General features: G+C 64.5%; 58 protein-coding genes and 1 tRNA gene (2 of these 59 running past the window's edge). 31 read left to right on the plus strand and 28 right to left on the minus strand.

The window, feature by feature from the left end; all coding sequences use genetic code 11:
* The 3 genes from K0S66_RS04100 to K0S66_RS04110 form a co-directional block, all read left to right on the plus strand.
* Positions 1–230 carry the 3' portion of a hypothetical protein gene (locus tag K0S66_RS04100; RefSeq protein WP_301073871.1) on the plus strand. Its footprint begins 106 nt before the window's first position, so 230 of the gene's 336 nt are visible here — the last part of the coding sequence; the start codon falls outside the window, past its left edge; the stop codon is at positions 228–230.
* A 48-nt stretch (positions 231–278) separates the two neighbouring features.
* The gene (locus K0S66_RS04105) at positions 279–1052 is read left to right on the plus strand and encodes an SDR family oxidoreductase (RefSeq protein WP_301073872.1); all 774 of its coding nucleotides are present in this window, start codon (positions 279–281) and stop codon (positions 1050–1052) included.
* A 125-nt stretch (positions 1053–1177) separates the two neighbouring features.
* Positions 1178–1639: a hypothetical protein gene (locus K0S66_RS04110; RefSeq protein WP_301073873.1), complete on the plus strand. Its 462-nt coding sequence runs from the start codon at positions 1178–1180 to the stop codon at positions 1637–1639.
* 80 nt (positions 1640–1719) lie between these two features.
* Here K0S66_RS04110 and K0S66_RS04115 read toward each other — a convergent pair whose 3' ends face one another.
* Positions 1720–1971, minus strand: a complete 252-nt coding sequence (locus K0S66_RS04115; RefSeq protein ID WP_301073874.1) for a hypothetical protein — start codon at positions 1969–1971, stop codon at positions 1720–1722.
* A gap of 325 nt (positions 1972–2296) precedes the next feature.
* Between K0S66_RS04115 and K0S66_RS04120 the strand changes: the two genes are divergently transcribed.
* The 5 genes from K0S66_RS04120 (at position 2297) to K0S66_RS04140 (ending at position 8474) form a co-directional block, all read left to right on the plus strand.
* The gene (locus K0S66_RS04120; protein WP_301073875.1) at positions 2297–3244 is read left to right on the plus strand and encodes a bile acid:sodium symporter family protein; all 948 of its coding nucleotides are present in this window, start codon (positions 2297–2299) and stop codon (positions 3242–3244) included.
* 172 nt (positions 3245–3416) lie between these two features.
* A complete protein-coding gene (locus tag K0S66_RS04125; RefSeq protein WP_301073876.1) occupies positions 3417–4784 on the plus strand; it encodes a DUF6538 domain-containing protein in 1368 nt (455 codons plus the stop codon).
* On the plus strand, positions 4781–6223 hold the full coding sequence (locus tag K0S66_RS04130) for a hypothetical protein (RefSeq protein WP_301073877.1): 1443 nt from the start codon (positions 4781–4783) through the stop codon (positions 6221–6223). The genes K0S66_RS04125 and K0S66_RS04130 overlap by 4 nt, the downstream gene beginning before the upstream one ends.
* Before the next feature lie 266 nt (positions 6224–6489).
* On the plus strand, positions 6490–7113 hold the full coding sequence (locus K0S66_RS04135; RefSeq protein ID WP_301073878.1) for a hypothetical protein: 624 nt from the start codon (positions 6490–6492) through the stop codon (positions 7111–7113).
* A gap of 782 nt (positions 7114–7895) precedes the next feature.
* The gene (locus K0S66_RS04140; RefSeq protein WP_301073879.1) at positions 7896–8474 is read left to right on the plus strand and encodes a recombinase family protein; all 579 of its coding nucleotides are present in this window, start codon (positions 7896–7898) and stop codon (positions 8472–8474) included.
* A gap of 44 nt (positions 8475–8518) precedes the next feature.
* Here the strand turns inward: K0S66_RS04140 and K0S66_RS04145 are convergent, their stop codons facing one another.
* The 5 genes from K0S66_RS04145 to K0S66_RS04165 form a co-directional block, all read right to left on the minus strand.
* Positions 8519–8818 (minus strand): hypothetical protein, encoded by a 300-nt coding sequence (locus tag K0S66_RS04145; protein ID WP_301073880.1) that lies wholly within the window; start codon positions 8816–8818, stop codon positions 8519–8521.
* A 640-nt stretch (positions 8819–9458) separates the two neighbouring features.
* Complete coding sequence (locus K0S66_RS04150) at positions 9459–10052, minus strand: hypothetical protein (RefSeq protein ID WP_301073881.1); 594 nt, start codon at positions 10050–10052, stop codon at positions 9459–9461.
* Positions 10053–10140: 88 nt separating this feature from the next.
* Positions 10141–10539: a hypothetical protein gene (locus tag K0S66_RS04155; RefSeq protein ID WP_301073882.1), complete on the minus strand. Its 399-nt coding sequence runs from the start codon at positions 10537–10539 to the stop codon at positions 10141–10143.
* Positions 10532–11722 carry a hypothetical protein gene (locus tag K0S66_RS04160; protein WP_301073883.1) on the minus strand — a complete coding sequence of 397 codons (1191 nt, stop codon included), beginning with the start codon at positions 11720–11722 and terminating at the stop codon, positions 10532–10534. The genes K0S66_RS04155 and K0S66_RS04160 overlap by 8 nt, the downstream gene beginning before the upstream one ends.
* A 286-nt stretch (positions 11723–12008) precedes the next feature.
* Positions 12009–12098: transfer RNA gene (locus K0S66_RS04165), tRNA-Ser, on the minus strand.
* Between the two features lie 179 nt (positions 12099–12277).
* Here K0S66_RS04165 and K0S66_RS04170 point away from each other — a divergent pair.
* Together K0S66_RS04170 and K0S66_RS04175 are read left to right on the plus strand one after the other, a co-directional pair.
* Entirely contained in the window at positions 12278–13093 is an 816-nt protein-coding gene (locus tag K0S66_RS04170) for a DUF1134 domain-containing protein (protein ID WP_301073884.1), read from the plus strand.
* 149 nt (positions 13094–13242) lie between these two features.
* Positions 13243–14259, plus strand: a complete 1017-nt coding sequence (locus K0S66_RS04175) for an LLM class flavin-dependent oxidoreductase (protein WP_301073885.1) — start codon at positions 13243–13245, stop codon at positions 14257–14259.
* A gap of 67 nt (positions 14260–14326) precedes the next feature.
* Here K0S66_RS04175 and K0S66_RS04180 read toward each other — a convergent pair whose 3' ends face one another.
* Positions 14327–16036 (minus strand): class I adenylate-forming enzyme family protein, encoded by a 1710-nt coding sequence (locus K0S66_RS04180; protein WP_301073886.1) that lies wholly within the window; start codon positions 16034–16036, stop codon positions 14327–14329.
* A 65-nt stretch (positions 16037–16101) separates the two neighbouring features.
* On the opposite strand from K0S66_RS04180, the gene lgt reads away from it, so the two are divergent.
* Positions 16102–16983: a prolipoprotein diacylglyceryl transferase gene (gene lgt, locus K0S66_RS04185; protein WP_301073887.1), complete on the plus strand. Its 882-nt coding sequence runs from the start codon at positions 16102–16104 to the stop codon at positions 16981–16983.
* A gap of 116 nt (positions 16984–17099) precedes the next feature.
* Here lgt and K0S66_RS04190 read toward each other — a convergent pair whose 3' ends face one another.
* Positions 17100–18395: a hemolysin family protein gene (locus tag K0S66_RS04190; protein WP_301073888.1), complete on the minus strand. Its 1296-nt coding sequence runs from the start codon at positions 18393–18395 to the stop codon at positions 17100–17102.
* Between the two features lie 131 nt (positions 18396–18526).
* Here K0S66_RS04190 and K0S66_RS04195 point away from each other — a divergent pair, with 131 nt between their 5' ends.
* Positions 18527–19213, plus strand: coding sequence for an OmpA family protein (locus K0S66_RS04195; RefSeq protein ID WP_301073889.1), 687 nt, complete (start codon positions 18527–18529; stop codon positions 19211–19213).
* Positions 19214–19300: 87 nt separating this feature from the next.
* On the opposite strand, the gene K0S66_RS04200 is transcribed toward K0S66_RS04195, so the two are convergent.
* Both K0S66_RS04200 and K0S66_RS04205 read right to left on the minus strand, forming a co-directional pair.
* Positions 19301–19729, minus strand: a complete 429-nt coding sequence (locus K0S66_RS04200) for a nucleoside deaminase (RefSeq protein WP_301074029.1) — start codon at positions 19727–19729, stop codon at positions 19301–19303.
* A gap of 142 nt (positions 19730–19871) precedes the next feature.
* Complete coding sequence (locus tag K0S66_RS04205; protein ID WP_301073890.1) at positions 19872–20111, minus strand: hypothetical protein; 240 nt, start codon at positions 20109–20111, stop codon at positions 19872–19874.
* Positions 20112–20252: 141 nt separating this feature from the next.
* Between K0S66_RS04205 and rpmB the strand changes: the two genes are divergently transcribed.
* Positions 20253–20555 carry a 50S ribosomal protein L28 gene (gene rpmB / locus K0S66_RS04210; RefSeq protein WP_301073891.1) on the plus strand — a complete coding sequence of 101 codons (303 nt, stop codon included), beginning with the start codon at positions 20253–20255 and terminating at the stop codon, positions 20553–20555.
* A gap of 61 nt (positions 20556–20616) precedes the next feature.
* Here rpmB and K0S66_RS04215 read toward each other — a convergent pair whose 3' ends face one another.
* The gene (locus K0S66_RS04215; RefSeq protein WP_301073892.1) at positions 20617–21612 is read right to left on the minus strand and encodes an esterase-like activity of phytase family protein; all 996 of its coding nucleotides are present in this window, start codon (positions 21610–21612) and stop codon (positions 20617–20619) included.
* A gap of 140 nt (positions 21613–21752) precedes the next feature.
* On the opposite strand from K0S66_RS04215, the gene K0S66_RS04220 reads away from it, so the two are divergent.
* Both K0S66_RS04220 and thrS read left to right on the plus strand, forming a co-directional pair.
* Complete coding sequence (locus tag K0S66_RS04220; RefSeq protein WP_301073893.1) at positions 21753–22115, plus strand: glycine zipper 2TM domain-containing protein; 363 nt, start codon at positions 21753–21755, stop codon at positions 22113–22115.
* A gap of 345 nt (positions 22116–22460) precedes the next feature.
* Entirely contained in the window at positions 22461–24470 is a 2010-nt protein-coding gene (gene thrS / locus K0S66_RS04225; protein ID WP_301074030.1) for a threonine--tRNA ligase, read from the plus strand.
* Positions 24471–24509: 39 nt separating this feature from the next.
* On the opposite strand, the gene K0S66_RS04230 is transcribed toward thrS, so the two are convergent.
* Genes K0S66_RS04230 through crtY form a run of 4 tightly spaced genes read right to left on the minus strand, consistent with a single transcriptional unit; the run spans position 24510 to position 28785 of the window.
* Positions 24510–25490 (minus strand): phytoene/squalene synthase family protein, encoded by a 981-nt coding sequence (locus K0S66_RS04230; RefSeq protein ID WP_301073894.1) that lies wholly within the window; start codon positions 25488–25490, stop codon positions 24510–24512.
* Positions 25491–25524: 34 nt separating this feature from the next.
* Positions 25525–26106 carry a TIGR00730 family Rossman fold protein gene (locus K0S66_RS04235; RefSeq protein WP_301073895.1) on the minus strand — a complete coding sequence of 194 codons (582 nt, stop codon included), beginning with the start codon at positions 26104–26106 and terminating at the stop codon, positions 25525–25527.
* A 40-nt stretch (positions 26107–26146) separates the two neighbouring features.
* Positions 26147–27625: a phytoene desaturase gene (locus K0S66_RS04240; RefSeq protein WP_301073896.1), complete on the minus strand. Its 1479-nt coding sequence runs from the start codon at positions 27623–27625 to the stop codon at positions 26147–26149.
* Entirely contained in the window at positions 27625–28785 is a 1161-nt protein-coding gene (gene crtY, locus K0S66_RS04245) for a lycopene beta-cyclase CrtY (protein WP_301074031.1), read from the minus strand. The genes K0S66_RS04240 and crtY overlap by 1 nt, the downstream gene beginning before the upstream one ends.
* 140 nt (positions 28786–28925) lie before the next feature.
* Between crtY and K0S66_RS04250 the strand changes: the two genes are divergently transcribed.
* The 4 genes from K0S66_RS04250 to pdeM all read left to right on the plus strand — a co-directional run bounded on the left by K0S66_RS04250 (position 28926) and on the right by pdeM (position 31748).
* Complete coding sequence (locus K0S66_RS04250; protein ID WP_301073898.1) at positions 28926–29732, plus strand: sterol desaturase family protein; 807 nt, start codon at positions 28926–28928, stop codon at positions 29730–29732.
* 16 nt (positions 29733–29748) lie between these two features.
* Positions 29749–30087, plus strand: a complete 339-nt coding sequence (locus K0S66_RS04255) for a DUF2141 domain-containing protein (protein WP_366520771.1) — start codon at positions 29749–29751, stop codon at positions 30085–30087.
* Positions 30088–30150: 63 nt separating this feature from the next.
* Complete coding sequence (locus K0S66_RS04260; RefSeq protein ID WP_301073900.1) at positions 30151–31023, plus strand: MipA/OmpV family protein; 873 nt, start codon at positions 30151–30153, stop codon at positions 31021–31023.
* A gap of 62 nt (positions 31024–31085) precedes the next feature.
* Positions 31086–31748 (plus strand): ligase-associated DNA damage response endonuclease PdeM, encoded by a 663-nt coding sequence (pdeM, locus tag K0S66_RS04265; protein ID WP_301073901.1) that lies wholly within the window; start codon positions 31086–31088, stop codon positions 31746–31748.
* Here the strand turns inward: pdeM and K0S66_RS04270 are convergent.
* Positions 31702–32709, minus strand: a complete 1008-nt coding sequence (locus K0S66_RS04270; protein ID WP_301073902.1) for a hypothetical protein — start codon at positions 32707–32709, stop codon at positions 31702–31704. The genes pdeM and K0S66_RS04270 overlap by 47 nt on opposite strands.
* Before the next feature lie 47 nt (positions 32710–32756).
* On the opposite strand from K0S66_RS04270, the gene cysD reads away from it, so the two are divergent.
* Genes cysD through K0S66_RS04285 form a run of 3 tightly spaced genes read left to right on the plus strand, consistent with a single transcriptional unit; the run spans position 32757 to position 36408 of the window.
* The gene (gene cysD / locus K0S66_RS04275) at positions 32757–33707 is read left to right on the plus strand and encodes a sulfate adenylyltransferase subunit CysD (protein ID WP_301073903.1); all 951 of its coding nucleotides are present in this window, start codon (positions 32757–32759) and stop codon (positions 33705–33707) included.
* Entirely contained in the window at positions 33707–35629 is a 1923-nt protein-coding gene (cysN, locus tag K0S66_RS04280) for a sulfate adenylyltransferase subunit CysN (RefSeq protein WP_301073904.1), read from the plus strand. Before cysD ends, cysN begins: the two co-directional genes overlap by 1 nt.
* Positions 35630–35670: 41 nt before the next feature.
* Positions 35671–36408, plus strand: a complete 738-nt coding sequence (locus K0S66_RS04285) for a 3'(2'),5'-bisphosphate nucleotidase CysQ (RefSeq protein ID WP_301074032.1) — start codon at positions 35671–35673, stop codon at positions 36406–36408.
* 43 nt (positions 36409–36451) lie between these two features.
* On the opposite strand, the gene K0S66_RS04290 is transcribed toward K0S66_RS04285, so the two are convergent.
* Positions 36452–37153, minus strand: coding sequence for a dienelactone hydrolase family protein (locus K0S66_RS04290; protein ID WP_301073905.1), 702 nt, complete (start codon positions 37151–37153; stop codon positions 36452–36454).
* Positions 37154–37274: 121 nt separating this feature from the next.
* On the opposite strand from K0S66_RS04290, the gene K0S66_RS04295 reads away from it, so the two are divergent.
* Genes K0S66_RS04295 through K0S66_RS04320 form a run of 6 tightly spaced genes read left to right on the plus strand, consistent with a single transcriptional unit; the run spans position 37275 to position 42812 of the window.
* A complete protein-coding gene (locus tag K0S66_RS04295; RefSeq protein ID WP_301073906.1) occupies positions 37275–37511 on the plus strand; it encodes a DUF6489 family protein in 237 nt (78 codons plus the stop codon).
* Complete coding sequence (gene mnmE / locus K0S66_RS04300) at positions 37511–38776, plus strand: tRNA uridine-5-carboxymethylaminomethyl(34) synthesis GTPase MnmE (protein ID WP_301073907.1); 1266 nt, start codon at positions 37511–37513, stop codon at positions 38774–38776. Before K0S66_RS04295 ends, mnmE begins: the two co-directional genes overlap by 1 nt.
* Positions 38742–40514 (plus strand): tRNA uridine-5-carboxymethylaminomethyl(34) synthesis enzyme MnmG, encoded by a 1773-nt coding sequence (mnmG, locus tag K0S66_RS04305; RefSeq protein WP_301073908.1) that lies wholly within the window; start codon positions 38742–38744, stop codon positions 40512–40514. Before mnmE ends, mnmG begins: the two co-directional genes overlap by 35 nt.
* Positions 40511–41131 (plus strand): 16S rRNA (guanine(527)-N(7))-methyltransferase RsmG, encoded by a 621-nt coding sequence (gene rsmG, locus K0S66_RS04310; protein ID WP_301073909.1) that lies wholly within the window; start codon positions 40511–40513, stop codon positions 41129–41131. The genes mnmG and rsmG overlap by 4 nt, the downstream gene beginning before the upstream one ends.
* On the plus strand, positions 41128–41910 hold the full coding sequence (locus K0S66_RS04315) for an AAA family ATPase (RefSeq protein ID WP_301073910.1): 783 nt from the start codon (positions 41128–41130) through the stop codon (positions 41908–41910). The genes rsmG and K0S66_RS04315 overlap by 4 nt, the downstream gene beginning before the upstream one ends.
* Positions 41907–42812 carry a ParB/RepB/Spo0J family partition protein gene (locus tag K0S66_RS04320; protein ID WP_301073911.1) on the plus strand — a complete coding sequence of 302 codons (906 nt, stop codon included), beginning with the start codon at positions 41907–41909 and terminating at the stop codon, positions 42810–42812. The genes K0S66_RS04315 and K0S66_RS04320 overlap by 4 nt, the downstream gene beginning before the upstream one ends.
* 43 nt (positions 42813–42855) lie before the next feature.
* Here K0S66_RS04320 and holA read toward each other — a convergent pair whose 3' ends face one another.
* Genes holA through K0S66_RS04340 form a run of 4 tightly spaced genes read right to left on the minus strand, consistent with a single transcriptional unit; the run spans position 42856 to position 47336 of the window.
* Positions 42856–43872 (minus strand): DNA polymerase III subunit delta, encoded by a 1017-nt coding sequence (holA, locus tag K0S66_RS04325; RefSeq protein ID WP_301073912.1) that lies wholly within the window; start codon positions 43870–43872, stop codon positions 42856–42858.
* The gene (lptE, locus tag K0S66_RS04330) at positions 43869–44372 is read right to left on the minus strand and encodes an LPS assembly lipoprotein LptE (RefSeq protein WP_301073913.1); all 504 of its coding nucleotides are present in this window, start codon (positions 44370–44372) and stop codon (positions 43869–43871) included. The genes holA and lptE overlap by 4 nt, the downstream gene beginning before the upstream one ends.
* Entirely contained in the window at positions 44369–46891 is a 2523-nt protein-coding gene (gene leuS, locus K0S66_RS04335; protein WP_301073914.1) for a leucine--tRNA ligase, read from the minus strand. Before leuS ends, lptE begins: the two co-directional genes overlap by 4 nt.
* A 10-nt stretch (positions 46892–46901) precedes the next feature.
* Positions 46902–47336 carry a DUF3576 domain-containing protein gene (locus tag K0S66_RS04340; RefSeq protein WP_301073915.1) on the minus strand — a complete coding sequence of 145 codons (435 nt, stop codon included), beginning with the start codon at positions 47334–47336 and terminating at the stop codon, positions 46902–46904.
* Between the two features lie 204 nt (positions 47337–47540).
* Between K0S66_RS04340 and K0S66_RS04345 the strand changes: the two genes are divergently transcribed.
* Entirely contained in the window at positions 47541–48251 is a 711-nt protein-coding gene (locus tag K0S66_RS04345; protein WP_301073916.1) for a porin, read from the plus strand.
* Positions 48252–48308: 57 nt separating this feature from the next.
* Here K0S66_RS04345 and K0S66_RS04350 read toward each other — a convergent pair whose 3' ends face one another.
* Entirely contained in the window at positions 48309–48803 is a 495-nt protein-coding gene (locus tag K0S66_RS04350) for a thiamine phosphate synthase (RefSeq protein WP_301073918.1), read from the minus strand.
* 58 nt (positions 48804–48861) lie between these two features.
* Here K0S66_RS04350 and K0S66_RS04355 point away from each other — a divergent pair, with 58 nt between their 5' ends.
* Both K0S66_RS04355 and K0S66_RS04360 read left to right on the plus strand, forming a co-directional pair.
* Positions 48862–49536 carry a YggS family pyridoxal phosphate-dependent enzyme gene (locus K0S66_RS04355; RefSeq protein ID WP_301073919.1) on the plus strand — a complete coding sequence of 225 codons (675 nt, stop codon included), beginning with the start codon at positions 48862–48864 and terminating at the stop codon, positions 49534–49536.
* Positions 49536–50213, plus strand: coding sequence for an HAD family phosphatase (locus K0S66_RS04360; protein WP_301073920.1), 678 nt, complete (start codon positions 49536–49538; stop codon positions 50211–50213). The genes K0S66_RS04355 and K0S66_RS04360 overlap by 1 nt, the downstream gene beginning before the upstream one ends.
* Before the next feature lie 39 nt (positions 50214–50252).
* Here the strand turns inward: K0S66_RS04360 and ribA are convergent, their stop codons facing one another.
* The 6 genes from ribA to K0S66_RS04390 form a co-directional block, all read right to left on the minus strand.
* Complete coding sequence (gene ribA / locus K0S66_RS04365; RefSeq protein ID WP_301073921.1) at positions 50253–51302, minus strand: GTP cyclohydrolase II; 1050 nt, start codon at positions 51300–51302, stop codon at positions 50253–50255.
* Positions 51299–52081, minus strand: coding sequence for an exodeoxyribonuclease III (locus tag K0S66_RS04370; protein WP_301073923.1), 783 nt, complete (start codon positions 52079–52081; stop codon positions 51299–51301). Before K0S66_RS04370 ends, ribA begins: the two co-directional genes overlap by 4 nt.
* A 264-nt stretch (positions 52082–52345) precedes the next feature.
* Positions 52346–52954 (minus strand): outer membrane lipoprotein carrier protein LolA, encoded by a 609-nt coding sequence (locus K0S66_RS04375; protein ID WP_301073924.1) that lies wholly within the window; start codon positions 52952–52954, stop codon positions 52346–52348.
* A 119-nt stretch (positions 52955–53073) separates the two neighbouring features.
* Entirely contained in the window at positions 53074–53802 is a 729-nt protein-coding gene (locus K0S66_RS04380) for a TerC family protein (protein WP_301074033.1), read from the minus strand.
* Between the two features lie 342 nt (positions 53803–54144).
* Positions 54145–55401, minus strand: a complete 1257-nt coding sequence (gene rho, locus K0S66_RS04385) for a transcription termination factor Rho (protein WP_046409453.1) — start codon at positions 55399–55401, stop codon at positions 54145–54147.
* A gap of 239 nt (positions 55402–55640) precedes the next feature.
* A protein-coding gene (locus K0S66_RS04390) for a CopD family protein (RefSeq protein WP_301073926.1) crosses the window boundary here: on the minus strand, positions 55641–56089 show its 3' portion. 10 nt of this gene lie beyond the right edge of the window; only the last 449 of its 459 coding nucleotides appear in the window; its start codon lies off the right edge, out of view; its stop codon occupies positions 55641–55643.

The raw sequence follows: 56089 nt of genomic DNA on the forward strand, positions 1-56089 counted from the left end.
GGCTGATCACGCGCCGGTCGCTGGCAACCCCGATACCGCTGGCCTGTGTCGCCGCGCTCCAACTGCTGAACGAGTGTATCGACCGCTACAATCACGGATCGTGGCGCTGGCCCGACACCATCGCCGACACGGTCAATACGCTGTTCTGGCCGACGGTGCTGTTCATCGGGCTGCGCTGGCGCCGTGAACGCCAGGCTGGCACATCAACCGAGCAACTGCCCGCCACCTAGCCACGGCAACAATGCCGGGCCACGATGCGGGACAAAGGAGAGGATCGCATGGACCTGGGGCTTTCGGGCAAGACCATTTTTGTCGCCGGCGGCAGCCGCGGGATCGGACTGGGCATCGTGGAAGCGTGCTTGGCGGAGGGCGCGAACGTGGCGCTGACCGCGCGCGGCGCGGCCGCCTTGGCAGCGACGCATGATGCGCTCGCCAGCCGCTTCGGTGCCGATCGGCTGTGGAGCGCGGCCGCCGACATGACCGATCCCACCGCGGTTGAGGAGACGATGGCGGCGGCCGAGGCGGCGCTTGGGCCATTATGGGGGGCGGTCGCCAATGTCGGGCTTCATCCCTGCCCGCCCGGCTTCGACATCGACGATGACACGTGGCGCGGGGGGATGGCGCAGAACCTGGATTCGGCCTTCTTCCTGGCGCGCGCGGCGTTGCGGCGGCTGACCCCGCGCGGCGAGGGATCGGTGCTGATGATCGGATCGATCGCCGGACTGGCGGCGCTGGGAACGCCAATGACCTATGGCACGGCAAAGGCGGCGCTGGGGCACTTATCGAAGGAACTGGCGGTGATCGCCGGACCGTCGGGCGTCCGGGTCAACACGATCGCGCCGGGCAACATCATCTTTCCCGGCGGCGATTGGGAGGAAAGATCGACCGGGCCGCGATCGGAATCGTGGTGGCGCTGGATCCGGCGGGAAGTGCCGCTGCAACGCTTTGGTACCCCGGACGAGATCGGCCGGGTGGCGGCCTTCGTGCTCAGCCCGATGGCAAGCTTCGTCACCGGGGCGATCATCCCTGTCGATGGCGGTCAGGATCGCTGACGAGCCGCCTATCGTTTCCGGGTGCGGGGTTCAAAAAGCGGTAGCGACCGCTAAGGAGCGCGTCCGCGCGCGATGACGCAGATGCCGTGCGCGGGTGGAAGGCCCGAGCAGGAAGGAACGGCGGCATGGTACACAGGAGCTGGGGGGCGCCGGCTGGCGCCGGCACTGAGCAGCGCGATCCCGCGCGCGCGCTCCAAACGCGACCGGTCGGCACGCCGTCGGATGACACACGCTTGGCTGACACGCAGGGGAGCAGCGGCGACCCGGTTCTGGCGCGGCTCGAAGCACGTGCCGCGGAGCGCGCAGCCGCAGCACAGGCGCGCGAGGCGCTGCGGCAAGAGCGCCGCCGCGCGGATGCCGAACTCACCGCCGCCGATCCACACCGCGCTGCCGAGCAGCGGCGCCGGGGATCGGGACGCAAGGATATCGTGCGCGAGCAACGCGACACGTCAGGCTATACGATGATCGTGGAACGCCAGCGCGTTCGCGCACTGGCCGCCCGGGGTGCCTCGGCGGCCAGCCTGGCTGCCGCGTTCAACCTGCCGATCGAGGAGATCGAGGGAATGCTGGCGTGCGCCGAGGAGTAGGCCGCGGCGGTATCGTTCGAAGAAAAGCGGTGCCGAAACACCAACGGCGGTGAGGCGAGCCGCCCCACCGCCGCGTCAGATCAGTTGCTGTCCGAATCGTCGTCCTTGTCGGCGATCAGCACGATGCCGCCGATGACGATTGCCGCTGCCAGAACTGCAGCGATGACGCCGCCACCAGCGACCGCACGATCAGACTTGCCCGTTGCCGCACCAGCGCGCGCCGACGAGGCAACCGACAGCTTCGATGCCGGGGCGGCAGCGGTTGCCGCGGTGGCCGAGATCGGCGCAAGAACAAGTGCACTGGCCGCGAGGCCGGAAAGTATCTTCATCATCCTGTTTTCTCCTTTTCGAGGCGCGGCCGAAGCCGCCGCGTATAGCAACGTGAGAGTGCCTGCAAAGTGGCACCGGCGCCACGATTATCAACGGCGACTGCGTAATTCCCACAATGCTGTTGTTCCGCTGCATCAGGAACCACACACCTTAAAATAGAGTTAGCGGCGCGAAAGAAGAACTTGTCGGCGGAGTGACACCGGTGTCGGTAGAGCGGCGGTGGGTCCGAAATTTGCCTTGTGCTAAGCACCGCCCGCCCGCTCACCGCGCGCGACAAAGAGGAAAATCGTCCTGCTTTCTGCCATCCGCAAGATCGATCGCTACAGCATGCTGCTTCTCGCCACCGTGCTGGTCGCCTCGCTACTGCCGTGCCGAGGCGAGGGCGCGCGGTTGTTTGGGATACTGACGACCGCGGCGATCGCGCTGCTGTTCTTCCTGCATGGCGCAAAGCTGTCGCGCGAGGCGATCGTGCAGGGGCTCACCAACTGGCGGCTTCACCTGGTGGTTCTGCTGATCACTTTCGGCCTGTTCCCGCTGCTCGGCATCGGGACGGCGGCGGTGGCGGGCCAGGTGCTGACACCGTCACTGGCCACTGGCCTGCTGTTTCTCACGCTGCTGCCGTCCACCGTACAATCGTCCATCGCCTTTACCGCAATGGCGCGCGGCAATGTGCCGGCCGCGGTATGCAGCGCCTCTGCCTCAAACCTGCTGGGCATCGGGCTGACCCCGCTGCTCGTGGCACTGCTGATCGGTGGCGAGGCCAAGGTGGCCGGGGACGAGATCTGGACAATCGTGTTCCAGCTGCTGGTGCCATTTGTCGCCGGGCATCTCTCCCGCCCGCTGACGCGCGGCTTCGTCGCGCGGCATTCCACGCTGGTGTCGATGGTGGATCGCGGGTCGATCCTGCTGGTGGTCTATACCGCCTTCAGCGCAGCCGTAGTCGAAGGGCTCTGGTCAGGGTTGCCGATCTGGCAGCTGATCGTGCTGAGCATCATTTGCGCCGTGTTGCTGGCAATCATCATGCTGGCCACCGCATGGATCGCGCGCCGGCTGGGCTTCGACCGCGCGGACCGGATCGCGATCATGTTCTGCGGATCGAAGAAGAGCCTGGCGTCGGGCGTGCCGATCGCCGGCGTCCTGTTCCCCGCGGCCCAAGTGGGACCGATCATCCTGCCGGTCATGATCTTTCACCAGATCCAGCTGCTGGTCTGTGCCCATCTGGCGCAGCGTTACGCGCGTGAGGAGGAGACAACGCCGGCACCCGTGACGGCGTGATCCGCCGAAGCGGTGGAGATGATATCGGCAGAGCGGTGGCGGAGACGGAGGGAGTGTGCGCCGTATAGATCAGAAGGCCTTGAAATCGTTGAATAGCAAGTGGTTGTGGACTTGCAACGGGGTACACGCGCGGGGTACGCGGGAGGTACACCAAACCCTCAACGAGTTCTGAATGGCGTCAAACAAGCCCCGCCTCGGGCAGTATCTCGAATGGCACCGAGGCTCGATCCGCGTCACCGTCCCTGTCCCGAAAGACCTCCAGCCATTCTTCGGCGCAACTCGGTTGAAACGAGCGTTGAAAACTGACAGCCCGGCGAATGCCGAGCGGATCAAGCACGCCGTAATCCATGAGCTCAAGGCGAGCTTCACTGCCGCCGAGCGCCCGACTTCCATAGCTGACGAGGCTCAGGGATGGCGGACCGATCTGGAATGCAAAGAGGATTGGCGCGAGCGGGAGGCGCTTGAGTTCGTCCTGTTGGAGCGCGCCGAGGAGCTTCAGGCGAAAGCAGGATGGCAGGCGGCGCGAGAGTTCGTCGATATCGCTCAGGGGCGCATCACACCCATCAGTTCCATGCTCGACGTCTACTTGGCGACGTGCGGCTTGGCTCCGCGCACGGTGGACGGCATCCGCCGCACTGTCCGAGTGTACGAGGAATGGGCTGGCGCCAATTTCGCTCCAACGGCTGTAGAGCGCATTGATCGCAAGGTGGCGGGTCGGTTTGTCACAGACCTCCTGACACGCATGGAGCCACAATCTGCGGGAACCTACACCAAGTTCCTGTCGGGGTACTGGCGGTTCTTGGAGGGCAAGGGCTACGCTCCCGAAAATCCTTGGTCCCGACAGCTCGACGGCGTGAAGCAGGCCCGTCGCAGGCGCTCCGCGCTTCTGGACCCGGCTGGGATCAGTGCAGGAGGGAAGCGTCCCTACACGGACGGAGAGGCGGCCAAGCTGCTCTTCGCACAGGCAGAAGGGACCGTGGACCGGCGAACGCTCGACCTTGTTTGGATTGGTGCATTTTCAGGCATGCGAATCGAGGAAATCTGCGGGCTCCGCGTCAGCCACTGCGCCGATGGCTGGTTCAGCGTGAACGCTGACAGGCGAGGCAAGACCGATGCCGCGCGGCGGCGCGTGCCAGTGCATGCAGAACTGGCAGGCATCATCGAGCGCAGATCCAAGGGGAAGAAGCCGGGAGATTATTTGTTCGACGACCTGCCTGAACCCGAAGTGGGCTCGATAAGGGAGCGGTCCATGCCCGCGAGCAAGGCCTACACTCGCTTCCGGCGGCGCTTGGGGATCGACGAGCGCGCTGAGGGGCAACGGCAGTCGAACGTCGACTTCCATAGCTGGCGACGCTGGTTCATCCGCAAGGCTAAGGATGCCGGACAAGAGCCGTGGACCATCGCGGACGTCGTCGGCCACGACACCAGCGACCTTCCCCTAGGGCTCACCATGGGGCGCTATCCCGGCCGAGCGAACGACGAAGCGCTGCGGGCGTGTGTGGCAAGTGTGGTGCCCCCCCAACGCGAGGACCAGGCTTGACCTCGCCCTCGCTGGAGAGCGAGCAGCCGTCCTACGCGGAGCGCCCGCACCTCACGAACTGTCGCTTTATCCGATGGGATCGTGTGGCCCGCGCCGATACCGCCCGGAACGCCTTGGGAGCCCTCCTCCGCGAGTTCGACGCGTGGGAGCCGCCGCGCAGGCGCGCCCGCAAAGCAAAGGACCAGGCGCGTCTGGAAGCCGCCCTGGAGGCAATCGTCCTCGAGCTGTTCTGGTGTGCCCAAGAGGACCCTGAGACGTTCCTGGCGTATCCCAGAGGCACCAGCGAGTTTGGCCCAGGCCGAACACCTGAGCGCATCACGGCCTCAGCGGCTCGAACGGTCGCGGAGTTCCTGCAAGCGGCCGAACTCGCGACGGGGACGCCAGGGTCGTACATGCGGAAGACCGTGGGCGAGCTTTCCACCGGTCGCGGCTATCGTTCGCGACTACGAGCGACAGGCAAACTGATGGGCCTGCTGGATGCGCACGGGGTCACATGCGACGCCATCGACACGGCACCGCTGGAGACTACAATCCGACTGCGCGGCCGAGCGCCCGACCGTAACTCCGCCAAGCCGCTGTTGGGCTTCACTGAGACACCCGAGGTGGCCGTGATGCGGGCGCGGGTTGACGCTGCAAACGCGCTGCGGCTGCAAGCACGTCTCGAACTCGATTTGACCGGCCCTGCCGCCGTCCCCACCCCGCCGCAAGTCAGGGACACCGAGGGGCGGGGCGAGGAGGAATACGTCGACGCGTCGGACCTGTCGGCGGTCCAGCTCTACCGCGTGTTCAACAACGGGAGCTGGGAACAGGGTGGCCGCTTTTACGGCGGCTGGTGGCAGCGACGGCCCAAGGCGGAGCGTGCCCGAATACTGATCGACGGAGAGGTGACGGTCGAGCTGGACTACAAGGCCTTCCAGCCGCGCATTTGCTACGACCTTGAGCGCGTGCCGCTGCCCACGACAACAGACCCACATCTGATCCCCGGCTACGACCTGCCGTACCGAGAGGCCGCGAAGCGTGCCTTCGGACAGCTCCTTAACTCGGACGCGGAGACCGCCCCCAGGCGCCCCAAGGAATTCTTGAGGCTGTTCAAGAGGGTGAAGGACTACAGGGCGTTCCTGGAGGCCTTGGAGGATAGCTATGGGGCCGTGCGGGGATGGTTGCGGCAGGGACGTGGGTTGGAGATGCAATACATCGATAGCCAGATTGCGGACGAGGTCATGCATCGGCTGACGGTCCAAGGCATCCCCGTCCTCCCAATCCACGACAGCTTCATCGTCCCGCTCTCAGCAGAGGTAGACTTGGGGGTGGCCATGATCACTGCTTACCGGGACGTCCTGACCGAGCGAACAGGCACACCCGCCCTCCCCGTTATCGACGGCTGGTCCAGGCCCCACGTCGTGACCCGCGTGCAGGAGCGGCTTCCTTCACTCGACTGAAGCACCAGATCTGGGGGGGCTTGGAGGAGGAGCTCCCAAGGGCGCCAGACGGCACAACCAACAGGCACCCACATAGCATACCCGGAGCCGTAAGGCAGGCCTGCTCCCGTCCCCCTCCTGTGCAGCAATCCTCCTGTGCAGCAAGGTGTGCAGCTGGTCGTTGGAAGTGGATGGATGATCGGTCAGTGAGAGGCTTGGCCCGCTCTGGCTATCCTTCCGTTGCCCGACAAATTGAACACTGGTAATTTACCTGGCGGGGGAGAGGAATGACACAGCGGGCAACACGCGAAGATCTGCTGACCATCTTAGGCCTGCTGATCGCGGGCTTGGTCATTGGCATCATACTGGCGTGGGCCATGTCGCTGCTCGGCATGGGCCTCGATTTTGTTGGGCTCACAGGCAAGCGCGCCAGAGGAGCTTACCTGCGTGAGCATCCATGGGAGGCCGGGGCGACTATTGGGAGCATGCTTGGTGTGGTCCTCGCAGGATCGGCGGTTCTCGAGCTCCGCAAGAAGATCGGCTGGAGGGGTATGGTGCCAAGCTGGATTTGGCCTTCGACGCAGAAGGTGGAAACAACGGTCGCTGTTCGTCTTGGTCGGGTGCTTCACTGGATCAGCGTCGGAATCGCTTCCACTGCCCTCGTCCTCGCAGTGGTGATCTGGTTCGACCAGACCAGCCGGGTGCCGGTCGCAGAACGAGAGCACGCCGCATGGGAGGCTCGCCATCCGGTCGGTCCAGATGGCTACCGTACTGGTCGCGACACCTATGGGGCTGATCCGGAGCCCTACATTCCCACAGTCGACTACGGAACGGCAGCGGGGATAACGGTGTTCGCGGCGCTGTGTGCCCTGTTCGGACGAGGGCTGCGATACATCATCGCTGGCGAATGAATCAGATTCACCGTCGCAACGGCAACGAAGCCACCGTTGGCCCTGTCGGACATCCTCGTCGGATCAGAAATAATCCTCATCTCTAAAGGGGAAGGCTGGGTCGGTGCGCAGCATTGGAGAAGCCAGTTATCGCCTTCCTTGGAGACACAGGCCAGCGGGGTCTGCCGTCAATTTCGAGGTACATTGACCGGAGGCATCGAAGGGCGAATTACTGCCCACTCTTGGACAGGGAAGCGGCCACGGTGACTCACTCCAGCTAAAAAAATTCGAGGCGGTATGGCGTATGCTAACGCTGGCTCCCTACCCCCCGCCCGGGGGTTCGGCCAGAAACCGCCGGTCCGCTGTGGGGCGGATAAGGGAGGCCCCAAGGGCTCAGACGTGCCTGCCTGATGCCCATTCCGCCACCTTGGTGGGAGTACGTTGCGGGAGTGGCGAGCTACAGCGCGAACGACTAGGGGATGGGACGGGCGCGTCGCAGAGGGCAAGAGCACACCCGCATCAGGAGACCATCCTCGCTTGGATCGACAGGAACTGCTCCGCGACCGATCAGGCCGCGCGGTTGCTCCCGGCGTTCAAGGCAACCTCGCATGTCCGGGGCGAACAGGGCGCGGCCATAGCACTCGTCTCTGTGCGTTGAGGGGGCGACCTTTGACCCTCTCGTGTCAGGCCGTGCTCGAAATCGTCCGGTTTCGAGCCCCCGGCCCAAGCTGTATCGGAAAGTAGCTTGACAGCAGTTCCGATCCACTTTCAATAACGAGCCTCGTTTTCGATACAGGGGACCTATGGCTCGTACCTTCGCCTACCTTCGCGTCAGCACAGCCGACCAGACCACCGACAACCAGCGCCAGGAGATCGAAGCACTGGGCTTCGCCGTCGAGCCTCATCGCATCGTGGCCGAAACAGTATCGGGATCGGTCCCGGCGACGGAGCGGCGGGAGTTCTCCAAGCTACTGGACCGCCTGGAGCGCGACGACGTCCTCATCGTCACCAAGTTGGATCGGCTCGGTCGCAATGCCATGGACGTCCGTGCGACGGTCGAGCGGCTCGCGAACGGCGGCGTTCATGTCCATTGCCTGCAACTCGGCGGCACGGACCTAACCAGCGCAGCGGGCAAGATGATCATGGCAGTCATTTGTGCGATGGCAGAGTTCGAGCGCGACTTGCTCGTCGAGCGTACTCAGGCAGGCCTCGCTCGCGCGAAGACTGAGGGGAAGGTACTAGGGCGCCCGCAAGCGCTCACGAAGGAACAGCAGGACACCGTGAGGGCGCGGCGGGCGGCGGGCGCATCTCTCGGAGTTTTGGCGAAGGAATTCGGCGTGAGCCGGGCGGCAATTCAGCGGGTCGAGCAGCGCGCCTCCTAGCGATCCAGCGCTCTGCCCTGCTTTTTTCCAAACAGCATTTTGGTTCAGGAGACGACATGAGTTCGAGGTTGTGGGGTCGGCGGGACCACGGGAAGCCAAATACTGACCTGGAGCGCGCGAAGCGGGCCGCTGATTGGAATACCCTGAGCGGGGCTTTCGCCGCAGGGATTCGTCAACTCGGGTACGAGCCCTGCCTCCCCGTTCTCCGCTTCGAGGTGAAAAGCCTGGAGCTGGCCGCGCGCACAAAAGAGCATGCTTGGTGGCCAGCGGATCGCGCCCAGCAGATCGAGCGCGAGCTGATGGAAGCTGACGAGGGGGGCGATGTGCGTGGGGTTCACCTTCATGGCGGGTTACCAAAGGGCAACGCCGCCCTGTCCACGGTGGCCCTTTTGGAGTGTGCGGCAGAGGGTGGCCCGGAAGCATCCATGGCCATGTTAGTGCGGGCGTTGGTGCATCTCCACGATGCGTGGGATCGGCCTTCTTGGGTGACGCGAGAAGTCGCGGAACGCGCCCCGGCTTGCATCGACAGCGTCCACCCGATCCTCGATGGCCTTCGCTGGCATCATGGGTGCAAGGACGTCCTCCCAATCTATGTCGTTAACGCCCCCACGGCCGCGAGCCTTGAGGAACTCGGCAGTGTCCTTGCGCGAGATGCAGCCGAACTAATCGGAGGCTGGGTCCCCGTTTCCCTCTGTGCGCCTCGGCCGCACCGGCATTGGGAAGCACGGCAGGCGCTCCGGCCCGGCCCGCAAAAGCGGAATTGACACCGGCAAATCGCCAGCATTGTCGGGGTACCTGACGGGGTGCGCAGCCGGGTACTTGCGCTTCCGCACCTCCGGATAACTCTTTGTAACAACCAAGCTTTTCAGGACGCCGAGGCAGGTGGCGGAGATGCAGGGTATCTAACGGTCACAGGAAAGCTGGGGTTCTAGGGCGTGCGAAGAGCGCAGCCCTTGTTTCGACGCCTGACGCGACTTCGGATCTTTAATCGACTGGCGAGTACGGGCGCCAGACCTGAAGCTCATAGCGTCGGTCGAGGCCGAGAGCTTTTGAGTCAATGGATTGCACGACGACCTCGCCTTCCGGCCAGCCTTTTAGCTGGATGAACGTAAAGCGGTCAGCGGTCGCAAACTCGCTCCACTCCCCAGCTAAGCTGGAGTGCACGGATACCTGAGGTGCGGGAACTACCTTCTCAAACTCGATGAACACAAGGACGGCCTCATTCCGCATCGTGCCGCCGTTGTTCACATACCAAGCGTAATAGGCGACATTCTCTGAAGAGTCAGCGAGAGAGACAGACAGTTCACCGTCGGCGCCCTTGGAAAATGTGAGGTCTGCCCTCGAAGAAAGCGCAATCTTACCTCCTGCCTCGCGGAACTCTCTGCGACCTCTGAACCAAAACTCAGTCCATAACGCGAGCGTGGCCCCGCCTAAAGCAAAGAACGCGAAAGCTACTGCGTCGGACAAGCCAAGGTGGGAAATTACCCTCCATCCGGAAACAAGGAACTTGTCCCAACCCTTATCCGCTGCGAATTCTTCAATTGCCTTAGAAAATACAGCGAGAGCTACAAAACTCATCACAGCGAAGGCACAACTGACTCCATAGCGAAGTGTGGCTTGCTTTCTGTTGCTAATGGGACGTCCCTTTAGATGCTGCCGTCTACGGTCAAGGATGAAGCCGCCCGCGAGCTTTTGCTTTCTGCGTCAGCCGCTTGGAAATCAACTTCCACTTCTTCTCTTCGTGGGGCGTGTAATCAGCCAGGGCGTGGGCTGGGTTCGCAAGCGCGTCCTCGGTGACTTGCAAGGGATCGTCGCGGCACTCCACAACCTCCTCCCCGAACTCGCCAACGGTCACCCCATAAACCGCCCCCGAGAGATTGCCGGTTTTTGTGTAAAGAGCGTGGGAGGTTGCCGCATCAGTGAGCGAGGCTCGGTCAACTGACATCAACCCTGCGTCTTTTGGCTGGGGCTTGAAGCGGTCGCTAGCTGGCTCGCCATCGTAAATACAGTTCGGATGAATCTGCCTAAACAGCACTTCATCTGCGTTCGTGAGCGGCTCACCCATTGGCGCTCATCCTGCTGTCGAAAGCAGACAAGAAAACATCATCCACAGAATTGAACTCTTCGGGCTCAAGCTCACCAGAGCCATTTATCTCAATGCCGTACATCTCCACGCCACCGACAGCATTTAATTCGACAGAATAGTCCCATCCGCCGTGTTCAAAATCGATTAGGATGCCGCCAGCCTCGGTAGGGAAGAGGCGGAATGCCGCACAATAGGACGTCCGCTTCGACAGGAACGACTCTGCCGCATTCAACGCGTCGTCGGTAATCTGGAGGCCCAAGCCATCGTGCCATCCCGCGTCCAGCGCTCGGATCTCATCGAGACGTTTGCGACACTTCGACAGTGCAACGCTCACTTCGCTATCGACAACGGCGATCTCGAATACATCCGCCACCCTGCGGAAATGGTCTTGACTATCGAGTTCGACTAATAGCTCAAATTGCACGTCCTGTTCAAGACTACCGTCGAAATCCTCCCTGATTTGCAGGGGGTCGACCGGGATTACGATGTCTCCATGTTCAGTCGTTCGGACTGTAACCACACCTTCATACCCACTTTTGATGTGGGTGCCGATTAACTCTCCGATGCCTTCAAAGCGCGTCTGATAGGTCTCGCGCGCGCCGGTTATCAGTTGCTTACGGCGGTACGCATCGAGCGAGACCACCTTGCCGCTCGCCCGATCAGGTATCTCAATTTTCTCATTGTCGCGGAGCCCGGCGCCAAAGCGATTAAGTGCGCGAACCTTCTCGGAGCTCAATGCGGAGACACGCCCGGACTGACCTTCAATCAAAGCAACCACGTCGCCGTACGCAGACTCAACAATCTCCTCGATCTCGTCAGCGAAGCCAGGGAGATTTACCTGCGCACTGTTTCGGTTCCACTCAAGCTTCGGGATCGCGCTACCGTTTTCAATGGTGATGAGATCGAAGGCGAGACTTTTGTCGAAGCCCTTCGGAACCCGAGCGCGGTCCGCATGGCGGCGACGCCACTCATCTTTTGCGTACGAAACGAGGAGATCACGGAAGGCTGGAAGATCAGACAGCACCTCGACGGGCAGACGCGCGTTGCGAAAACGGCTTCCCTTGTAGTGAAGGCTGAAAATCGTCGGTTCGTCCGGCATTGGTTCCTCGGTGGGCGGCATGGAGTATCCCGCGCCGTCACCAACGCCAACTTTTTTCGACAATCAGTGCGGTATAGAGTCGGCGTGGCGATCCTAAGGCGGTCAGCGTCGTGACCGACTCCCGCCCCCAGGCTGGATACTCCGGGAAGATGCACAGCAGTTCCGGGGAGAAGTGCTGGCCGTCAATTCCGCTTGGCCGCTCCGGCCCGACCCGCAAAGCGAAATTGATGCCGCCAAATCGCCAGTATTGTCGGGGTACGTGATTGGGGTACGCAGCGGGGTACACCGCTCCTCCGAACCTCGGGCTAACCCTATGGAAAAACAATGTTTTTAAGGGCGCCGAGGCGGGTGGCGGAGACGGAGGGATTCGAACCCTCGGTACGGTTTCCCGTACGACGCTTTAGCAAAGCGTTGGTTTCAGCCACTCACCCACGTCTCCGGGCCTGGCGGAACGGCGCCTATAGCGAGGTGCGGGAAGGCGATCAACAGGCTGCTGCGGGGAAATACTCGTTCGCCCTGCCTCACCATCGAGTCGATCCGCCGCGCCATTCATTGCCGCGCAAGCCGACTATCCGTTATGGTACGGTGAAACCGGGCGTGCCCAGGGGGTAAGTGACAATGCGCAAGTTCATGATCGCGATGGGACTGATCGCCACGATGGTGTCGGGCGTCGCGCCGGCGCAGGTCCGTACCATCGACCCGAACCAGCAGATCGACAGCGACCTGGACGGACCGCGCGTGCCGCCGCCGCCGGCGCGCACGCCCGCCCCGGCGGACCGCGACCAAAGCTATCGCGAGCCGACCTATTCCGACCCCGCCCCGGCCGATCAGGACGCGCCGCCGCCGCTGGAGGCACCGCTCCCCGCGCCTGCACCGACGCCGACGCAGAGCCGTTCGGCGCCGCTGGTCGGAACCGTGGACCCGCAGGCGCAGGCGACCACCGATGCTGCCGCCACGTTCAAGCGCGACGATCTGATCGGCGCCGGCGAAGGCGTGTTCGGCAAGGGGGCGGAGGGCTTTGGCTCGCTGATCGAGAAGATCCTGGCCGAGCAGGGTGAGCCGAACGCCTATATCGCTGGGCGAGAGGCGGCAGGCGCGTTCGTCCTGGGGCTGCGCTATGGTTCGGGCATCATGACCCACAAGGTCGAGGGGCAGATGCCGGTGTATTGGACTGGCCCGTCGGTTGGCTTCGACGTGGGCGGTGACGCGAACAAGGTCTTCGTGCTGGTCTACAATTTGTACGACACTGCCGAACTGTATCGCCGCTTTCCGGCAGCAGAGGGCCGGCTGTACTTCGTCGGTGGCTTTGCCGCGACATATCTGCGGCGCGGCAACGTGGTGCTGATCCCGGTCCGGCTTGGCGTGGGATACCGTGCCGGCATCAACGTCGGCTATATGAAGTTCACTCAGAAATCGAACTGGTTGCCGTTCTGACGGCCTGAATATCGGCCCCACGCGGCGATAGCGGGGCGAAACGGAGCGTCTCCGTTCAGCAGCTTGGGCGTAGGTTGGCCCGCGCCCATATGATCCCGTGAAACGCCGGCCGCGCGCCCTGCGCGCCGATGCGATCGGGAACATAAGCGATGAAGAAGATCGGATTTCTGTCGTTCGGCCATTGGTCGGCCACGCCGCATTCGGCGACCCGCTCCGCCAGCGACGTGCTGCTCCAGTCGATCGACCTGGCGGTGGCCGCCGAGGAGCTGGGCGCGGACGGCGCCTATTTTCGCGTGCATCATTTCGCGCAGCAGCTGGCGTCGCCCTTTCCGCTGCTGGCGGCGGTCGGCGCCCGGACCAAGCGGATCGAGATCGGTACTGGCGTGATCGACATGCGCTACGAGAATCCGTTCTACATGGCAGAGGATGCCGGTGCGGCGGACCTGATCAGCGGCGGGCGGCTGCAGCTGGGGATCAGCCGCGGATCGCCCGAGCAGGTGATCGAGGGGTGGCGTCATTTCGGTTATACGCCGGCACCGGGCGAGACCGACGCCGACATGGGCCGGCGCCATGGCGAGGTATTCCTGGAACTGCTTAAGGGTCAGGGCTTTGCCAAGCCCAATCCGCGGCCGATGTTCCCCAACCCGCCTGGTCTGCTGCGGCTGGAGCCGTTTTCGGCCGGGCTGCGCGATCGTATCTGGTGGGGCTCAGGCGCCGATGCGACCGCTGTCTGGGCGGCGCAGAAGGGCATGAACCTGCAGAGCAGCACCCTGAAGGCGGACGAGAGCGGTGAGCCGTTCCACATCCAGCAGGCGAAGCAGATCCGCCTCTATCGCGAGGCATGGAAGGAGGCGGGCCATACCCGCGAGCCGCGCGTGTCGGTGTCGCGATCGATCTTCGCGCTGGTGAACGATCAGGACCGGCAATATTTCGGCCGCGGCGATGATAGCGACCAGATCGGGGTCATCGACAATATGCGCGCGGTGTTCGGCCGATCATATGCCGCGGAGCCTGACCGGCTGATCGAACAGCTGCGGCAGGATGAAGCGATCGCCGAAGCCGACACGCTGTTGCTCACCGTGCCGAACCAGCTGGGCGTCGATTACAATGCGCATGTGCTGGAGAGCATCCTGACGCATGTTGCGCCGGCGCTGGGCTGGCGCTGACCCGATCGATCAGCGTCCTGTGATGACCGTCACGTCCGCCAGTTGGCGGACGTGACGGTCCGGTTGCTCAGATCTCGACCTCGTCGAGCTTCGCCAGTTCACGATATTTGGCGCGCAGGCTGACCTTGTCGATCTTCTCCGTGCCGAGGCGCGGGAGCGGATCGTCGGCCAGCCAGATGCGCTGCGGCACCTTGAAGGCCGCGATATGCTGCGCGAGGAACGCCCACAGATCCTCGACCGTCACCGCGCCGATCTTGCGCAGGTGGACGACCGCGCCGGGCACTTCGCCATACTTCTCATCAGGAAGCCCGAACACCGCCGCCTCGGCGACATCCGGATGCTGGTACAGCGCGTCCTCAACCTCCTGGCAGCTGATGTTCTCACCGCCGCGGATGATGATGTCCTTCTTGCGGTCGACGATGAAAAGATAACCATCCTCATCGAGGTAACCGATGTCGCCGGTGCGGAAATAACCGTCGGCGGTGAAGGCGGCAGCAGTCGCGTCGGGATTGCCCCAATATTCCTGGAAATTGGCGGCGGAGCGGATCGCCACTTCGCCGCGCTCGCCCTGCGGCACCGGCTTTCCGGCGTCGTCGAGGATCGCCAGATCGACCAGCGGCATCGACGGCCGACCAGCCGAGTTCGGCTTCGCGAGGTAATTGGCGCGCCAATTGCCGGTGCCGACGCCGTTCGTCTCGGTCAGGCCGTAACCGATGAGCGGCTTGCCCTCCATCTCCTGCTCGATCCGCTTCACATGCTCGACCGGGCGCGGCGCACCGCCGGCGGCGATGTCGGCGACGCTCGACAGATCATATTTGTGCCGGTTCGGGTGGTTGAGCATTTCGAAGCTCATCAGCGGCACGCCGACGAAATAGGTGATCTTTTCCTTTTCGATCAGGCGCATCGCCTCCTCGGCATCCCACTTCGGCATCAGCACCAGCTTGCGACCGATGGCGAACGACTGGAGGAACACCGGCACTTCCGCGGTCACGTGGAACAGCGGCACGTTGAGCAGCGTCGAGGGCTGAAGATCGCTCGTTGCGGTCCCGTCCTGTGCGCTGATCGCCAGCATCATCAAGGCGGAGCCAAGATAGTTGAACACGCCCTGCGTTACCTGGCGATGAGTCGACAGCGCGCCCTTCGACTGGCCGGTCGAGCCCGAGGTGAAGAGGATGGTGGCGTGATCGTCCGGGCCGATGTCCGGCATCGTCGCGGTACCGGTGCCGCGGTCGAGGATCGGCGCCAGCGCAGCATCGATCGCCTGCAGATCATCGAATTCGACGACGGTGGCCGACAGATCCTTCAAGGCTGTCAGGCGACGGCAGCGCGGCGGATCGGCGAACACCAGCGTGCAGCCGACATCGTCGACACCGGCCTGCAATTCCTCCGCCTGCCACCAGCCGTTCAGCAGCGTGGCGACGCCGCCCGCCATCAGCACGCCCATGTAGATGATGATCCACGACGGGGAATTGCGCGCGGCGATCCCGATCCGGTCGCCCTTCTTCACGCCAAATCCGCTTACCAGCGCATCGGCCACCTTCTGCGCGCGGCCATACACGTCGGCATAGGTCAGGCGCTCATCACCTGCGATGAGGAATTCGGTGCCCTCATGCTGCTGCGCATAATGAGCGAAATAGGCCGGCAGGGTCGGCGGCGCGCCAGCGATGATCGGCAGTGTCTGGCCGAAACGTTCGATCGAGCCGAGCGCAAGCGGACCGCCCTCTCCCGTCAACGCGGCCATCGTCGCGTCCATCTTGAGGTCCAGTTCGGTCTTCATGCGTCTCTCCGCTTGGTCTTGGTCTTGCCCGCCCTTATGCAGACGTGAAGCCAGAGGGAAAAGCCTTGATCCTGCCCATCTTTGCCGCCGCTGCGAGCCACATCCGGTTCGAAGACCTGGGTCTGCACCCGGATGTCTTCTCGATCGGCTTCTTCACGCTGCGCTGGTACAGCCTCGCCTATATCGCCGGCATCGTCATCGGCTGGTGGTACCTGCTCAAGCTGCTGGACCAGCCCGGCGCGCCGATGGCACGCCGCCATGCCGACGATCTCGTCTTTTACGCGACGCTGGGCATCATCCTGGGCGGGCGGCTGGGCTATGTGCTGTTCTACGCCCCCGACATGCTGCTGCATCCGCTGCGGGTCCTGCGATTGTGGGACGGAGGGATGAGTTTCCATGGCGGGGTGATCGGCACCAGCGTTGCCATCATCCTGTTCGCGCGGCGCAACGGGCTGAACTGGCTGCGCATCCACGATTACGTCGCCTGCGTGGTGCCGTTCGGGCTGTTCTTCGGGCGGCTCGCCAATTTCGTGAACGGTGAATTGTGGGGCAAGCCGACCGACGTGCCGTGGGCGATCGTCTTCTCGCGCACCGTGCCTGCGGGCGTGCCCGAGCCGGCGCGCCACCCCAGTCAATTGTACGAGGCGGGGCTGGAGGGCGTCGCGCTGTTCGCGCTGCTCTCGTTCTTCTTCTGGCGGACCAACGCCCGCTACCAGCCGGGCAAGCTGACCGGGCTGTTCCTGCTGGGCTATGGCGTGGCCCGGTTCATCGTCGAATTCTTCCGCGAGCCCGATTCCCAGTTCGCGGGCACGTTCTTCGCCACCACGATCCACATGGGTCAGCTGCTGTGCCTGCCGATGATTGCGGGCGGACTTTACCTGATCGTGACGGCTCCCGGCCGGCGGCAGCGGGTGGAGCCGATCGCTGGCGGGACCAGCGTCGCCTGACCGCCGGCGCGTGACCGTGCTGCGCGCCCCACGCTGGTGCGGGCGCGCAGTACGAGGAGGAATGGCAGGCGACTGAAGCGGCGGCGCGGCGCTTGGCCGCCAACGCCGCGTAAGGGTCAGGCGGCGCTGACGAGCAACTTGTCGATGCGACGGCCGTCGAGGTCGACCACTTCGAAGCGCCAGCCCTGTTCGACGAAGCTTTCGCCCTCGATCGGCAGATGGCGGAAGATCGCCAGCGCGAGGCCTGCGGCGGTCGCATAGTCGCGATCCTCGGGCAGCTCGATCCCCAGCCGTTCGGCCAGCGTATCGGCCGAGGTGGTACCGGCCACCAGCAGCGAACCATCCTCGCGCTCGACGATGTTGGGCGCCTCGCCCGGCTCGGCATCGGACGCGAATTCGCCGGCGATCGCCGCCAGCAGATTGGCCGGCGTCACGATCCCTTCGAAATGGCCGTATTCGTCGTGGATCAGCGCCATCGGCACATCGGCGCGACGCAGCGCATCGAGCGCGTCCATCGCGTCGATCTGATCGACCACGAACGGCGCCTTGCGGACCAGCTTCTTCAGATCGAGCGAATCGCCCCGCGCCAGCGCCGCGGCGACGTCGCGTGCCTGAACCACACCAATCACCGCGTCGATCGAGCCGTCAGCCACCGGCAGGCGGCTGTGCGGCGTCGCCAGCAGCTTGGCGCGAATCGCTGCATCGTCGAGCCCCGAATCGAGCCAGTCGACCTCCGTGCGGGGGGTCATCACCTCGCGCACCGGGCGATCGGCGAGCCGGACGACGCCGGAAATGATCGACCTTTCATGCTCCTCGATCACGCCAGACTTGCTCGCCTCCGCCACGATCAGGTGCAATTCCTCCGCCGTGACATGTTCTTCCGATTCGCGGTTGAGCCGCAACAGGCGGAAGATCAGGATGCTGGACGCGTCGAGCACCCAGACGATCGGTTTAGTCAGCACCGCCAGCCACGTCATCGGCAGCGCCAGCCAGCTGGCCACCGGCTCCGGATTGCGCAGCGCGATCTGCTTGGGGACCAATTCGCCAATGATCAGCGAGGCATAGGTGGTAAGCCCGATGACCAGCGCGACCCCGACATTGTTCGCCAATGCCGCCGGCATGCCCAATGCCTCCAGCCTTGCGGCCGTGGGGGTGCCGAGGCTTGCCCCCGAATAGGCACCGGTGCCGATACCGATCAGCGTGATCCCGATCTGCACCGTCGAGAGAAACTTTCCCGGGTCGGCAGCCAGCGCCATGGCCGCCCGCGCACCGGGCTTGCCGCTGCGCACCATTGCTTCGAGACGGGCCTTGCGGGACGATACGATCGCGAGTTCACTCATCGCGAAGACGCCGTTTAGGGCAACCAGCGCAAGGATGATGAAGACGTCGATCCAGGGGAACGGCGGTAGCATGATGTGAAACTCTCTTGGCGGGATTCGCCGCACTCCACAACCATTCGCGTCATTTCCGGTTCAGCACGCATGCGGAACAACCCGTAGCGGCGCCGGGTTTGGGCCCGGACATGAAACAAAGGGGTAATATGATGCGAGTGAAGTCTGCGTTGATCGGGCTGGTCGTGAGTGGCGCACTGGTGACCACGGCGGCCTGTACCACCGATCCGGAAACGGGCGAGCGGCGGATTTCCAAGGCGGCCATCGGGGGGATCGGCGGCGCGCTGGGCGGCTACCTGCTCGGCGATCTGGTCGGCGGGCGGCGCGACCGGACCGAGAAGATCATCGGCGCCGGCATCGGCGGCATCGCGGGCGCCGGCATCGGTGCCTATATGGACAAGCAGGAGCGCGATCTGCGCGCCCGCACCGCCGGCACCGACGTGCAGGTGATCCGCCAGGGCGACGACCTGCTGCTCAACATCCCGAGCGGAATCAACTTCGCCTACAACTCGGCCGCGGTGCAGCCGCAGTTCCAGCAGACGCTGGACCGGGTGGCGAGCGTGCTGGGCGAATATAACCGCACCTATATCGACGTGTACGGCCACACCGATTCGACCGGCAGCGACGCCTATAACCAGGGCCTGTCGGAGCGACGCGCCACCGCAGTGGCGGATTATCTGTCAACCCATGGCGTGCAGCGCGAGCGCATCGGCACTCGCGGTTTCGGTGAAACGCAGCCGATCGCCACCAATGAGACCGAAGAAGGCCGGGCAGCGAATCGCCGTGTGGAAATCAAGATCGTGCCGATTTCCGAGAATGAAGTGGGATATCGCCAGTAACCACGGCTCTCCTGACGCGGCGTTGCTGATCGTCGCGTAGATCGCACTGCGGCAGCCCGGGGGTTGCCGCAGTAGCGCCCCGTCGGGTCAGCGACGGGCGGCGAAGAAGGAGCGTAACAGCGCCCCTGCCTCTCCCGCGCCGATCCCCCCGTACAGCTCTGGCCGATGATGGCACGTCGGCTGCGAGAAGAAGCGCGGGCCGTGTTCCACCGCGCCGCCCTTCGGATCGGACGCGCCGTAATAGACGCGGCGGACCCGCGCATGGGCGATGGCGCCTGCGCACATGGCGCAGGGCTCCAGCGTCACCCACAGGTCGCAATCCTCAAGGCGATCGCGCGCCAGTTCGCTGGCCGCCGCGCGAATCACGCGCATTTCGGCATGGGCGGTCGGGTCATGGAGGCGGCGCGGGGCGTTTGCCGCCGTTGCGATGATCTGCCCGTCGAGCGTGATCGCGGCACCGACCGGCACCTCTCCATCGAGCGCAGCCTGCTGAGCGGCCTCAAGCGCCGCGACCATGGGAAGTGGCAGGGGAAACATTGCGGTCGCCTATGCCCTGCGCGGCGCCATCAGGCCACAGCGACGCGCCGGTCCTTGCGGGCCGACGCGGTAGTTTGTGGGCAAGCCGACCGACGTGCCGACGGCGATCGTGAGTGCCCGCTTATTGGGCGGGGGTCGGCGAGGCGCCGGGACGCTGCACCTCGACCTTGGGCACCTCGATGACCTTCTGTTCGGTACCGACGTCGATCTTGCCGACATCAGCCTTGAACTCTGGCGCTTGGCCGCCCTCGATTCGCGGAAGTCGCGCGGTCTGCGTCTGATCGATATTGATGAAGCCAGTTGCCATCCCGGCGAGGACCACGAGTGCGACGATGCCCAGAATAACGAGAATGGCGCGCATGATCCTGATCTCCAATCGTATCGGTGGTGCAACAACGACTGTGTGATCCACTAGGTTGCATGCCACGATGCTTGACGATTCGCCGGGGTGTCGTTAGTGGCGCCGACTTTCCGGGCTAACCCGAAACTCAGGATCTGAACCATGTCGCGCATTTGCGAGCTGACCGGCAAGGGCCGGCAGGTGGGTAACAACGTTTCCCACGCCAACAACAAGACCAAGCGTACCTTTCTGCCGAACCTGCAGAACGTGACGCTGATCTCGGACACGCTCGAGAAGAGCGTGCGTCTGCGCGTCTCGACTCACGGTCTGCGCTCGGTGGAGCACAACGGCGGTCTCGACAATTGGCTGGTGAAGACCAGCGACGAGAAGCTGTCGCTTCGTGCACGTCGCCTGAAGCGCGACGTGAAGAAGAAGCGCGCTGCCACGGTTTCCACCGCCGCCTGATCCAGCGGGTAGGAACGCGACCATGGCCTGCCATCCTTCGGGATGGCGGGCCTTTGGCCGTTCAGGGTCGTGCGCGCAGCTTGTCCGCGTCCGGCCAGCGCAGTTTCAGCAGATAGGTCGGCCGCAGTGCCATTCCGTCGTTGTCGGTGACGATCCACACCGTCGTGACCCCGCGCTCCTGCGTGATTGCGAGCCCTTCGGCATTTTCCCCGAGCACTGGCGGCGCGAGGGTCGCGATCACCGTGCCGGAGACGGTGGCGTTGCGGCGTATGTCGGCGCGGCGGACCTGCACCAGCTTTGCCGTGAAGCGAAACGGATATTGGAAACGGCGCGTCAGCACGACGATGTCGCCGTTCGGAAGCTCCGCGGCATCGCTGGGATCATAGCGGTCAGGAGGCTGGAACAGGAACCGAATCGAGTGCGTGCCCGGCACCGTCGGATCGCCCGTGAACAGGATTCCATGGCGCGTGCGCCGGTTCGGTTTTCGCTCGGCCAGCGTCAGGAACGTGCCGTCACGTAGCCGCACCAGCGATTCGGCGCCGAGATTGCGCACCCAGCCGCGCATCGCCGCCGGGGCGCTACGGCGCTCCGCTGACCCGTACCCGGGAGCGTAGCGCCAGATCTGGTTGTGCGTTTCATAGCCAACCCAGGTGCGCCCGGTAGCGGGATCGAGCGTCAGCGATTCCGAGTCGCGATCACGTCTGTCCCACCCAACGCCCGGCCCCTGGTGCAGCACATGGCCCCGCGGGTCGCTGACCCGGCCGCCGCGAATCGCCAGCGTGACAACATTGCCGCCATCGCTGAGGAGATGCGCGCGGCCATCACGCAGCGCCAGCGCGGAGAAGCCGCCGAACGCGGGATCGCTGCTCGACAAGGTCACCCCGCCGACGGGCGCCAACGCGCCGATGCGGGCCGGCCAGCCACCGGCCGGCACATAGGCGCTGGCGGTGACGTGCGGGCGATCACGGATCATCGGCAGCCGTTCCGGCCCATCGTAGCGCGGGACGACCAGCAGCACCGCAAGAACGGAGAAAAGGAAGGACGAGGAGCGGCGCACGCCAGCGCCCATAGGACCAACGTACCTGAACCGTCGATAACGAGCGCATTCAGGGACCGCTCAATGCGACTCGGGCAGAAGCATGTTCAACGAGACGGTATCGGCCTTCTCGATCGGAATTTGAAACGGGAGTCGAACCCATGTTTAAGAAGCTTTCGCTCGCTGGCGCCGCTCTCGCGATGAGCACGGTTGCCCTGATCCCCGCCGAGGCATCGGCCCAGCGCTGGGGTGGCGACCGCTATGAGCGCCAGTATCGCGGCTATGATAATTACCGCGGTTACGACAACCGTCGCAACTATCGCGGGAATGACCGTCGCTATCGCAACCAGCGCTGCAACAACGGCACGACCGGCGCGATCGTCGGCGCGATCGCCGGCGGCCTGCTCGGCCGCACGATCGACAGCCGCGGTGACCGCGCACTGGGCACCGTTCTCGGCGGCGTCGGCGGCGCAGTGGCCGGCAACGCGATCGAGAAGTCGAACAATCCGCGCTACTGCCGCTAACGAGATGGCCGCGTAGGCCTGCTTATCCCTCGCGTAGCGTATGAGGGCGCGGGCCCGCCTTCCCTTTCGGAGGCGGGCCCGTTGTTTTTGCACGGGAGCCCGCGGCTTGTCCGCCGGCGCGCTCAACGCTATATTCCGGCCATGCTGCACGATCGTGCCACGACCACTACCACTACCCCGGGCATCCGGGGGCGGTCGGTCACGCGCTGATGCGCTGACGGCTTGCTCACCCGGAACGGGTGGGCCGGCGTCCTCCACTTCGTTCCTGCCATATCCCGGACGCTCTTTTCGTCGCGTTCGCGCTCGCCTAAGCGCATCGGCATTGCAGGAAAGCCACTCATGACCATGCTCTCGATCACGCTTCCGGACGGCTCGGTACGCGAGGTGCCGCCGGGATCGACGCCCGCGGACATTGCCGCCGCCATCGGCCCCGGCCTCGCCAAGGCGGCAATCGCCGCACGCGTCGACGGTGAATTGCGCGACATCACCCGTCCGTTCGAACGCGACGCGAAGCTGGCACTGGTGACGAACCGCGACGAGGCGGACGCGCTGGAGCTTGCCCGGCACGACTTCGCGCACATCCTGGCCGAGGCGGTGCAGGAGCTGTTTCCCGGCACGCAGATCACGTTCGGGCCGTCGACAGACGATGGCTTCTACTACGATTTCGCCGCGCCCGCGGATCGTGGGCCGTTCACGGAAGAGGACCTTCCGCTGATCGAGGAGCGGATGCGCAAGATCATCGCCGCCGACAAGCCGCTGCGCCGCGAGGTGTGGACGCGCGAGCAGCTGATCGAACGCTGGAAGCAGCAGGGCGAGACGTTCAAGGCCGAATGGGCCGCCGAGCTTCCCGATGACGAGGAGCTGACGGTCTATTGGTCGGGCGGCGACTGGCTGGACATGTGCCGCGGGCCGCACCTTGCCTCCACCGGCAAGCTGGATCCGCAGGCGTTCAAGCTGACGCGCGTGTCGGGCGCCTATTGGCGCGGCGACCAGAAGAACGCGATGCTGAGCCGCATCTACGGCACCGGCTGGCTGAACAAGAAGCAGCTCGATGCGCATCTCCACATGCTGGAGGAAGCGGCGAAGCGCGATCATCGCAAGATCGGGCAGGAGATGGACCTGTTCCACCTCCAGTCCGAGGCGCATGGCAGCGTCTTCTGGCACCCCAAGGGCTATATGATCTGGCGGCAGCTGGAGGCGTATATGCGCCGCCGGCTGGACGCGGGCGGCTATGAGGAAGTGAAGACGCCGCAGGTGATGGACGCGCGCCAGTGGGAGCGCTCCGGCCACTGGGGCAAGTATCGCGAGAACATGTTCGTCATCCCCGACGAAGTGCCCAACATCGAGGATGAGGGCGCGCTCGTTTCGCCGGATGCCGACTGGATGGCGCTGAAGCCGATGAACTGCCCGGCGCACGTGCTGATCTTCCGCCAGGGGATCAAATCGTATCGCGACCTGCCGATCCGCATGGCCGAGTTCGGCTGCTGCCACCGCAACGAGCCGCATGGCGCGCTGCACGGCATCATGCGCGTGCGCCAGTTCACGCAGGACGACGCGCATATCTTCGTGCGCGAGGACCAGCTGGTCGACGAGGTCGCGAAGTTCATCGACCTGCTCGACAGCGTGTACCACGATCTGGGCTTCACCGATTATGCGGTGAAGCTGGCGCTGCGCCCCGAGAAGCGCTTCGGCGAGGACGCGATGTGGGACAAGTCCGAGGACGAGCTGCGCCGCGCGGTGATGGCCTCGAACCTGCCGCAGAAGATCAAGGACGGGTTCGAGGAGCTGGAGGGCGAAGGCGCCTTCTATGCGCCGAAGCTGGAATTCCACCTGACCGACGCGATCGGGCGGACCTGGCAGGTCGGCACGATCCAGTCGGACCGCGTGCTGCCCGAGCGGCTGGACGCGAGCTACATCGGCGAGGATGGCGAGCGCCATCGCCCGGTGATGCTGCACCGTGCGATCCTGGGGACGTTCGAGCGGTTCCTGGGCATCCTGATCGAACATCACGCGGGCCGCTTCCCGCTGTGGCTGTCACCGGTGCAGGCGGTCGTCGCGACGATCGTGTCCGAGGCTGACGACTATGCGCATGTGGTGCGTGATCGGCTGGCGGCGGCGGGGCTGCGCGTCGAGACGGATCTTCGCAACGAGAAGATCAACTACAAGGTGCGCGAGCACAGCCTGGCGAAGGTGCCGGCGCTGCTGGTGGTCGGCAAGCGCGAGGCGGAGGAAGGCACGGTCGCCGTTCGCCGGCTGGGCAGCCAGGGGCAGGAGATCGTCTCGCTGGACGACATCGTCGAACGGCTAGTCAAGGAAGCGACGCCACCCGATTTGGTGGGAACGCTCAAGTCCTGATGCTTCGATGCCGCCGGTCATGCGCCGGCGGCAGAAGGATCAACGGGGGCGGGTCCAGAGGATAGGATTGCGCGGCTGGTCAGCGACCGGCCGCCGGGCCGAAACGGCCGCCTTCGCGACCCAGGCGAGCTTGGCACTTTTCGACGTGGTGACGCGGTGATCCCATGCGTGGGCGCCGCGCTTCGCCACTTCACGCGCGATGTCGCCATAGATGCCGGCAGCTGCCAGGACCGCCCAGCGCGCGCGTGGCGGCAGTTTGGCCGCGCCTACACGGGCGCTTGCCTCATGCAGCGCCGCGCGGTCTGCCAGTCGGCGCGCGAGAACCACCAGGCGATCGCGAAACGGCGGCTTCATGTGCTGACCGGGCGGGATGTCCATTTCCGACAGCCATTCGTCGGGCAGGTAGCAGCGCCCGATGCGGTCATCTTCCTCGATGTCGCGGGCGATATTGGCGAGCTGGAACGCCAGCCCCAGGTCGCAGGCACGGTCGAGCGTGTCGTCGTCCGCCGGATCGACGCCCATGATCACTGCCATCATGCAGCCGACGGTGCCGGCGACATGGTAGCAATAGCGATACAGGTCGTCCTCGCTGCGCGGGCGCCAGTCCTCCGCATCCAGCCGGAACCCAGTGACCAGATCGTGCGCGAACCGCGCCGGCAAGCCGGTTTCTGCCGCCACGACGCGTAGCGCATCGAACGGCATGTCCCCTACGGTGCGCCCGGCGAGAGCAGCGGTGGTCTTTTCGGCAATGAGGGCGACGCGCGCCTCGGCATCAACGACGGTCGTGGCGTTGTGGCCGTGATCCTGTCCGTCGACGATGTCGTCACAGGCGCGGCACCAGCCGTAGAGCAGCCATGCGCGTTCCCGCGTCACCGGATCGAAGAGGTTGCTGGCGAGCGCGAAGCTTTTCGACCCGCGGGCGATCGACTCACGTGCTGCGGACACCAGGGTGGTGCGATCCGCGCCCGACTGCGGGTCGCGAGATAGTACGCGCGTCGTGGGCGAAACCGATGACGCCATCGTCAGATCATCGCCTTCATGGGCATCGAACCGCTCAAAGATCGTCCGCGGTCATGCGAACGATCGGCTGGCTGGGCTGATGCGCCGCCATTCGATCGAGCAGCACGTCGAGCGTATCGGCGATGATCAGCAGGTTCTGATGCTGCGGGCGGAGGAAGCCCACCTCGCCCATCTTGTTCCAGAAGGCGATGAGATGATCGTAATAGCCGGCGCTGTTGAGCAGCCCGACCGGATCCTCATGATAGCCGATCTGCGCCCAGCTGAGCGCTTCCCACAACTCGTCCATCGTGCCGGTGCCGCCCGGGATCGTCACGAATCCGTCGGCGAGATCAGTGAACGCGCGCTTGCGATCGTGCATGCCTTCGACGACCTGGAGATCGGTCAGCCCGCGATGCGCGACTTCGGCATTGACCAATGCTTCGGGGATGATGCCGATGACTTCGCCGCCGGCCGCTAGAGCGCCGTCAGCAACGGCGCCCATCAGACCAAGCCGTCCGCCACCATAGACAACGCCGATGCCGCGCTCTGCCAGCGAGCGGCCGACATCCCACGCCAGTTCCATATACTGCGGGTCACGCGGCGTTGCCGACCCACAATAGACCGCCAGACGCTTCATCACTTCCCCTTCCCTACGCCGAAGGGGATCACACCGACCGTCACCTTCTCACTCCCTCAAGCATCAGCGCCGCCGTCGCTTTCGCGCTGCCAACGACGCCGGGGATACCAGCGCCCGGATGCGTACCGGCGCCCACAAAATACAAGTTCGAGATCTTATCGTCGCGATTGTGCACGCGGAAATACGCACTTTGCGTCAGCACCGGCTCAAGGCTGAACGCGCTGCCGAGATGCGCATTGAGATCACGTGAGAAATCGGCCGGCGTGTAGCTGAACTTGGTGACGATCCGATCGTGGATGTCAGGGATCAATCGGCGCCCGACCTCGTCCAGAATCCGCTTTTCAAGGATCGGCGCGACTCGGTCCCAATCCTCCGGGAACTTGCCCTGGTGAGGCACAGGCGCGAGCGCGTAAAAGGTCGAGCAGCCCTCTGGCGCCAGGCTCGGATCGGTCACCGTCGGATGGTGCAGGTAGAGCGAGAAATCCTCGCTCAGCACGCCATGATCGTAGATGTCGGCCAGCAGCCCCTTATAGCGCGGGCCGAACAGGATCATGTGGTGCGGGATACCCGGCCACGTTCCCTTGATCCCGAAATGGACGACGAACAGCGAGGGCGAATACTTCTTGCGCTCCAGCCGTGCGGCCGAACGCGCCGCAGAGCGCGAACTGCCCAGGAGATCGCGATAGGTGTGGACGATGTCGCCGTTGGACGCGACCATTTCGGCTTCCTGCCGCCATCCGCTCTGCGTGCGAACGGCTGTGACCCGGTCGCCCAGCGTCTCGATCTCCGCGACCGGATCGTTCAACCGGATCGTGCCGCCCAACCGCTCGAACAGTGCGACCATACCCGCGACGAGACGATTGGTACCGCCCTGGGCGAACCAGACGCCGCCATCACGCTCCAGCTTGTGGATCAGCGCATAGATCGCGCTGGTCGTCATTGGATTGCCGCCGACGAGCAGCGTGTGGAAGGACAAGGCCTCACGCAGCTTCTCGCTCTTCACGAACGAGGAAACCATCGAATAGACCGAGCGCCACGCCTGGTATTTGGCCAGTGCAGGCGCCGCCTTGATCATCGAGGCAAAGTCGAGAAACGCGACATGGCCGAGCTTCTCATAGCCCTCGCGGTAGACGCCGGCGGAATATTCCAGAAAGCGCGCGTAGCCGGCGACATCATCGGGATCGAGCTTGGCGATCTCGCCGCGCAGCACGGTGTCGTCGTTGGTGTAATCGAAGTTCGTGCCGTCGGGCCAGTTCAGCCGATAAAATGGCTTCACCGGTTCTAGCGTGACGTCGCGCGCCATGTCCTGGCCGCTGAGCGCCCACAATTCGGCGAGACATGCCGGATCGGTGATGACGGTGGGGCCCGCATCAAAGGTGAAGCCATCACGCTGCCACACGTAAGCACGCCCGCCGGCCTTGTCGCGCGCCTCCACAACGGTGGTTTCGACGCCGGCCGACTGCAGGCGGATGGCAAGCGCAAGCCCGCCGAAGCCGGCGCCAATCACGATCGCGCGCATCAGTTCGCCTTTCGAATGACGCGCAGCGCGCGAAACAGCGGGACCGGGGGCTTTCCGGAAAGCACGCGCAGCTTGTCCTTGCGGGTCGAGCGCGCGGCATAGAAACGCGCGATCAGATTGGGGTGCAGGCGGTAAAAGCGTTCCAGCACCTTGTAGCGCCCGTCCGGCTCCGCCGCGCGGAACAGCATCGCATCGAGCATGCGGTAGAAGCGCCGCTCGTTCCAGCGCGCCTGGGCATAGTCATGGGTCAAGTCGTGCAGCCCTTCGCCACTTAGATCTGTCGCCTCTGCGATGCGGATGGCGAGCCGCACCGCATCTGGAAGGGAGTAACCCGTCGTGGGGTGAAAAAGTCCCGCCCGGGCACCGGCTTTGGCGACTTTCGCGCCGCCCCACCGCCAATAACCCTCGAAATCGCCGCCGATCACCACCGGAAGCGCACCCTTTTCCTCGCGCCCGGCGGGGGTCGCCGCCCATCCCTTCGCCTCTGCATAGACATCGATGCGGCGATTGAGCGCGCCGACGTTCAGCGTGGCGCTATCGCTGTAATAGGTGTCCTCGACGAATAATTGGGTCGGCGAAAAGGGCAGAAGATAGATGAAGCGGTAGCCATCGTGCTGAGTCACCGTGGCGTCCATCACCATCGGACGGGTGACGCCGTGCCCGGCGGGAATCTCCAGCAATCGCCCGACGAATTTCTGCCACCCCACCTCGAGCATCGACAGGTCGCCCGCGCCGCGCGCGTCGATCACGCCCTTCGCTTCGATCCGTTCGCCGTCGGCGAGGACGACGGCAGTCGGGCTGCAGGCAAGCACCTTGCGCCCGGTCATGATCGATTCGGGGGAAAGCGCCTTTCGCACCACCTCATCAAGCCGTTCGGACTCGATCGAATAATAAGGCTGGTTGATCGTGCGTCCGTGCGCCGGGAAGGTCACGTCGTAACCGGGCCACGCGTGGCAGACGAGCGGCGTCAGCAGCCAACGGTCTTCCCGCGACACATCGGTATCAAAAAACGACCAGAGGTGATTGCCGCCCAGCACGTCACCGCCCTCGACGATGCGCACCGAGATGTCGGGTCGACGCGCGGCGAGCGCCAGCGCAATGAGCCCGCCCGCCAGCCCGCCGCCGACAATGGCGAGATCGCATTCATGGGTAACCGGCATGATCATCGCGTAGCGGATCACCAAGGAAACCGGAAGCGTGGATCGCGGCAACGGGCGGGTGATCGCGCCGTACCTCGCCCGCCTCGGGAGCCGGGGATGATCGCTTCCCCCCACTGCCCCGAAGCCGTACAAGACGAGCCATGTCGATCGTGCTGGCCATTATCCTTTCCGCCCTGGCGATGACGTTGATCGTCGGGGTGCGGTACCTGATCACCAGCGGCGCGTTCGCCATGGCGACGCGGGCCAAGCACCCCAACCTGTACGCCGGCCTCGATCCGCAAATCCGCCGCGAGATATGGTGGAGCCTGGCGTCAGCCGCGATCTACGGCGTCCCCGCGGGGATCGTCGCCTGGGGATGGCAGAACCGCGGCTGGACGCAGATCTACGACACCCTCCACGCCTATCCGCTGTGGTATTTGCCGGTGTCGGTGCTGCTGTACCTCTTTGCCCATGACACCTGGTTCTATTGGACCCATCGCTGGATGCACCAGCCGCGTGCCTTTCGCATCGCGCATGCGGTCCATCACGCCAGCCGGCCACCGACCGCGTGGGCGGCAATGGCATTTCACCCGATCGAGGCGCTGACCGGGGCTGTGGTAATTCCGCTACTCGTGTTCCTCATTCCGATCCACGTTGGTGCACTTGGACTGGTTCTGACGATCATGACAGTTATGGGTGTGACCAATCACATGGGCTGGGAGATTTTCCCCCGGTTCATGTGGCGCGGCCCAGTGGGTGCATGGCTGATCACGGCGAGCCATCATCAGCGGCATCATGAGCGTTACGGGTGTAATTATGGTTTGTATTTCCGCTTCTGGGATCGCGTTTGCGGGACCGACGAGGGCCTCGGCGATTTCGCGCGCAGCCATGAGCGGAGCCGGACGCGCGCTGCTGCTGGCGTTGGGAGCGGGAACGCTGATCGGAGCGGCGCCAATCGCCCGACTTGATGTCGGGTTCGATTCCGTGCGCTCTACCAAGGGCACGCTGCGCATCTGCGTGACCGGCGACCCGGCCAACTTCCCCGATTGCGTCGACGACACCAATGCCATGACCCGTTCCGTTCCGGCCGAGATCAGGAAGGTGCGGTTCGAGGGGGTGCCCTATGGCGACTATGCCGTGGCGGTGATCCACGACGAGAACAACAATGCCAAGCTGGACACCTTTGCCGGTATCCCGCGCGAGGGTTTTGGCTTCTCGCGCAATCCGCCGATCCGCTTCGGCCCGCCCAAGTTCGACGCGGCACGTTTCAGCATCAAGGATGATGCGGAAAAGCAACAGGTGAAGATGCGTTACATTCTGTAAACGTCGTGGCGGAGCCAAATTGCTACGCGAGTGTTTCGAAGCCGACCATCAGGGGACGCATTCGTGACCGCCAAATACCTCTTCAGCCTTGCCGCCGCCGTTTCCATGCTCCCCACCCTCGCCGCGGCACAGGATAGCGCGCCGGCGCAGGACCCTGCCGCAGCGCTGGCCGATCAGGCCGGTGGCGATTCGATCACCGTCGGGCTGGGCGCCGGCTACATGCCGGATTACGAAGGCTCGAATGATTATCAGTTCACGCCCGTCCCGGGTTTAATCGGATCGGTCAGCGGGATCAACTTCCAGGTGGTCGGCAACCGCGCCAACGCGGACCTGATCCCCAGCCAGCCAGGGCCGAGCTGGGATTTCCAAGCCGGTCCGATCGGCGTGCTGAACTTCATGCGCACCAAGCGGTCGAGCATTGATGATCCGCGGGTGCGCGCGCTGGGCAACCGGGCGACGGCGCTGGAACTCGGCGGCTTTGTCGGCGTCGGTAAAACGGGCGTTATCACGAGCCCGTATGACAAGATCTCCCTGTCGGTCAGCTATCGCCATGACGTCACCGGCGTTCACAAGAGCGGCATCTGGCAGCCGACGATCAACTATTTCACCCCCTTGTCGACCAAGGCGGCGGTAGCGCTGTTCGGTTCGGCCGAGCGTGTCGAAACCGGCTATCTGCGCACCTATTTTGATGTTGCGCCGAGCCAGGTGGCGGCGAGCGGCCTGCCCGCGTTTCGTGGGCGCGGCGGCTGGAAGAGCTGGACGGTCGGTGCCGTCGGCACGCATTCGCTGACCGGTGACCTGCTGAGCGGCTTCAAGGTTGTCGGCGGTGTCACGTATCGCAAGCTGATCAATGACGTGGGTGACAGCCCGATCGTCAGCATTGCCGGTTCGCGCAACCAGTGGCTGGGCGTGCTGGGGCTGGCCTACACGTTCTAAAAATCGCGCCGGACGATCCGCCGCCCGTTGATCCGCCGTGCTTGGTGGGGCAAAGGACGGGGATGGTTCACCTTTCGTTCGGCGGGCACGATTTGATGCCCCTGCACCAGGGTGCGCTGTTCTGGCCGGCGCGGCGCGCCTTGCTGGTGGCTGACCTGCACCTCGAAAAGGCGAGCTGGTTCGCTCGATCGGGGCAGATGCTGCCGCCTTATGACAGCTTCGCCACGCTGGCCGACCTGATCGCGCTGATCGACGATACCGGCGCGCAGGAGGTCTGGTGCCTCGGCGACAGCTTCCATGACCCAGAGGGCTGCGCCCGGCTGCCGGAGCGCGCGCAGAATATGTTGCGCTCGCTGACCGCCACGACGCGCTGGACGTGGATTACCGGCAACCACGATCCGCACGGTGTTGATCGTTGCGGTGGCGGGGTAGTCGACGAGGCCGTGGTCGACGGCCTGGTGCTGCGGCACGAGGCGACAGCGAGCGAGACGCGGCCGGAAGTGTCGGGCCATTATCATCCGAAGTTGCGGATCCGGGTTCGCGGCAAGCTGGTGTCCCGTCGCTGCTTCGTCGCGGCGAGCCACAAGCTGATCCTGCCCGCTTTTGGCGCGCTGACCGGGGGATTGGACGTCGACCATCCGGAGATCGTCCGGGCGGTCGGGCGACCGGCACAGGCGCTCATTCCGATCGAGGATCGCCTGCTTCGTTTCCCACTGGCGGCGTAGGCACGCCGGTCGCGAAACGCGCGACGCTGGCACTGATCAGGCGAACCAGGTCCACCTGCCCGCCTGTACGGGTCTTCGCGAACAGGCGCTTGGAATAATTGCGCGCTGTCTCGATCGTCAGACCCAATCGCGTCGCGGACTCGGACAAGCTGGCTCCCCCTGCGATAGCCGCAGCCAAGCGTGCCTCGCTGCCGGTGAGGCCAAACAAGGCGGCAAGCAGCCCAGGTTGCGGGCCATCGACCCTGGGACGTCCGAGCGCGATCAGACCTATCGCCGCGGGTGCCGGAGCCAACCCGGCGTGTACGGGGAGCACAGGCACCAGCAGCATTGCCTGGCCCGGTTCCGGCCCCAAATGGACGATCCGCGGTGCTTGATCGGCCATGCACGCGATGGCGTCGGCCGCAAACTGCCTCGCTGTGGCCCGGCGGCTCTCCAACAGCGGCTCGGCGCTGGACGACGCCGCAAGAATGCGTCCATCAGCGGCAAAGGCCATCCAGCCGGTGCGACTGGCACCCAGCGCCTGTTCGGCGATCGCCGCGCGGCTTGCCGCATCGTCGAGCGTCGCGCGGGTGCGCAGCGCGATGGCGAGATGCGGTGCGAGACGCGCGAGCAAGGCGCCGTCGGCGGCGGTGAAATCGGCGTGGTCACGGCGGATGACCAGCACCGCAGCCGCCCCGCCGGGTTCGTCGACCCGGATGAGGCGCGAATTGCCCTCCCCCTCGTCGGTATAGACGCGGTGCGGACGCAGCGTGATAAGGCGATCCTGATCCAACGCCGGATGCGGGCCCAGGTGGTTAAGCCAGTGCCACGGCGCGGTGCCACTCCTAACCACCAATCCGACCGCATCAGCTCTCACCCGGCGCCGCAAGCGCTGGAGGAAAAGCGTGAAGGGCGCGGCTTCGTGCGCGCCGTCGTGCAGCGGGAGCAGAAGATCAGTTTCGTCAGGCCGCGTCATTGCCATCGCGACACCCTCCCATATGGGAGGTGCCGTGTCACCCGAGCATTGCCATGTTCCAGATCAGCCATCGAGAAATGGCGGCGGGGAAGGCATTCATGGCGCGAACACTGACTCACCTCGAGCGGCTTGAGGCTGAATCGATCCATATCATGCGCGAGGTCGTAGCCGAGAGCGAGCGGCCGGTGATGCTTTACTCCGTCGGCAAGGATTCAGCGGTGATGCTGCATCTGGCGCGCAAGGCCTTCTACCCTGCGCCGCCTCCCTTTCCGCTGCTGCACGTCGATACCACGTGGAAGTTCAAAGCGATGTACGATCTGCGCGATCGCATGGCGCGGGAAAGCGGGATGCAGTTGCTGGTGCATCGTAATCCGGAGGCGCAAGCGCGTGGGATCAACCCGTTCGATCACGGCCCGCGGCACACCGACATGTGGAAGACCGAGGGGCTGAAGCAGGCGCTGGACCAATACGGCTTTGATGTCGCGTTCGGCGGCGCCCGCCGCGACGAGGAGAAGAGCCGTGCCAAGGAGCGGGTATTTTCCTTCCGCTCGGCCAATCATCGGTGGGATCCGAAGAACCAGCGGCCCGAACTCTGGAACCTCTACAACGCCCGTAAGTCGCGCGGTGAGTCGATCCGCGTATTTCCGATCTCCAATTGGACCGAGCTGGATATCTGGCAATATATCCAGCTGAACGACATCCCCATCGTCCCGCTGTATTTCGCCGACCGGCGCCCCACCGTTGAGCGCGACGGGCTGCTGCTGATGGTCGACGATGATCGCTTTCCACTGCGTGACGGCGAAGTGCCGGTTGAGCGATCGATCCGGTTCCGCACTTTGGGTTGCTACCCCCTGACTGGCGCAATCGAGAGCGAGGCCGCGACGCTGGCCGAAGTGATCCAGGAAATGCTGCTCACCACCACCAGCGAGCGTCAGGGTCGTGCGATCGACCGAGACGGCGGCGCTGCCAGCATGGAGAAGAAGAAGCAGGAGGGGTATTTCTGATGGCGTCGAACAGCATCACGCCACCAGAGTCATCCTATCAGGCCGATCGCCTGATCGCGGAGGATATCGACGCCTATCTGACGCAGCATCAGCACAAGTCACTGCTGCGCTTCATCACCTGCGGTTCGGTGGATGACGGCAAGTCGACGCTGATCGGACGACTGCTGTACGATTCGAAGATGATCTTCGAGGATCAGCTGGCGGCGCTGGAAAAGGACTCGCGCACTGCCGGCACCCAGGGCCAAGCGATCGATTTCGCGCTGCTGGTCGACGGGCTGGCCGCTGAGCGCGAACAGGGCATCACTATCGACGTCGCCTATCGCTTCTTCGCCACCGAGAAACGCAAGTTCATCGTCGCCGACACGCCGGGGCACGAACAATATACTCGCAACATGGTGACCGGCGCGTCGACCGCCGACCTGGCGGTGATCCTGGTGGATGCGCGAAAGGGTGTGCTGACCCAGACCAAGCGCCACTCCTATCTCGCTCATTTGATTGGCATCCGCCATCTGGTGCTTGCGGTGAACAAGATGGATCTGGTGGGTTATGATCAATCGGTATTCGATGCGATCGTCGCTGATTACGCGGCCTTCGCCGCCACGATCGGGCTGCCGGAAGTCACTGCCATTCCGATCTCCGGTTTCCGCGGCGACAATATCACCGGCCCCTCGCCCGAGACGCCGTGGTATGACGGGCCTTCGCTAATCGCGCATCTGGAAGCAGTGCCGATTGATGCCGATGCCGATCAGGCGCGTCCCTTCCGCCTGCCCGTGCAATGGGTGAACCGACCCAACCTCGACTTCCGCGGCTTTGCCGGACAGGTAGCGGCGGGCATGATCCGGCCGGGTGATCCGGTGCGACTACTTCCTTCGGGCAAGACGTCGACTGTTGCCCGCATCGTCGCACTGGAAGGCGATCTCGATCAGGCGGTGGCGGGACAATCGGTGACGGTAACCCTGGCGGATGAGGTGGATTGTTCACGCGGCGACGTAATCGCTGCCGCCGGCGATCCGCCGCAGGTCGCCGACCAGTTCGAGGCGACGATCGTCTGGATGGCCGAGGAGGATATGCTGCCCGGACGTGCCTATTGGCTGAAGCTGGGCACGCAGATGGTGAGTGCGACTGTCCAGGCGCCCAAATATCAGGTCAACGTCAACACGCTGGAGCAGCTGGCCGCCAAGACGCTGGATCTGAATGCGATCGGTGTCGCCAACCTGTCTACCGACAAGCCGCTGGTGTTCGAACCATATGCCGACAGCCGGACGCTGGGTGGGTTCATCCTGATCGACAAGCTGAGCAATGCGACCGTCGCGGCGGGGATGCTGCATTTCAGCCTGCGGCGATCGCAGAACATCCACTGGCAGCCGACCGACATCGGTCGGGAGACGCTGGCGGCGCTGAAGAACCAGAAGCCGGTGGTGCTTTGGTTCACGGGCCTTTCCGGTGCAGGCAAATCGACCATCGCCAACATGGTCGAAAAGAAACTGGTGCGGATGAACCGCCACACCTTCCTGCTGGACGGCGACAATGTGCGTCACGGGTTGAACAAGGACCTGGGGTTCACCGATGCCGATCGGGTGGAGAACATTCGGCGCGTAGGCGAAGTGGCACGGCTGATGACCGACGCCGGGCTGATCGTCGTCACCGCCTTCATCTCCCCCTTCCGGGCGGAGCGCGAAATGGTTCGCCAGATGATGCAGCCAGGCGAGTTCATCGAGGTGCACATCGATACACCGCTCGCTGAGGCGGAGCGTCGCGACGTGAAGGGCCTGTATGCCAAGGCGCGGGCCGGGCAGCTCGCGAACTTCACCGGCATCGACAGCCCCTATGAACCGCCGGAGGATCCCGAGATCCGCATCGACACCACGGCCATGACACCCGAAGAAGCGGCTGACCTCATCATCGCCAGGATCATCCCGTGACCGATACTGCCGTGAACACCGCCGCCCGGCCGAACACCGCGATGTCTGATGCGGCGCTGGCCGCTCACCTGGCCGAGACCGCGGGGCAGATCCTTCTGGCCGTGCGGAGCGCCACGGTGTTCAGCCCCCAGGCGCTGGGCAAGGCCGGGGATCAGACGGCAAACCAGTTCCTGGTACAGGCGATCCGCCACGCGCGCCCAGACGACGGCCTGCTGTCTGAAGAGATGAGCTGCGATGGCGAGCGGCTGGCCAAGCGGCGCACCTGGATTGTCGATCCGGTCGACGGCACGCGCGAATATGGCGAGGCGCGGCACGATTGGGCGGTACATGTCGCGTTGGCGATCGACGGTGTGGCGGCGATCGGCGCCGTGGCGCTGCCGGACGCGGGGCTGGTGCTGCGGTCCGACGAGCCCTGCCCTGTACCGCCCCCGGCCTCCCCTTTGCGGATGCTGGTCAGCCGGACACGCCCCGCACCAGAAGCAGTGGCAGTGGCAGAGCGGCTAGGCGCGACGCTGGTGCCGATGGGGTCAGCCGGCGCCAAGGCGATGGCCGTGGTGCGCGGCGAAGCGGATATCTACCTGCATTCCGGCGGGCAATATGAGTGGGATTCGGCCGCACCCGTGGCGGTTGCGGGTGCTTTCGGCCTCCATTGTTCGCGCATCGACGGCAGCCCGCTGCGCTACAATCAGGAAGACGTTTATCTGCCCGACTTGCTGATCTGCCCGAAAGAGCTGGCCGATCAGGTCTTGGCGCTCGTCCGCGAGATGAAGGCCAGCTGAGCCGCCCCCCGCTTCCGAGTGAAGCGGAGGAGCGGCTGGCCAATTACTTCAAATGCTCGGCAAAGAAATCGGCGGTGCGCTGGTCAGCCAGGTCGGCCGCTGCTGGCGAGCGGCGATCGCCCATCTCGGTTGCGAAGCCGTGATCCTCCCCGGGATAATCATACAGCGTGACCTTCGGATGATCGTCCAGCCCCTCGTGCATCTTCTGCTGAGTGGCCTTGTCGACGAAGCCATCCTCGCCCGCGATGTGAAGGAGCACCGGGTTCGCGATGGCATGCTTCTCACCCAGCAGGCCATCGATACCGACGCCATAATAACCGACACTGGCGTCGATATCGGTGCGGCAAGCGGTCATGAACGCGAGGCGGCCGCCAAGGCAGTAGCCCACGGCTCCGATTTTACCCGACCCGCCGAGCAATGCGCGCGTCGCGTGGATGGTCGCCTCGATATCGCGGATACCGGCGTCCTGATCGAACTTGCCGAACAGGTCGAGGCCGCGCTGCAGCTCCTCGGGCACGTCGGGATTCAGCTCGACGCCGGGGGCGATCCGCCAGAACAGATCGGGCGCTATGGCCAGATAACCCTGCTCAGCCAGGCGATCGCACTTCTGCCGAATGCCCGGATTCACCCCGAACACTTCCTGAATGACGATGATGGCAGCCGTCGGCGCACCGGCAGGATCGGCGCGATACGCCTTGAAGCTGCCTTCGCCGTTCAGCGCGGCGATATCGATCATCTGACCCATGGAAATCCTTCTCCTTATGATGTTGCCCGCTGCGCGGTTGCGACGGCAGCGGCATAGCGGGCATAGATGGATGCGCGGTGACGCTATCGCTCCCCGCAGCACGGCTCAAGGGAAGGTGGCCATGAAGATCAGCATAGAAGTGGATTGCACGCCCGAAGAAGCGCGGCGGGCAATGGGTTTACCCGATCTGTCACCGCTGCATGATCGCTATGTCGCGATGCTGCAGCACACGCTGGAGCAGAAAGCGGTGGGCCCGGAGATGCTGGAGACCCTGATGCGGAGTTGGGCACCAATGAGTGACACCGGCGCGAATTTCTGGCGCGGCCTGTTCGAGGCAGGCGGTAAGCCGGGCGGTTGATGAGCACCATCTTTGCCGTTTCGAGCGGCCGTCCGCCTGCCGCGATAGCGGTTCTGCGGATCAGCGGGCCAGCAGCTTTCGTAGCTGGAACCGCACTAGCTGGCACCCTCCCCCCGCCCCGGACCGCGGCGCTCCGCACCCTGCGTCATGATGGCGTTACGCTCGACCAGGCGCTTGTGCTCTCCTTTCCGGGTCCGAACACTGCGACTGGCGAGGATCTCGTCGAACTTCACCTGCATGGTGGGCGCGCCGTCGTCGCAGCGGTCGAAGCGGCCCTGGCGGTTCAGCCTGATCTTCGCGCCGCCGAAGCGGGCGAGTTCACCCGCCGGGCGTTAGCCAATGGCCGCATCGACCTGATCCAAGCACAGGGGATCGCTGACCTGCTCGAAGCAGAGACCGAGCAGCAGCGGCGGATGGCGATGGACAGCACCGACGGGGTCGTCAGCCGCTCAGTAGCTGAGTGGATGGCTGAACTATCGCGTATCGGTGCGCTGATCGAAGCGACGATCGATTTCGATGACGAGGATGACGTGGAGGCGGTGGATATCCGCCGTATTGACGAGGACAGCGCAACGCTGGCCTCACGGTTAGATGCTGTCCTTACGCGCCCGCCGGTTGAGCGTTACCGCGACGGAATTCGCGTCGTGCTCGTCGGGCCACCGAACGCCGGCAAGTCGTCACTGTTGAACGCGCTAATCGGTCGTGAGGCGGCGATCGTGTCGCCGATCGCCGGGACCACCCGCGACCGAGTGGAAGCGCAGGTCGTGCGGCGAGGCCGGGTGTACACGCTGATCGACACAGCTGGTCTCCGTGAAGAGACAGATGATCCTATTGAGCGTATCGGCATCCAGCGCGCGCGGACGGCACTTGCCACGGCGGATATTGTGCTGGATCTGACCGGCAGCGAGGTGAGCGAGCGGGCAATCCGCATTCATGCGCAAGCGGATCGACGTGGCGCCGCGCCGCACGATGCGATCGCCACTTCGGTAAAGGACGACCGATCGATCGAGCAGCTTTGGCGGGAGATCGAGACCCGCGGTGATGGGATTCTTGGCGGTGGCGAAGGCCCCGTGTTCCACGTGGAACAGCGTCGGGCGATTGCCGCGGCTCGCGACGCGATCGCCGCATCGATAGCTTACGACGACTTGCTGTTACGTGCAGAAGAGGTACGGACAGCTTCGCGCGCGCTAGCCGGCTTGCTCGGCGTAGATGCAACCGAGGCCATGCTCGATGCCCTGTTTGCGCGCTTCTGTGTTGGGAAGTGATGTTCACGTGGAACAATCCATCGATGTTATCGTGATCGGCGGCGGTCATGCCGGTAGCGAGGCCGCAGCAGCCGCAGCACGCCGAGGCGCGCGAGTCGGGCTGATCAGCCACGACCCAAGCCGAATCGGTGCCATGTCGTGCAATCCGTCCATCGGCGGATTGGGTAAGGGCCACCTTGTTCGCGAAGTTGATGCCTTCGACGGGTTGATGGCCCGAGCGGCGGACAGGGCTGCGATCCATCATCGGATGCTCAACCGCAGCAAAGGGCTCGCTGTGCAGGGTCCGCGCATTCAGGCGGACCGTCGGCTTTATACCGCCGCCATTCAGGCGATGCTCGCTGGCCAACCCACGATCAGCGTGATCGCCGGGGAGGCGGTCGCGCTTCGTCTGGAAAACGACCGCGTTACCGGCGTCGTTCTCGCCAATGGTACTCAGTTGGCCGCGCGCGCGGTAGTGCTGGCCACCGGCACGTTCCTCGGCGGTCGAATATTCCGTGGCGAAGAGCAACAAGCCGGCGGACGGGTCGGCGAAGCGGCTGCGCTTCCGCTTGCGACGCAGCTTCGTGAACTTCAGCTACCAATGGGACGACTCAAGACCGGGACCCCGCCCCGCCTCGACGGGCGATCGATAAATTGGGCACGGCTGGATCCGCAGCCGTCTGACTCCGACCCATGGACGATGTCCCCGATGTCGCGCGGTCGGTGCCTCCCTCAACTCGCTTGCGCGATCACGCGAACGACGCAGCAAGCGCACGCGATCATTGCTGAGAACCTTCATCGCTCGCCGCTTCAGACCGGAGCGATCGAGGGGCAAGGGCCGAGATATTGCCCTTCGATCGAAGACAAGATCCGACGCTTCGGGGATCGGGACGGGCATCAGATCTTCCTCGAGCCCGAGGGGCTGGACGACGCAACGGTCTACCCCAACGGAATTTCCACCTCACTCCCCGTGGATGTGCAAGACGCCTTTATTCGCAGCATCCCCGGGCTGGAGCAGGTGCGGATCACCATGCACGGTTATGCCGTGGAGTATGATCATATTGATCCGCGCGCGCTGGATGCCACCTTGGCACTGCCGCAACTCACCGGCCTGTTCCTGGCGGGACAGATCAACGGCACAACCGGCTATGAAGAAGCAGCGGCGCAGGGACTGGTTGCTGGCGCCAACGCCGCGGCCGCGGCGCTGGACCTCGCTCCGTTCCAACCTGATCGTACCGCGAGCTACATTGGCGTGATGATCGACGATCTGGTCCTCCAAGGGATCAGCGAACCCTATCGGATGCTGACGGCCCGTGCGGAGTATCGCCTCGCTCTACGCGCGGACAATGCCGAGGCTCGTTTGTCGGGCGAGGCGGCGCGGTTGCGGCTGCTCTCCGAAGAACGACAACGACATGTCGCCGGGCGGATGAAACAACGGGAGCTGCTTCGGAACGGCGCAATCGGGGCGGATGGGACTGGTACAATCGACGCGGATCTGATCCGTGAGCATGAGGAAGATGTGCGCTATGCCCCCTATTTGGAGCGACAAGCCGCCGAAATCGCGCGGATGAAAAAGGACGATAAAATCGTGATTGCGAGCGATGTTTCGCTCGATCGGATTGCCGGCCTTTCGAACGAGATGCGTGAAAGGCTCCGCGCCGCTCGGCCGCGTACGCTGGGTGAGGCTTCGCGTGTTCGCGGCGTCACGCCCGCCGCACTGACCGCCTTGTGGCTCGATGCGAAGGCGGCCCAGCGATGACCGAAGCGGAAGCACGTGACGCGGTACGCGCCATGGTTGGTGAGGAGGCGATGCCACGGCTGGACCGGTTTGCGGCGAAGGTAAGGGAGGAAAGCGAGCGGCAGAATCTTGTCGCCAAACCGACATTGGACACTTTGTGGAGCCGGCATTTCCTCGACTCCGCGCAGCTGATGCCGTTGGCGGCACAGCACGAGGGGTTGTGGATCGATGTTGGTACAGGGGCGGGCTTTCCCGGTCTGGTGATCGCCCTCGCCTCGCCGCGGCCAACGATCATGATTGAACCACGCCGCAGGCGGGCTGATTTTCTGCGCGCGGTGATCGATGCTGAGGGTCTGGCCGACCGAGTGGAGATCCGCCAGGCAAAGGTCGAGCGCGTCGAAGCACCCAAGGCAGCCGTCATTTCTGCGCGTGCCGTCGCGTCGTTATCAGAATTGTTGCAATCGACGGCGCATTTGGCGGCAATGGACACGCTTTACTTGCTACCCAAGGGACAATCGGCCACCACAGAGGTCAGCGAAGCGCAGCGACGTTTTGCAGGATTGTTCCACGTGGAACAGAGCATCACCGACCCTGCCTCCGGCATCGTCGTCGTGAAAAACGTGAAGGGACGGCGATGATCCGCATCGCAGTGGCCAATCAAAAAGGCGGGGTTGGCAAGACGACGTCGGCGATCAACCTGAGCACCGCGCTTGCGGCGACGGGCAAGCGTGTGCTGCTGATCGACCTTGATCCGCAGGGCAATGCATCGACGGGCTTGGGGATAACGCAGGCGCAACGCGCCGCTTCCAGCTATCATGTACTGGTGGACCAGGCACCGGTGGAATCAGCGGTAGTTGCGACCGGTATTCCACGGCTTGATGTCTTGCCGGCCACCGTTGATCTGTCGGGCGCTGAGATCGAGCTGGTCGAGCTGGAGAACCGCACCCATCGCCTGCATCGCGCGCTGGATGCCGCGCCACCGCGGTGGGACATCGCGCTGATCGACTGTCCGCCCTCGCTTGGACTGCTGACGATCAACGCGATGGTTGCGGCCGATTGCTTGCTTGTGCCGTTGCAGTGCGAGTTCTTCGCCCTCGAAGGGCTCAGCCAGTTGCTCACCACCGTTGAGCGAATTCGCGCCCGCTTTAATCCAGCACTGTCGATCATTGGCGTGGCGCTGACGATGTACGATCGGCGCAACCGGTTGACCGAGCAGGTGTCCGCGGACGTTCGCGCGGTGCTGGGCAAGGTCGTGTTCGAGACTGTGATCCCGCGCAATGTGCGCCTTTCGGAAGCGCCCAGCCATGGCCTGCCGGCGCTGATCTACGATCACCGATGCAGTGGCTCGCAGGCGTATATCGCGCTGGCGCGGGAGTTGATTGCGCGCCTGCCGCATGCCAGCGAGGTGGCCGCATGACCGATACAAAGCGCGCGCGTGGTGGGCTGGGGCGAGGATTGGGCGCCCTGCTCGGCGATATTGCCCGGGACGACTCCCCCACTGCGGTCGTTGGCGGGACACCCGCTGGTGTCCGCATGATTCCGGTCAGCGCGATTGCTCCCCACCCGGAGCAGCCGCGCCGCCACTTCGACGAGGATGCGCTGAACGAACTCGCCGCGTCGATTGCGGAACGTGGCATCATCCAGCCGATCGTGGTTCGGCCGCATGGTCACACCTACCAGATTGTTGCCGGTGAACGGAGGTGGCGCGCGGCGCAGCGTGCGCAGTTGCACGAAGTTCCGGTCGTCGTCCGCGACTATACCGACAGCGAGACGCTGCAGATCGCGCTGGTGGAGAACATCCAGCGACAGAACCTGAATGCGATCGAAGAGGCGGAGGCGTATAGCCGGCTGGTCGATGAGTTCGGCCACACGCAGGAAGTACTCGCCCAGACGGTGCACAAGTCGCGCAGCCATGTCGCGAACCTTCTGCGCCTGCTCGATCTGCCTAAGAGCGTTCAGGCGAAGGTGGTCGACCGGACGCTGAGCATGGGCCACGCCCGCGCGATCATCGGCGCCCCCGATCCCGAGGCTCTGGCCGACCAGGTGGTGACCAAGGGGCTTTCAGTTCGCCAGACGGAGAAGCTGGCGCAATCTGCCAAGCCGGCATCGACGCGCAAGGCTGCATCGCGTCCGCCGCAGCAGGGATCAGGCAGCGGCGGCGATGCTGACGCAGCGGCGTTGGAGCGTCAGTTGGGCGACCTGCTCGGCGTACGCGTGCGGATTACCTACAGCTCGAATGGTGGATCGCTGACGATCGATTATTCCACGCTCGATCAACTCGACATGATCTGCCAGCGGCTGAGTGGTGAGCCAATCTAATGATGTGAGCGGCGCCGGCGATTGGCCGGTGCTGCTCCGCTGATTAGCGGCGCAGACGCTGCGCCAGCGACAGCATGGCCTGGCTCGCGAGGACATCGCCGGCACTGCCGCCGCCGGCCATCACGGCCCGCTCAGCCTCTCGAACGAGCACCATGGCCCGGGCGAGCGCTGCGGGTGACCACTGACGCAAGGCGGCGCTGGTCGCGGCCTCTTCCTTGAAGAACACACGATGCCGCTTCATCACGCTGCCGACATCGTCGCCAGCGGCCACCTCCGCCTTCATTTCAGCGAGAGCGGCCAGTCGACGTGCCAAGGCACGCAGCCACGGGATCGACGATACACCGGCTTCGTCAAGCTGACGCAGCGCCTCCCCGAGCTCGGCTGGGCGACCGGCAACCAACGCGGCGACCACGTCGCCCATGTCAGCTTCGCCCAGGTCCGCGCCGATCGCGTCCAGAGCGTCTTGTTCACAGGCGGCCGGCCGGTCAGGTGCGGCGTCGAGATAAAGCGCCAGCTTCTCGATCTCGCGCGCCATCACGGCGCGATCGCCTCCGCCCGCAGATGCCAAGCGGCGCGCCACTCCAGGGCCAAGGCGCAGACCCGCCTCCCGCGCCAGATCGCCCGCAATGGACTCCATCTGGTCAGCGCCGGGAACGTAGCAGGCGAGCGCCAACGCGGCGGGTGAGTCTAGTGCCAGCTTGCTGAGCTTTGAGGTGGCCTTGAGTGATGGCGCGATCATCACCACCGGATTGGCGACGCGATCAGCCTCCAACAGCGCGGTAGCCGCGGCAAGGCTCTCCTCCCCCACCCCCGTCACGCGGACATGACGGGCGGTTCCGAACAGCGAGAGCGAGGCCGCTTCGTCGAGCAGGCGGGCGGGATCGCTCCGCAGCGTCGCACCATCGAGATCGATACGCTCCGCGTCAGCGCCGAGCGCACGCGGCAAACGGTCGGCCAGCGCAGTCGCGCCGGCCTCGTCAGGCCCGAACAGCAGATACAGCCGAATGTCGGCAGGCGGGCGATCGAGTGCCGCCTTCAGGCGGGCTTCGGTCGCCTTCATTGCTTTGCGGCGTTCTGCCCCACGGACACGGAAATTCGCGTCACGATCTGGTCCGCAACCACGTCCGCCAGACGTTCGAGCGCCGTCGCCTCGGCAGCGATGGTGGCATAATCAGATCCGACCACGTCGATGCCTGCGTCCGACCCGGCAGTCGCATCGAGCACCACGCCGTCGTCGCCGATCTCAACCAGCTGGTAACGCGCGCGCAGCGTCCGGCGTTCGCGCGCCACCGAATCATCGCGCCGGATGGCGAGGCCGGTGATCTGGTCGTCCAGCTTGATCTGCAAGCGATAGCGCGGGCTTGCCGAGGCGGGGACGACGCTCATGCGGTCGCGCAAAGCATTGGCTAGCAGCCAGCCGGCGCGCCCCTCCATCGGCATCACCTCGATCTCACCGAGCACCTTTGCGGCGGGGCTGGCGCTGCCGCCGGAATAGAGCGGCTTGAGGCCGCAACCACCCAGCAGCATCAGCGCCGCGGCGAGGGGCAGGAGCCGCTTCATGCGACGATGTTCACCAGGCGATCGGGGACCACGATCACCTTGCGTGGCGGCTTGCCCTCCAGCACGCGGGCGACCTTTTCGGAGGCCAGTGCGCGTGCTTCGGCTTCCTCGCGAGCCATGCCTTTGGGCAGCAGGATCGTGTCCCGCAGCTTCCCGTTTACCTGAACCGCGACGGTTACTTCGTCATCGACCAGCAGCGCCGGATCGACCACAGGCCATGCCACGTCCGCGATCAGCCCCTCGCCGCCCTGTGCCGCCCACGCCTCTTCAGCCAGGTGCGGGACCATCGGCGAGACGATCCGCAGCAGCGTTCCGAGCGCGACGGTACGATCCTGTGAGGGAGCCGCCTTCTCGATCGCATTGGCGAGCGTGTAGATGAGCGCCACCGCCTTGTTGAACTGCAGCCCTTCGATCGCGTCCGCCACGCCCTTCACGGTGCGATGCGCGGTCTTGCGCAGGCTAATGTCCTCTCCACCGTCAGCGGTACTCCCAGCACCTTCTGAAGCCACCAGACGCCACAGCCGCTGGATGAAGCGCCAAGCGCCCTCGATGCCGTTCTCGCTCCACTCCAGATCGCGCTCAGGCGGGGAGTCGGACAGCATGAACCAGCGTACGGCGTCCGCGCCATATTGGTCGACAATCGGCTCGGGATCGACGGTGTTCTTCTTCGACTTGGACATCTTTTCGACGCGGCCGACCGTGACCGGCTGCCCCGTCGATTGTTCGATGCCGTCCTCGATGTCTGCCGGCGACAGCCAGCGCCCGTCAGAGGATTTGTAGGTCTCGTGCGTGACCATGCCCTGCGTGAACAGGCCGGCGAACGGCTCCGCGAGGTCGATCATCCCGACGTGTTGTAGGGCACGCGTCCAGAAGCGCGCGTAGAGCAGGTGAAGGATCGCATGTTCCACGCCGCCGATATATTGCCCCACCGGCAGCCACTGTTCGGCCACTGTCTTGTCGAACGGCTTGTCGTCCGGCTGGCTGGCGAAGCGAATGAAATACCAGGAGGAATCGGCAAAGGTATCGAGCGTGTCGGTTTCGCGGACAGCATCCTTGCCGCACGACGGACAGGCCACATGCTTCCACGTGGGATGGCGATCGAGCGGATTGCCCGGCACTGCGAAGCTGACATCCTCCGGCAGCTTTACCGGCAGCTGATCGAGCGGCACCGGTACCGCACCGCAATCGGCACAGTGGATGATCGGGATCGGCGTACCCCAATAGCGTTGGCGGCTGATGCCCCAGTCGCGCAGGCGGTACACCGTGGTCCCCTCACCCCAGCCACCAGCCTCGGCGCGCAGGATTACCTCGCGCTTCGCATCCTCGATGTCCATGCCGTCAAGGAAGTGCGAATTCACCAGCGTACCGGGGCCGGTATACGCCTCTGCCTCGTAGAATTCGGGTGAGTCCTTCGTCCCTTCGGAGACGACGCGGCGGATCGGCAGCTTGTACTTGGTGGCGAATTCGAAATCGCGCTGGTCGTGTGCGGGCACACCGAACACCGCGCCGACGCCGTAATCCATCAGCACGAAGTTCGCGATATACACCGGCAGCTGGATCGTCGGATCGAAGGGATGCGCGGCCTTGTAGCCGGTGTCGAAGCCCTTCTTCTCCTGCGTCTCAAGCTCGGCCGCCGTCGTTCCGCCACGGCGACATTCCTCGATGAACGCCTGCGCCGCCGGATCGCCCGCAGCCACGGATTGCGCGAGCGGGTGATCCGCCGCGACCGCGACGAAGCTGGCACCAAAGATCGTGTCGGGGCGTGTGGTATATACCTCGACCACACCCTCGCCCGTGCCGGCTGCATCGGTCAGCGCGAAGCGGAAGGTGAGCCCCTGGCTCTTGCCGATCCAGTTTTCCTGCATCAGCCGGACCTTCTCCGGCCAATCCTTCAGATCGGCGAGGCCCGACAGCAGATCCTCGGCAAAGGCCGTGATCTTCAGGAACCACTGGTTCAGCTTGCGCTTCTCGACCAGCGCGCCCGAGCGCCAGCCGCGCCCGTCGATCACCTGTTCATTGGCGAGCACGGTCATGTCGACCGGATCCCAGTTCACGGCACTTTCGCGACGATAGACCAGCCCTGCCTCAAGGAAGCGCAGGAAGATCGCCTGCTCGTGGCCATAATATTCGGGATCGCAGGTCGCGAATTCGCGCGTCCAATCGAGCGCGAAGCCGAGCCGCTTCAACTGCGCCTTCATCGTGGCGATATTGTCACGGGTCCAACCGCCCGGATGCACGCCCTTTTCCATCGCGGCGTTTTCAGCCGGCATGCCAAAAGCGTCCCAGCCCATCGGATGGAGCACTTCCATGCCATTCATCCGGCGGAACCGCGCCAGCACATCGCCCATCGTGTAGTTGCGCACATGGCCCATGTGGATGCGCCCCGACGGATAGGGGAACATTTCAAGAACATAGCTCTTGGGCTTGGGCGAATGATCGTCGGCGGCAAAGGTGCGGCGCTCATCCCACACCCGCTGCCAGCGGGCGTCGGCGGAGAGCGCGTTAAAACGCTGGCTCATCGTGACGGGATCAGTTGATGGAGGAGGCACGCCGCAGATCGCGGGCACGAGTCAGGATGATGTCCTCCAGCTTCTGCGTGGTGGCCGCGGTGACAGGAGCTGCCACCCATTGACCGCCCTGGTTGACCTCCTTCAGCGCAGCGACGCGCACGGCGTCGGCACGCAGATCCTGATCGAGGATCGTGACGGTGACCTTCATCCGCTCATTGGGGGTCTGCGGGTTCACATACCAATCGGTGACGATGACGCCGCCGTTGGAATCGGTCTGCAGCAGGGGCATGAAGCTGAGCGTGTCGAGCGAGGCGCGCCACAGATAGCTGTTCACGCCAATCGTGGTGACACGGCTGGCAGCTAGATCGGTAGTGGCCTTCTGCCGCCCGCCACCGCAACCCACGACGGCAAGGGCAGCGCAAACGACCAGCGCGGAACGCAACGGGCGGAACATGGGCATCGTCCTGATGGAAAACTGGTGATATCGACCTCTACAGAGGCGACCCATTGCCCGCAAGTTCGCGCGGGCGGCCTGTCGGATGACCTGTTCGTCCTGCAAACTGTGGAAAGCGTGCAACACTCGGCCCAAAAGCAACACGCGAGCATGGCAACGTGCGAACGAATCGTGTTAGCTGCGTTCCAAGGGTCGGAGGGATTCGTGATCGCTGTTCGTGCGCTTATTGGTGGGTCTGTCGTGGCGATTGCCGCGTCGGCACTCGTCGTGGCGCCGGCACTTGGCGCATCCGAGCTCGATCGCACCACGGCGAAGCGGCCTTCCGCAGCGCGTTCGGTGGGGGGCTTCACGCCTGCCGCAGCCGATCCGCGGCTTGCCGCCGCCTTTGCCCGCAGCGGGTTGGCAGATGGTCAGTTCCGCTTCACCCCATCAGAGAATCGTCAGGGTAACCGTCCGGTGACCGTGGCCGTTCGCGCACGCTCGACGCAGGTTGCCGATGCCAGGCGGACTACCACCGCCGCTGCGCCGACCGTTGGGCTGGTGCCTGTCGCCTACAACCTGGGCGTATCGGTGGGCTGGAAACGGTTTGCCGTATCGGGTGACGTGGCGAAGATCGATCTGGCGGGCCAGCCCGGCAGCCGCGAGGCCGCCGATGTGTCAGTCAGCTATTCGATGCCGCGCTTCACGGGCCGCGTGAAGGCGGCTGCCGATCGTCCGCTGCCGGGCGCTGCCCCGCAGATGGTCGAGGAAGCGCCGAGCTACTCGCTGGACGTGGGTGGCTCTTACTCGCTGACACGCAACATCGATCTGACCGCCGGTCTCCGGTACAAGTCGGAGCGTGAGCGGCTGGCGCGGTTCAACGACGATCGTCGTGACAGTCAGGCAGTCTACCTAGGCACCGCCTTCCGCTTCTGAGCTGTCGTCGGGTTACTGGGCGGCACCATCAATACACTTGATTAACGGGCCGGCGCGTCAGGTCAGCCAGGCGTCTATTGCCGCCCAGCCATTGAACCCGGCGATCTGGCGAAAGCGTCGCTCGTTCATCCCGCCCAATGCGATTCTGGTCATTGGCAGCATTCGCGCCAGCGCGGTCGCACGTGCAGCGCCGAGTGATCGGGCACCCGGATGCGAGCGCGTGGCAAACACCGGTGAGACAAAGGCGACCGCGGCCCCCGCTGCGCGTGCCGAGCGTGCTTCGCTGCGATCATGAACGGGCCAGGTGACGAGGGCGCGCGATAGTCCGCGATGCACGCCCATCTCGCCCCGTAGCGACACGTCGCCTGCCCGCACCAGCACCAGCCCGCGCGATCTGGCGAGCCGCAGCAGGCGCGCGAACAGCCGGCGTCGCTCGGTGAGCGGAGTCGAATGATGGCGAAAGACGATACCGGCCCCGCGTGGCAAGCGTCGCACCGCCATCCACAGCCTGTCGCCCATCCGCTCGTCGGTCATCAGCCAGACCGTGGGCACCGGCCGTGGGATCGGGACAGGGTGGCGGCATGGCATCAGCCCGCCTATAGCGCGGGCGATGCACGCCGACGACCGTCTCGCCGCGATCAATGACCGCATCGCGCACGCCGCCAAGCTCGCTCGCCGCAAGGCTAGTGAGGTAACGCTGATAGCCGTTTCCAAGACCCATGGCGCCGATGCGATCGAGCAGCTGCTCCGCGCCGGGCAGCGCCATTTCGGCGAAAATCGGGTGCAAGAAGCCGCCGCCAAATGGCCCGCGCTGCGCGAGCAATTTCCCGACGTGACACTTCACCTGATCGGGCAGCTGCAATCGAACAAGGCTGCCGAAGCCGTTGCACTCGCGGACGTGATCCATGCCGTCGATCGTTCGTCGCTGGTGACGGCACTCGCGCGCGCGATGGATGGCCAGGACCGCCGCCTGCCCTGTTTCGTTCAGGTCAATATCGGCGAGGAGCCGCAGAAGGGCGGATGCGCCATTGCCGACCTGCCGGCGCTGCTTGCCGAGGCGCGGGGTGCGGACCTGCCGGTGACGGGGCTGATGTGCATTCCCCCCGCGAGCGTCGATGCTGCTCCCTATTTCGCGCTGCTGGCGAAGATGGCGCGGGAGGAAGGACTGCCCGGGCTCAGCATGGGCATGTCCGACGATTTCGAAACGGCGGCGATGATCGGCTCGACCCATGTACGTGTTGGCTCCGCCTTGTTCGGAGCACGCGCACAGCCGGAGGTGCAGTGATGAAGTTTGATGCCCTGCTGTTCGATTTCGACGGCGTGCTGATCGAGAGCGAGTATCTCGGCAACAAGCATATCGCTGACTTCCTGACCAAGCACGGCCATCCGATCACGCCGGAGGAATCGATGACTCGGTTCATGGGCCTGGCTGGTCGGGACTTCCTGAACCGCGTCGAAGAGTTCGTCGGGGGTCCCCTGCCCGACACATGGGACGAGGCGCGGATGGCCGAGAATGAACGCGTCCTGCTGGAAGGTGTTCAGGAAGTGACGGGGGCGATCGCCTTCGTCCGTTCGCTGCCGGTCGACCTGCCGAAGGCAGTGGTATCGTCGAGCTCTACGCGCTGGATCAGCACACACCTGCGCCACCTGGGACTGGAGGATGCGTTCGGCGATCATCTGTATTCCGGCAGCGAACATGTCGCGCGCGGTAAGCCGGCGCCGGACCTGTACCTTTATGGCGCGGCACAACTGGTCGTGCCGATCGAGCGCTGTGCAATCCTGGAGGATTCCCCGGTGGGAGCGACCGGCGCCGTGGCAAGCGGCGCGCATGTCATCGGGCTGTGCGCCGGAAGCCATTGTGCGCTCGGCCACGACGAACGACTGCGCAAGATCGGCGTTGATGCGATCGCGCACGACTTTGACGAGGTGCGACGCATATTGGGGCTGTCCCCCGCCGAGTAACGGGGTGATGCGGCACCACCCGGGAGCAGCAAAACCGGATTAGAGTTGGTGGCCCGTGCGGTCGCGCTTGGTGGCGAGATACTGCTCGTTATGCGGGTTGGTCGGCAGGAAATGCGGCACCCGCTCGGCCACGGTGATACCGTGCGCTTCCAGCCCCTGGACCTTGCCCGGATTGTTGGTGAGCAAGCGGATCTCGCGCTGTCCAAGCAGGTGAAGCATCCGCGCCGCAACGCCGAAATCACGCGCATCGATCGCAAAACCGAGCCGGGTATTGGCATCCACGGTGTCGAACCCCTGATCCTGCAGCGCATAGGCGCGCAGCTTGTTGACCAGGCCGATTCCCCGCCCCTCCTGCCGCAGGTAAAGGAGAATGCCCCAGCCAGCCGCCGCAATCGCCTTCAGCGCGGCATCCAGCTGCGGACCGCAATCACACTTCAGACTGCCCAGCGCATCGCCGGTCAGGCATTCGCTGTGCAGCCGCACCAAAGGCGGTTCGCCATTGGGAGAACCGATCAGCAGCGCGACATGCTCGCCCGGCCCCTCCGGCGTGCGGAAGGCGACAATCTCCGCATCCTCCGCATGGGCGACCGGCAGGCGCGCCCGGGCGGCGATGCTGAGGCGGATGGCGTCCTCATGCGCATCGATGTCAGCGGCCGTCAGCACGACCTCTGCGGGGCCGTCAGGACGCACGAAAAAGGCCGGGAGCATCCCGGCCACCCTCGCCAGCCGGAGCGCCGCGCGCGCGTCCTCCGGGGCGATTACCTCGATCGCGCGGAACGGTCCTTTGAGCGGCGTCGCGAGATCAAGCTGCGGGTCAGCGAGCGCGGTTCCGCCGGCGAAGTCGATCCACGGTGCGCGATCGACCAGCACGGGAGCGTCCGGAACCGCAGCCTCCAGCTGATTGGCGAGCTTCAACGTCTCCGCCCGCCCGGCCGACAGCAGCACCGGTGCCTCGCTGGCGGGATCGAACACCTCCAGCCGCAGCGGATCCGCGGTTTCGATCGGCAGGAGCGTCAGCGCACCGATGCGGATCGGCCATCCGCGCCGAAGGGCATCGATCGCCCGCGCCGCCTGACGTGCGTCGGTCAAAAGTCGAACTCCGTCATGATCGGGACGTGATCGGACGGTTTGAGCCAGCTGCGGCAGGCCTCAAACACCTGATGCGACCGCGCAGCCTGCGCCACATCGCTGGTTGCCCACATATGATCGAGCCGGCGACCACGATCATTCTTCGTCCAATCCGCCGAACGATAGCTCCACCAGGTGTGCAGGCGCGCTGGCGCGGGGTGGAAATGGCGGCCGAGATCGACCCAGCTATTGGACTGGCGTAGCCGATCGAGCGCCTCGACCTCGACCGGCGTGTGGCTGACGACCTTCAGCAGCGCCTTGTGGTTCCAGACGTCGGAGGGCAGCGGTGCGATGTTGAAATCGCCGGTCAGGATCGTCGGGCAATCGAGCGACGCAGACCATTCGGTCATCCGCTGCACGAAATCGAGCTTCTGCCCGAACTTCGGGTTCACCTCACGATCGGGGACGTCACCGCCCGCCGGAACATAGACATTCTCCAGCCGGACGCCGTTGGGCAGCCGGACGCCGATATGGCGTGCTTCGCGATTGGCCTGCCAGTCGAAGCGATCATCCTCGCTGAGCGGCACCCGGCTGATGATCGCGACGCCATGATGCATGCGCTGGCCGTGGATCAGGACGTGATCATAGCCGAGCGAACGGAAACCGGCGGCGGGGAAATCCGCGTCGATGACCTTGGTTTCCTGCAGACACAGGATGTCCGGCGACGCCTCCCGAAGGAACTGCTCGACGATGTCGAGGCGAAAGCGAACCGAATTGATGTTCCAGCTGACGATCTTCACGTCAGCGGCTGTAGCGGGAGGCCGCGCGGCTCACAACCGACCGGCGGAACAGCGCGACGCGTCTTTCCCCCCGACCACGTCAGCAAAAGGAAAGGCCCTCGCTCCGGGGGCATGGAGCGAGGGCCGACCTGGCGTTCGTCACGCAGGGGGAAGTGGAGCATTGTCCGGGCAACAGGGGGAAAATCCCGGATCGCCCCACATCCGCATTACAGGTTCTAGGATCAGGTACCTGTCGCCTGGATGAACGAATTCGACGAAATTCATTCAGTTTCGCGTGCTGCTTCTCCGTGGATCGTTCCAGCGGAACGTTCCGTCGCTGACGGGCACGTTGAAGCGCTGATTGGCCAGGCGGATCGTCGTGCGATTGCCCTGACTGTCGAGCGTGACCCAGCCCTGCAGCATCAGCCCGCCCGGCGCCGATGTATCGCGAGCGAACACCATGTTGATGCGGCCATATTCGGGATGTTTGGGATCATAGCCCTCGACCGACAGCACGCGCGGATCGGCACCGGGAATCACCTTCGCAAAGCGGCTGATGTCGCGATCCGGGTTGATCAGCACACCCAGCGGCGAGTTGGTGATCGGCCAGCGCTGCACCTGTCGCACCGAATAGTCGATGAAGGTCAGCGCCTTGCCATCGCCGACCACCAGGATCGGGACGCTCTTCTCATATTGAAAGCGGATCTTGCCCGGCTTCTTGAGCGACAGCGTGCCAGTCACCGTCTTACCCGCCCGGTCAGTCTGCGTGAAATCCGCGGTCATCGTGTTGACCGCGCGCAGATGGTTCTGGACGAGCGCCAAGTCGCCCGATTGTGCCGCGGCGGGGGCAGCGATGATCACCGCAGCAGCAAGGGGCAGTGTAAATTTCACCATGACTCTCCCGTTGGTCACTGCCCGGCATATCGGACGGAGGGGTTGAACGCGTGGTGAACCCCCTCCGGTTCCCGCCTGGCGACACCCCGTGACAGGGAGCGCCCAAGCGTTCCGCCACGTCAGAACAGCGTAATGATGCCGACCGTCTCGCCGGTACCTACCCAGCCCTCGTAGATCATCTTGAACGCGACGAAGACGATCACTGCGAGGCCGATATAGGCGATCCAGCTGTAGCGGCCGATGATCCGCGCGATGAAGTTCGCCGCCAAGCCCATCAGCGCGACGGACAGGATCAGGCCGACGACGAGAATGCCAGGATGCTCGCGCGCGGCGCCAGCGACGGCGAGCACGTTGTCGAGGCTCATCGACACGTCGGCGATGGCGACGGCCCAGGCGGCCGATGCGAACGAGCGGGCGGGGGTGAGACCCGAACGCTCGTCACCCTCGATCTCCTCCGACCCGGTATTGCTGTGCGTATCGGCACGCAATTCGCGCCAGAACTTCCAACTGACCCACAGCAGCAGCAGGCCACCGGCAAAAATCAGCCCCACGACTCCCATCAGCCAGGTCACCACCAGCGCGAAGGCGATGCGCAGCACCAGCGCGGCGATGATGCCGATCAGGATCACCTTCTTGCGCTGCTCGGCCGGCAGGCCGGCCGCGAGCGCGCCCACGACAACCGCATTGTCGCCGGCGAGCACCAGGTCGATCATCAGCACCTGGCCGAAGGCGGCCAGCGCCGCGGGCTCGGTGATGTTCGAGAAATCGGCGAGGATGTGCTGCCAGATGTCACCCAGCGAGCCAGGGCCCTGGATAGCAGCGGCAGCTTGAGCAAGGAGGGTGAGGATCAACGCTTGGGCTCCGGCATGGCTGGGGTGGAACGGTTTCGGGCGGTCCCGGTTTCCCCGCCGTTATCGCAGAGCAGGGGCGACCGCCAGCGTTCGCCGATTATCGGTCCGCCTTGGGATGCGCTGGCAGGGCCGCGTGGGGGCTCCCTCCGCCGGCGGAAGCGGCGTTGGGTGGGTCTACGGGTAGCAGACCGGATACGGCTGTGGCCGAACGCGCTGGTCTACTCGCCTTGGAGCGCCGGGCCACAACTAGGGCGCGCGATGACGCCCTTCTCTGGGTGGCACGGCGCGCCTGCGACCTTGCAACGATGCGCCGGGGGGACGGCACCCCCCGGCAGCGAGTTACTGGTTCATGCTGGCGAAGAAGTCCTCGTTGGTCTTGGAATCCTTCATCTTGCCGAGGAGGAACTCCATCGCGTCGACGGTGCCCATCTGCATCAGGATGCGGCGCAGGACCCACATCTTGCTGAGCTTGTCCTTCTCGACCAGCAGCTCTTCCTTGCGGGTGCCGCTCTTCGACACGTCGATCGCCGGGAAGATACGCTTGTCCGAGACCTTGCGGTCGAGCACGATTTCGGCGTTGCCGGTGCCCTTGAACTCCTCGAAGATCACCTCGTCCATGCGGCTGCCGGTGTCGATCAGCGAGGTCGAGATAATGGTCAGGCTGCCGCCTTCCTCGATGTTGCGCGCGGCGCCGAAGAAACGCTTCGGGCGCTGCAAGGCGTTCGCGTCGACACCGCCGGTCAGCACCTTGCCCGAGCTCGGCACCACCGTGTTGTAGGCACGGCCGAGGCGGGTGATGTTGTCGAGCAGGATCACGACGTCCTTCTTGTGCTCGACCAGGCGCTTGGCCTTTTCGATCACCATTTCGGCCACCGCGACGTGGCGCGTCGCCGGCTCGTCGAACGTCGAGGAGACGACCTCGCCGTTCACCGTGCGCTGCATGTCGGTGACTTCCTCGGGCCGCTCGTCGATCAGCAGCACGATCAGGAACACCTCGGGGTGGTTGAGCGAAATCGCGCGAGCGATGTTCTGCATCATCACCGTCTTACCGACACGCGGCGGCGCGACGATGAGGCAGCGCTGCCCCTTGCCGATCGGCGAGACGAGATCGAGCACGCGGCCCGTCTTGTCCTTCAGCGTCGGATCCTCGATCTCCATCTTCAGCCGCTCTTCGGGATAGAGCGGGGTGAGATTGTCGAAGTTGACGCGGTGACGCACGGCGTCGGGGTCGTCGAAATTGACGCGTACCAGCTTGGTCAGCGCGAAATAGCGTTCGCCGTCCTTTGGACCGCGGATCTCGCCTTCAACCGTGTCACCGGTCCTGAGGCCATGCTTGCGGACCTGGTTGGGCGAGACATAGATGTCATCGGGACCGGCGAGGTAGTTCGCCTCTGGCGAGCGGAGGAAGCCGAAGCCGTCCGGGAGCACTTCGATCGTGCCCTCGCCCATGATCTGCTCGCCTTCCTCGGCCTGAACCTTGAGGATCGCGAACATCAGGTCCTGCTTGCGCAGCGTGGAGGCGCCCTCGACGCCAAGCTCCTCGGCCAGCTGGACCAGCTCTGCCGGGGCTTTCTTCTTGAGATCTTTGAGATGCATGTTTGAGTCCGATGTGAATCGGTTGGGGAGAAAGCCCGGTCGGCGGAAAAGACGTTCGCGCGGCAACGAGACTGCAAGGAGGCAGCGGGCCGAGAGGCCACACCGTATGCCGCGACGTAGGAGCGCCTCAGGCCTTAGTCAAGCACGTCCTGCGGCCTGAATTGCACGGGCGCCAGCCTGGAGGCGGCCTGTTTCCGGAGAAGTTCGGCCGCATCTGGAAGCGGTACGGCCAGCAGCGCCTAGAACGGCTTCACCACCGCCAGAATCACGATGATGATGACCGCGAGCGCCGGGACTTCGTTCATCATCCGCAGGCGCCGGCCGGTCCATGGCGCCTTTCCGACAGCCAGCTTTTTCGAATAGCCGACCATCCAGGCCTGATAGCCGGTCAGCAGGTAGACGACGAACAGCTTGGCATGGAGCCAGGCGAGCCCCTGGATCGTCACCAGGAGCCCGATGTTGATGGCGAGTGCGAAACCGATGACCCAGACGGCGATCATCGCAGGGGTCAGGATGATGCGGCGCAGGCGGCGTTCGCGAAGCGCCCAGCGGCCCTCCTCCACCGGATCGCCCAGCCCGTCCTGGTGATGGACCAGATAGCGCGGGAAGATGAACAACCCCGCCATCCAGAAGATGACGAAGATGACATGGGCCGCCTTCACCCAAAGGTAGTAGGCGCCCAGAAATC

This window comes from Sphingomonas sp., from assembly GCF_029239295.1.
Taxonomy (GTDB): Bacteria; Pseudomonadota; Alphaproteobacteria; order Sphingomonadales; family Sphingomonadaceae; genus Sphingomonas.

Bases quoted from the DNA above. Each gene is read 5' to 3' on its own strand.
- K0S66_RS04145 (WP_301073880.1), bottom strand. From the start codon at position 8,818: ATGAAGGTGAACCCCACGCACATCGCCCCCCTCGTCAGCTTCCATCAG.
- rho (WP_046409453.1), bottom strand. From the start codon at position 55,401: ATGCATCTCAAAGATCTCAAGAAGAAAGCCCCGGCAGAGCTGGTCCAG.
- leuS (WP_301073914.1), bottom strand. From the start codon at position 46,891: ATGAGCCAGCGTTTTAACGCGCTCTCCGCCGACGCCCGCTGGCAGCGG.
- K0S66_RS04235 (WP_301073895.1), bottom strand. From the start codon at position 26,106: ATGAAGCGTCTGGCGGTCTATTGTGGGTCGGCAACGCCGCGTGACCCG.
- K0S66_RS04320 (WP_301073911.1), top strand. From the start codon at position 41,907: ATGACCGATACAAAGCGCGCGCGTGGTGGGCTGGGGCGAGGATTGGGC.
- K0S66_RS04140 (WP_301073879.1), top strand. From the start codon at position 7,896: ATGGCTCGTACCTTCGCCTACCTTCGCGTCAGCACAGCCGACCAGACC.
- K0S66_RS04230 (WP_301073894.1), bottom strand. From the start codon at position 25,490: ATGGCGTCATCGGTTTCGCCCACGACGCGCGTACTATCTCGCGACCCG.
- K0S66_RS04200 (WP_301074029.1), bottom strand. From the start codon at position 19,729: ATGGTCGCGGCGCTTGAGGCCGCTCAGCAGGCTGCGCTCGATGGAGAG.
- thrS (WP_301074030.1), top strand. From the start codon at position 22,461: ATGCTCTCGATCACGCTTCCGGACGGCTCGGTACGCGAGGTGCCGCCG.
- K0S66_RS04240 (WP_301073896.1), bottom strand. From the start codon at position 27,625: ATGCGCGCGATCGTGATTGGCGCCGGCTTCGGCGGGCTTGCGCTTGCC.
- K0S66_RS04195 (WP_301073889.1), top strand. From the start codon at position 18,527: ATGCGAGTGAAGTCTGCGTTGATCGGGCTGGTCGTGAGTGGCGCACTG.
- cysN (WP_301073904.1), top strand. From the start codon at position 33,707: ATGGCGTCGAACAGCATCACGCCACCAGAGTCATCCTATCAGGCCGAT.
- K0S66_RS04180 (WP_301073886.1), bottom strand. From the start codon at position 16,036: ATGAAGACCGAACTGGACCTCAAGATGGACGCGACGATGGCCGCGTTG.
- K0S66_RS04135 (WP_301073878.1), top strand. From the start codon at position 6,490: ATGACACAGCGGGCAACACGCGAAGATCTGCTGACCATCTTAGGCCTG.
- K0S66_RS04315 (WP_301073910.1), top strand. From the start codon at position 41,128: ATGATCCGCATCGCAGTGGCCAATCAAAAAGGCGGGGTTGGCAAGACG.
- K0S66_RS04110 (WP_301073873.1), top strand. From the start codon at position 1,178: ATGGTACACAGGAGCTGGGGGGCGCCGGCTGGCGCCGGCACTGAGCAG.
- K0S66_RS04355 (WP_301073919.1), top strand. From the start codon at position 48,862: ATGCACGCCGACGACCGTCTCGCCGCGATCAATGACCGCATCGCGCAC.
- crtY (WP_301074031.1), bottom strand. From the start codon at position 28,785: ATGCCGGTTACCCATGAATGCGATCTCGCCATTGTCGGCGGCGGGCTG.
- K0S66_RS04155 (WP_301073882.1), bottom strand. From the start codon at position 10,539: ATGGGTGAGCCGCTCACGAACGCAGATGAAGTGCTGTTTAGGCAGATT.
- holA (WP_301073912.1), bottom strand. From the start codon at position 43,872: ATGAAGGCGACCGAAGCCCGCCTGAAGGCGGCACTCGATCGCCCGCCT.
- K0S66_RS04115 (WP_301073874.1), bottom strand. From the start codon at position 1,971: ATGATGAAGATACTTTCCGGCCTCGCGGCCAGTGCACTTGTTCTTGCG.
- K0S66_RS04250 (WP_301073898.1), top strand. From the start codon at position 28,926: ATGTCGATCGTGCTGGCCATTATCCTTTCCGCCCTGGCGATGACGTTG.
- K0S66_RS04120 (WP_301073875.1), top strand. From the start codon at position 2,297: ATGCTGCTTCTCGCCACCGTGCTGGTCGCCTCGCTACTGCCGTGCCGA.
- K0S66_RS04285 (WP_301074032.1), top strand. From the start codon at position 35,671: ATGTCTGATGCGGCGCTGGCCGCTCACCTGGCCGAGACCGCGGGGCAG.
- K0S66_RS04190 (WP_301073888.1), bottom strand. From the start codon at position 18,395: ATGCTACCGCCGTTCCCCTGGATCGACGTCTTCATCATCCTTGCGCTG.
- mnmE (WP_301073907.1), top strand. From the start codon at position 37,511: ATGAGCACCATCTTTGCCGTTTCGAGCGGCCGTCCGCCTGCCGCGATA.
- mnmG (WP_301073908.1), top strand. From the start codon at position 38,742: ATGCCCTGTTTGCGCGCTTCTGTGTTGGGAAGTGATGTTCACGTGGAA.
- K0S66_RS04150 (WP_301073881.1), bottom strand. From the start codon at position 10,052: ATGAGTTTTGTAGCTCTCGCTGTATTTTCTAAGGCAATTGAAGAATTC.
- K0S66_RS04175 (WP_301073885.1), top strand. From the start codon at position 13,243: ATGAAGAAGATCGGATTTCTGTCGTTCGGCCATTGGTCGGCCACGCCG.
- cysD (WP_301073903.1), top strand. From the start codon at position 32,757: ATGTTCCAGATCAGCCATCGAGAAATGGCGGCGGGGAAGGCATTCATG.
- rsmG (WP_301073909.1), top strand. From the start codon at position 40,511: ATGACCGAAGCGGAAGCACGTGACGCGGTACGCGCCATGGTTGGTGAG.
- rpmB (WP_301073891.1), top strand. From the start codon at position 20,253: ATGTCGCGCATTTGCGAGCTGACCGGCAAGGGCCGGCAGGTGGGTAAC.
- K0S66_RS04295 (WP_301073906.1), top strand. From the start codon at position 37,275: ATGAAGATCAGCATAGAAGTGGATTGCACGCCCGAAGAAGCGCGGCGG.
- K0S66_RS04170 (WP_301073884.1), top strand. From the start codon at position 12,278: ATGCGCAAGTTCATGATCGCGATGGGACTGATCGCCACGATGGTGTCG.
- K0S66_RS04360 (WP_301073920.1), top strand. From the start codon at position 49,536: ATGAAGTTTGATGCCCTGCTGTTCGATTTCGACGGCGTGCTGATCGAG.
- K0S66_RS04340 (WP_301073915.1), bottom strand. From the start codon at position 47,336: ATGTTCCGCCCGTTGCGTTCCGCGCTGGTCGTTTGCGCTGCCCTTGCC.
- K0S66_RS04290 (WP_301073905.1), bottom strand. From the start codon at position 37,153: ATGGGTCAGATGATCGATATCGCCGCGCTGAACGGCGAAGGCAGCTTC.
- K0S66_RS04205 (WP_301073890.1), bottom strand. From the start codon at position 20,111: ATGCGCGCCATTCTCGTTATTCTGGGCATCGTCGCACTCGTGGTCCTC.
- lptE (WP_301073913.1), bottom strand. From the start codon at position 44,372: ATGAAGCGGCTCCTGCCCCTCGCCGCGGCGCTGATGCTGCTGGGTGGT.
- K0S66_RS04220 (WP_301073893.1), top strand. From the start codon at position 21,753: ATGTTTAAGAAGCTTTCGCTCGCTGGCGCCGCTCTCGCGATGAGCACG.
- pdeM (WP_301073901.1), top strand. From the start codon at position 31,086: ATGGTTCACCTTTCGTTCGGCGGGCACGATTTGATGCCCCTGCACCAG.
- K0S66_RS04125 (WP_301073876.1), top strand. From the start codon at position 3,417: ATGGCGTCAAACAAGCCCCGCCTCGGGCAGTATCTCGAATGGCACCGA.
- K0S66_RS04270 (WP_301073902.1), bottom strand. From the start codon at position 32,709: ATGGCAATGACGCGGCCTGACGAAACTGATCTTCTGCTCCCGCTGCAC.
- K0S66_RS04375 (WP_301073924.1), bottom strand. From the start codon at position 52,954: ATGGTGAAATTTACACTGCCCCTTGCTGCTGCGGTGATCATCGCTGCC.
- K0S66_RS04105 (WP_301073872.1), top strand. From the start codon at position 279: ATGGACCTGGGGCTTTCGGGCAAGACCATTTTTGTCGCCGGCGGCAGC.